At 58.9% G+C, this 57,171-nt stretch carries 52 protein-coding genes and 1 pseudogene (2 of these 53 running past the window's edge); 32 read left to right on the top strand and 21 right to left on the bottom strand.

The annotated features are described in order from the left end of the window. Both B3729_RS04165 and B3729_RS04160 read left to right on the top strand, forming a co-directional pair. Positions 1 to 322 carry the final stretch of an aspartate aminotransferase family protein gene (locus tag B3729_RS04165; RefSeq protein WP_286787354.1) on the top strand. The gene continues 1,022 nt to the left of window position 1, outside the view, so 322 of the gene's 1,344 nt are visible here — the last part of the coding sequence; the start codon falls outside the window, past its left edge; the stop codon is at positions 320 to 322. 61 nt (positions 323 to 383) lie between these two features. After that, positions 384 to 1,880 carry a CoA-acylating methylmalonate-semialdehyde dehydrogenase gene (locus B3729_RS04160; RefSeq protein WP_286787137.1) on the top strand — a complete coding sequence of 499 codons (1,497 nt, stop codon included), beginning with the start codon at positions 384 to 386 and terminating at the stop codon, positions 1,878 to 1,880. Positions 1,881 to 1,917: 37 nt separating this feature from the next. On the opposite strand, the gene B3729_RS04155 is transcribed toward B3729_RS04160, so the two are convergent. Continuing rightward, positions 1,918 to 2,388, bottom strand: coding sequence for a hypothetical protein (locus B3729_RS04155; RefSeq protein WP_286787136.1), 471 nt, complete (start codon positions 2,386 to 2,388; stop codon positions 1,918 to 1,920). 223 nt (positions 2,389 to 2,611) lie between these two features. On the opposite strand from B3729_RS04155, the gene B3729_RS04150 reads away from it, so the two are divergent. Then, complete coding sequence (locus tag B3729_RS04150) at positions 2,612 to 3,862, top strand: acyltransferase family protein (RefSeq protein ID WP_239382290.1); 1,251 nt, start codon at positions 2,612 to 2,614, stop codon at positions 3,860 to 3,862. Between the two features lie 56 nt (positions 3,863 to 3,918). On the opposite strand, the gene B3729_RS04145 is transcribed toward B3729_RS04150, so the two are convergent. After that, entirely contained in the window at positions 3,919 to 4,218 is a 300-nt protein-coding gene (locus B3729_RS04145; RefSeq protein WP_181123629.1) for a hypothetical protein, read from the bottom strand. Between the two features lie 313 nt (positions 4,219 to 4,531). Between B3729_RS04145 and B3729_RS04140 the strand changes: the two genes are divergently transcribed. From B3729_RS04140 to B3729_RS04130, 3 genes are all read left to right on the top strand, one after another. Further along, a complete protein-coding gene (locus B3729_RS04140; RefSeq protein ID WP_150348681.1) occupies positions 4,532 to 5,236 on the top strand; it encodes a sulfotransferase family 2 domain-containing protein in 705 nt (234 codons plus the stop codon). An 8-nt stretch (positions 5,237 to 5,244) separates the two neighbouring features. Continuing rightward, positions 5,245 to 5,832 (top strand): adenylyl-sulfate kinase, encoded by a 588-nt coding sequence (gene cysC / locus B3729_RS04135; protein WP_286787131.1) that lies wholly within the window; start codon positions 5,245 to 5,247, stop codon positions 5,830 to 5,832. A 168-nt stretch (positions 5,833 to 6,000) separates the two neighbouring features. Next, a complete protein-coding gene (locus tag B3729_RS04130; RefSeq protein ID WP_286787130.1) occupies positions 6,001 to 6,702 on the top strand; it encodes a cold shock and DUF1294 domain-containing protein in 702 nt (233 codons plus the stop codon). Positions 6,703 to 6,759: 57 nt separating this feature from the next. On the opposite strand, the gene dctM is transcribed toward B3729_RS04130, so the two are convergent. The 3 genes from dctM to dctP form a co-directional block, all read right to left on the bottom strand. Further along, entirely contained in the window at positions 6,760 to 8,043 is a 1,284-nt protein-coding gene (gene dctM, locus B3729_RS04125) for a C4-dicarboxylate TRAP transporter large permease protein DctM (protein ID WP_286787129.1), read from the bottom strand. Next, positions 8,040 to 8,669, bottom strand: coding sequence for a TRAP transporter small permease (locus tag B3729_RS04120; protein ID WP_010796642.1), 630 nt, complete (start codon positions 8,667 to 8,669; stop codon positions 8,040 to 8,042). Before B3729_RS04120 ends, dctM begins: the two co-directional genes overlap by 4 nt. Before the next feature lie 107 nt (positions 8,670 to 8,776). Beyond that, positions 8,777 to 9,769, bottom strand: a complete 993-nt coding sequence (dctP, locus tag B3729_RS04115; protein ID WP_010796643.1) for a C4-dicarboxylate TRAP substrate-binding protein DctP — start codon at positions 9,767 to 9,769, stop codon at positions 8,777 to 8,779. 565 nt (positions 9,770 to 10,334) lie between these two features. On the opposite strand from dctP, the gene B3729_RS04110 reads away from it, so the two are divergent. Continuing rightward, positions 10,335 to 11,114, top strand: coding sequence for a hypothetical protein (locus tag B3729_RS04110; RefSeq protein WP_286787128.1), 780 nt, complete (start codon positions 10,335 to 10,337; stop codon positions 11,112 to 11,114). A 65-nt stretch (positions 11,115 to 11,179) separates the two neighbouring features. Here the strand turns inward: B3729_RS04110 and B3729_RS04105 are convergent, their stop codons facing one another. Together B3729_RS04105 and B3729_RS04100 are read right to left on the bottom strand one after the other, a co-directional pair. Next, positions 11,180 to 11,521, bottom strand: a complete 342-nt coding sequence (locus tag B3729_RS04105) for a zinc ribbon domain-containing protein YjdM (RefSeq protein ID WP_010796645.1) — start codon at positions 11,519 to 11,521, stop codon at positions 11,180 to 11,182. A 261-nt stretch (positions 11,522 to 11,782) separates the two neighbouring features. Continuing rightward, the gene (locus B3729_RS04100) at positions 11,783 to 12,322 is read right to left on the bottom strand and encodes an invasion associated locus B family protein (RefSeq protein WP_167517259.1); all 540 of its coding nucleotides are present in this window, start codon (positions 12,320 to 12,322) and stop codon (positions 11,783 to 11,785) included. A gap of 181 nt (positions 12,323 to 12,503) precedes the next feature. Here B3729_RS04100 and B3729_RS04095 point away from each other — a divergent pair, with 181 nt between their 5' ends. The 3 genes from B3729_RS04095 to B3729_RS04085 all read left to right on the top strand — a co-directional run bounded on the left by B3729_RS04095 (position 12,504) and on the right by B3729_RS04085 (position 14,552). Continuing rightward, positions 12,504 to 12,983: a GNAT family N-acetyltransferase gene (locus B3729_RS04095; RefSeq protein ID WP_286787127.1), complete on the top strand. Its 480-nt coding sequence runs from the start codon at positions 12,504 to 12,506 to the stop codon at positions 12,981 to 12,983. A 53-nt stretch (positions 12,984 to 13,036) separates the two neighbouring features. Next, positions 13,037 to 13,459 (top strand): hypothetical protein, encoded by a 423-nt coding sequence (locus tag B3729_RS04090; RefSeq protein ID WP_286787126.1) that lies wholly within the window; start codon positions 13,037 to 13,039, stop codon positions 13,457 to 13,459. Between the two features lie 79 nt (positions 13,460 to 13,538). Continuing rightward, positions 13,539 to 14,552, top strand: coding sequence for an SDR family oxidoreductase (locus tag B3729_RS04085; RefSeq protein WP_286787125.1), 1,014 nt, complete (start codon positions 13,539 to 13,541; stop codon positions 14,550 to 14,552). A 17-nt stretch (positions 14,553 to 14,569) separates the two neighbouring features. Here the strand turns inward: B3729_RS04085 and B3729_RS04080 are convergent. Both B3729_RS04080 and B3729_RS04075 read right to left on the bottom strand, forming a co-directional pair. Next, positions 14,570 to 15,408, bottom strand: a pseudogene (locus B3729_RS04080) (EamA family transporter). Positions 15,409 to 15,526: 118 nt separating this feature from the next. Next, positions 15,527 to 16,588, bottom strand: a complete 1,062-nt coding sequence (locus B3729_RS04075) for an NAD(P)-dependent alcohol dehydrogenase (RefSeq protein ID WP_286787124.1) — start codon at positions 16,586 to 16,588, stop codon at positions 15,527 to 15,529. Between the two features lie 266 nt (positions 16,589 to 16,854). Here B3729_RS04075 and B3729_RS04070 point away from each other — a divergent pair, with 266 nt between their 5' ends. Beyond that, entirely contained in the window at positions 16,855 to 17,769 is a 915-nt protein-coding gene (locus B3729_RS04070; protein ID WP_286787353.1) for an AraC family transcriptional regulator, read from the top strand. A 6-nt stretch (positions 17,770 to 17,775) separates the two neighbouring features. Here the strand turns inward: B3729_RS04070 and B3729_RS04065 are convergent, their stop codons facing one another. The 4 genes from B3729_RS04065 to B3729_RS04050 all read right to left on the bottom strand — a co-directional run bounded on the left by B3729_RS04065 (position 17,776) and on the right by B3729_RS04050 (position 20,905). Then, a complete protein-coding gene (locus tag B3729_RS04065) occupies positions 17,776 to 18,432 on the bottom strand; it encodes a class I SAM-dependent methyltransferase (protein WP_239382268.1) in 657 nt (218 codons plus the stop codon). 165 nt (positions 18,433 to 18,597) lie between these two features. Further along, entirely contained in the window at positions 18,598 to 19,092 is a 495-nt protein-coding gene (locus B3729_RS04060; protein WP_010796655.1) for an LEA type 2 family protein, read from the bottom strand. A gap of 140 nt (positions 19,093 to 19,232) precedes the next feature. After that, positions 19,233 to 19,991 (bottom strand): hypothetical protein, encoded by a 759-nt coding sequence (locus B3729_RS04055; RefSeq protein WP_286787123.1) that lies wholly within the window; start codon positions 19,989 to 19,991, stop codon positions 19,233 to 19,235. Between the two features lie 146 nt (positions 19,992 to 20,137). Beyond that, on the bottom strand, positions 20,138 to 20,905 hold the full coding sequence (locus tag B3729_RS04050; protein ID WP_286787122.1) for a phytanoyl-CoA dioxygenase family protein: 768 nt from the start codon (positions 20,903 to 20,905) through the stop codon (positions 20,138 to 20,140). 244 nt (positions 20,906 to 21,149) lie between these two features. On the opposite strand from B3729_RS04050, the gene gabP reads away from it, so the two are divergent. The 9 genes from gabP to B3729_RS04005 all read left to right on the top strand — a co-directional run bounded on the left by gabP (position 21,150) and on the right by B3729_RS04005 (position 33,638). Beyond that, positions 21,150 to 22,562, top strand: coding sequence for a GABA permease (gabP, locus tag B3729_RS04045; RefSeq protein WP_150348211.1), 1,413 nt, complete (start codon positions 21,150 to 21,152; stop codon positions 22,560 to 22,562). A 518-nt stretch (positions 22,563 to 23,080) separates the two neighbouring features. Continuing rightward, positions 23,081 to 23,296, top strand: a complete 216-nt coding sequence (locus tag B3729_RS04040) for a DUF1127 domain-containing protein (RefSeq protein WP_010796659.1) — start codon at positions 23,081 to 23,083, stop codon at positions 23,294 to 23,296. Positions 23,297 to 23,699: 403 nt separating this feature from the next. Further along, on the top strand, positions 23,700 to 24,797 hold the full coding sequence (locus B3729_RS04035) for an efflux RND transporter periplasmic adaptor subunit (RefSeq protein WP_409438602.1): 1,098 nt from the start codon (positions 23,700 to 23,702) through the stop codon (positions 24,795 to 24,797). Then, positions 24,794 to 25,867: an efflux RND transporter periplasmic adaptor subunit gene (locus B3729_RS04030; protein ID WP_286787120.1), complete on the top strand. Its 1,074-nt coding sequence runs from the start codon at positions 24,794 to 24,796 to the stop codon at positions 25,865 to 25,867. The genes B3729_RS04035 and B3729_RS04030 overlap by 4 nt, the downstream gene beginning before the upstream one ends. Beyond that, a complete protein-coding gene (locus tag B3729_RS04025) occupies positions 25,864 to 28,917 on the top strand; it encodes an efflux RND transporter permease subunit (RefSeq protein ID WP_112297945.1) in 3,054 nt (1,017 codons plus the stop codon). Before B3729_RS04030 ends, B3729_RS04025 begins: the two co-directional genes overlap by 4 nt. A 247-nt stretch (positions 28,918 to 29,164) precedes the next feature. Next, the gene (locus tag B3729_RS04020) at positions 29,165 to 30,103 is read left to right on the top strand and encodes a LysR family transcriptional regulator (RefSeq protein ID WP_286787119.1); all 939 of its coding nucleotides are present in this window, start codon (positions 29,165 to 29,167) and stop codon (positions 30,101 to 30,103) included. Between the two features lie 122 nt (positions 30,104 to 30,225). Next, the gene (locus B3729_RS04015; protein ID WP_010796664.1) at positions 30,226 to 30,414 is read left to right on the top strand and encodes a hypothetical protein; all 189 of its coding nucleotides are present in this window, start codon (positions 30,226 to 30,228) and stop codon (positions 30,412 to 30,414) included. 303 nt (positions 30,415 to 30,717) lie between these two features. Continuing rightward, the gene (locus tag B3729_RS04010; protein ID WP_286787118.1) at positions 30,718 to 32,526 is read left to right on the top strand and encodes an aminopeptidase P family protein; all 1,809 of its coding nucleotides are present in this window, start codon (positions 30,718 to 30,720) and stop codon (positions 32,524 to 32,526) included. Between the two features lie 71 nt (positions 32,527 to 32,597). Further along, on the top strand, positions 32,598 to 33,638 hold the full coding sequence (locus B3729_RS04005) for a threonine aldolase family protein (protein ID WP_286787117.1): 1,041 nt from the start codon (positions 32,598 to 32,600) through the stop codon (positions 33,636 to 33,638). 52 nt (positions 33,639 to 33,690) lie between these two features. Here B3729_RS04005 and B3729_RS04000 read toward each other — a convergent pair whose 3' ends face one another. The 4 genes from B3729_RS04000 to B3729_RS03985 form a co-directional block, all read right to left on the bottom strand. Next, the gene (locus tag B3729_RS04000) at positions 33,691 to 35,130 is read right to left on the bottom strand and encodes an MFS transporter (protein ID WP_286787116.1); all 1,440 of its coding nucleotides are present in this window, start codon (positions 35,128 to 35,130) and stop codon (positions 33,691 to 33,693) included. Between the two features lie 210 nt (positions 35,131 to 35,340). Then, positions 35,341 to 36,360 (bottom strand): alpha/beta hydrolase, encoded by a 1,020-nt coding sequence (locus B3729_RS03995; RefSeq protein WP_286787115.1) that lies wholly within the window; start codon positions 36,358 to 36,360, stop codon positions 35,341 to 35,343. A gap of 46 nt (positions 36,361 to 36,406) precedes the next feature. Beyond that, positions 36,407 to 36,823, bottom strand: coding sequence for an organic hydroperoxide resistance protein (locus B3729_RS03990; RefSeq protein ID WP_010796669.1), 417 nt, complete (start codon positions 36,821 to 36,823; stop codon positions 36,407 to 36,409). A 209-nt stretch (positions 36,824 to 37,032) separates the two neighbouring features. Further along, entirely contained in the window at positions 37,033 to 37,467 is a 435-nt protein-coding gene (locus B3729_RS03985; RefSeq protein WP_010796670.1) for a MarR family winged helix-turn-helix transcriptional regulator, read from the bottom strand. Between the two features lie 184 nt (positions 37,468 to 37,651). Here B3729_RS03985 and B3729_RS03980 point away from each other — a divergent pair, with 184 nt between their 5' ends. The 8 genes from B3729_RS03980 to gcvT all read left to right on the top strand — a co-directional run bounded on the left by B3729_RS03980 (position 37,652) and on the right by gcvT (position 50,127). After that, positions 37,652 to 39,190 (top strand): sigma-54-dependent transcriptional regulator, encoded by a 1,539-nt coding sequence (locus B3729_RS03980; protein ID WP_074821513.1) that lies wholly within the window; start codon positions 37,652 to 37,654, stop codon positions 39,188 to 39,190. A 135-nt stretch (positions 39,191 to 39,325) separates the two neighbouring features. Continuing rightward, on the top strand, positions 39,326 to 42,988 hold the full coding sequence (locus tag B3729_RS03975) for a hybrid sensor histidine kinase/response regulator (protein ID WP_286787352.1): 3,663 nt from the start codon (positions 39,326 to 39,328) through the stop codon (positions 42,986 to 42,988). Positions 42,989 to 43,102: 114 nt separating this feature from the next. After that, positions 43,103 to 43,516 (top strand): DUF350 domain-containing protein, encoded by a 414-nt coding sequence (locus B3729_RS03970; protein ID WP_010796673.1) that lies wholly within the window; start codon positions 43,103 to 43,105, stop codon positions 43,514 to 43,516. Between the two features lie 9 nt (positions 43,517 to 43,525). After that, entirely contained in the window at positions 43,526 to 44,131 is a 606-nt protein-coding gene (locus B3729_RS03965) for a DUF1190 domain-containing protein (protein ID WP_010796674.1), read from the top strand. Beyond that, positions 44,128 to 45,282 (top strand): glutathionylspermidine synthase family protein, encoded by a 1,155-nt coding sequence (locus B3729_RS03960; RefSeq protein WP_286787114.1) that lies wholly within the window; start codon positions 44,128 to 44,130, stop codon positions 45,280 to 45,282. The genes B3729_RS03965 and B3729_RS03960 overlap by 4 nt, the downstream gene beginning before the upstream one ends. Positions 45,283 to 45,540: 258 nt before the next feature. Continuing rightward, the gene (gene gcvH, locus B3729_RS03955; protein WP_010796676.1) at positions 45,541 to 45,909 is read left to right on the top strand and encodes a glycine cleavage system protein GcvH; all 369 of its coding nucleotides are present in this window, start codon (positions 45,541 to 45,543) and stop codon (positions 45,907 to 45,909) included. A 10-nt stretch (positions 45,910 to 45,919) separates the two neighbouring features. Further along, entirely contained in the window at positions 45,920 to 48,778 is a 2,859-nt protein-coding gene (gene gcvP, locus B3729_RS03950) for an aminomethyl-transferring glycine dehydrogenase (RefSeq protein WP_286787113.1), read from the top strand. Positions 48,779 to 49,008: 230 nt separating this feature from the next. Beyond that, the gene (gene gcvT / locus B3729_RS03945; protein ID WP_286787112.1) at positions 49,009 to 50,127 is read left to right on the top strand and encodes a glycine cleavage system aminomethyltransferase GcvT; all 1,119 of its coding nucleotides are present in this window, start codon (positions 49,009 to 49,011) and stop codon (positions 50,125 to 50,127) included. An 84-nt stretch (positions 50,128 to 50,211) separates the two neighbouring features. On the opposite strand, the gene B3729_RS03940 is transcribed toward gcvT, so the two are convergent. The 4 genes from B3729_RS03940 to B3729_RS03925 form a co-directional block, all read right to left on the bottom strand. Next, on the bottom strand, positions 50,212 to 50,403 hold the full coding sequence (locus B3729_RS03940; RefSeq protein ID WP_074821529.1) for a hypothetical protein: 192 nt from the start codon (positions 50,401 to 50,403) through the stop codon (positions 50,212 to 50,214). A gap of 295 nt (positions 50,404 to 50,698) precedes the next feature. Continuing rightward, positions 50,699 to 52,192 (bottom strand): aldehyde dehydrogenase, encoded by a 1,494-nt coding sequence (locus B3729_RS03935; RefSeq protein WP_073450043.1) that lies wholly within the window; start codon positions 52,190 to 52,192, stop codon positions 50,699 to 50,701. 161 nt (positions 52,193 to 52,353) lie between these two features. Further along, entirely contained in the window at positions 52,354 to 53,007 is a 654-nt protein-coding gene (locus B3729_RS03930; RefSeq protein WP_125888650.1) for an FKBP-type peptidyl-prolyl cis-trans isomerase, read from the bottom strand. An 11-nt stretch (positions 53,008 to 53,018) separates the two neighbouring features. Next, entirely contained in the window at positions 53,019 to 53,483 is a 465-nt protein-coding gene (locus B3729_RS03925) for a TIGR02444 family protein (RefSeq protein WP_286787111.1), read from the bottom strand. Positions 53,484 to 53,645: 162 nt separating this feature from the next. Between B3729_RS03925 and B3729_RS03920 the strand changes: the two genes are divergently transcribed. The 4 genes from B3729_RS03920 to B3729_RS03905 all read left to right on the top strand — a co-directional run. Then, positions 53,646 to 55,556, top strand: coding sequence for an ATP-binding cassette domain-containing protein (locus B3729_RS03920; RefSeq protein WP_286787110.1), 1,911 nt, complete (start codon positions 53,646 to 53,648; stop codon positions 55,554 to 55,556). Next, positions 55,556 to 56,140, top strand: a complete 585-nt coding sequence (locus B3729_RS03915; RefSeq protein WP_233432108.1) for a mechanosensitive ion channel family protein — start codon at positions 55,556 to 55,558, stop codon at positions 56,138 to 56,140. The genes B3729_RS03920 and B3729_RS03915 overlap by 1 nt, the downstream gene beginning before the upstream one ends. Before the next feature lie 14 nt (positions 56,141 to 56,154). Then, positions 56,155 to 56,787, top strand: coding sequence for a homoserine/homoserine lactone efflux protein (gene rhtB / locus B3729_RS03910; protein WP_286787109.1), 633 nt, complete (start codon positions 56,155 to 56,157; stop codon positions 56,785 to 56,787). A gap of 213 nt (positions 56,788 to 57,000) precedes the next feature. After that, positions 57,001 to 57,171, top strand: the 5' end (the start) of a protein-coding gene (locus tag B3729_RS03905; RefSeq protein WP_286787108.1) for an FTR1 family protein. 1,743 nt of this gene lie beyond the right edge of the window; only the first 171 of its 1,914 coding nucleotides appear in the window; its start codon is at positions 57,001 to 57,003; the stop codon falls past the right edge of the window.

Genomic DNA, 57,171 nt, shown 5'->3' with positions numbered 1-57,171 from the left:
GGAAATCCTGGAGCGGGACAACCTTATCCAGCGCGTGGCCGAGCTGGCGCCGCATTTTGAGCAGCGTATCCACGGCGTGCGCGGTGCCAAGCACATCGTCGATATCCGTAACTACGGCTTGGCCGGTGCGATCCAGCTCGCCCCGCGTGATGGCGATGCGATCGTCCGCCCCTACGAGGCCTCGCTGAAACTGTGGAAGGCCGGTTTCTACGTCCGCTTCGGCGGCGATACCCTGCAATTCGGCCCGCCCTTTATTAGTACGCCGGAAGAACTGGATCGCCTGTTCGATGCCGTGGGCGAAGCCCTCAACGCCACAGCCTGATTATTTTTCGTACAGCGGCGCGCCACCGTTACCCGACGCGCCGCCTTTACAGGGAATCGATATGACCACCTTGAACCACCTCATCAACGGCGAAGCCTTTGCCGACAATGGCCGCACGGCAGACGTCTACAACCCTTCGACTGGTGAAGTTATTCACCAAGTACCGCTGGCCAGCCGCGACACCGTGCAAAAGGCCATCGACGCGGCCAAGGCGGCTTTCCCCGCGTGGCGCAACACCCCGCCGGCCAAGCGCGCCCAGGTCCTGTTCCGCTTCAAGCAACTGCTGGAGCAGAACGAGCAGCGCATCGTGCAGCTGATCAGCGAAGAGCACGGCAAGACGCTGGAAGACGCCTCCGGTGAACTCAAGCGCGGTATCGAGAACGTCGAGTACGCCACCGCCGCGCCCGAACTGCTCAAGGGCGAGTACAGCCGCAACGCCGGTCCCGCCATCGACAGCTGGTCCGACTTCCAGCCGCTGGGCGTGGTTGCCGGTATTACGCCGTTCAACTTCCCGGCCATGGTGCCGCTGTGGATGTACCCGCTGGCGATTGCCTGCGGCAACTGCTTTATCCTCAAACCCTCCGAGCGCGACCCCAGCTCTACGCTGCTGATTGCCGAACTCATGTACGAAGCCGGTCTGCCCAAGGGTGTGCTCAACGTGGTACATGGCGACAAGGACGCCGTGGATGCGCTGATCCAGGCACCTGAGGTCAAGGCGCTGAGCTTTGTCGGCTCTACCCCAATTGCCGAATACATCTATAAGGAAGGCGCGGCCCGCGGCAAGCGCGTCCAGGCCCTGGGCGGTGCGAAGAACCATGCGGTACTGATGCCTGATGCCGACCTGGACAACGCCGTCAGCGCACTGATGGGCGCGGCCTACGGCTCCTGCGGTGAGCGCTGCATGGCCATCTCCGTGGCAGTGTGCGTGGGCGACCAGATTGCCGATGCGCTGATCGAGCGCCTCACCCCACAAATCCAGAGCCTCAAGGTTGGCCCCGGCACCTGCAAGGGGCTCGACATGGGCCCACTGGTCACCAAAGCCGCGCTGGAAAAAGTCACCGGTTACGTGCAAGACGGCGAAGCAGCGGGCGCCAAGCTGGTCGTCGACGGTCGCAGCCTCAAGGTTGCCGACCACAGCAACGGTTTCTTCCTCGGCGGCTGCCTGTTTGACCACGTCACGCCGGAGATGCGCATCTATAAAGAAGAGATCTTTGGCCCGGTACTGTGCGTGGTGCGCGTCAACAGCCTGGAAGACGCCATCGCGCTGATCAACGCCCATGAATATGGCAACGGCACCTGTATCTTCACCCGCGACGGCGAGTCTGCACGGCTCTTCAGCGACGAGATCGAAGTGGGCATGGTCGGCATCAACGTCCCGCTACCCGTTCCGGTGGCCTACCACAGCTTTGGCGGCTGGAAGCGCTCAATCTTCGGCGACCTCGCCGCCTACGGCCCGGACGGCGTACGCTTCTACACCCGCCGCAAAACCATCACCCAACGCTGGCCGCAACGCGCCAGTCACGAAGCGGCGCAGTTTGCGTTTCCGAGTAACGGCTGATTACGGTACGGTCAAGGGCTGGTCTGTCGGCTAGCCCTCAAGCTTGAGGACTCAGTTTGGTCACGGCCAGAAACTTGGCTTGCAGGTCATTGATCTGTGCGTGTGACACTGAGTACTGAACATTGCAGAGCTGAACGTTCAAAGTGTCGTTACCTGCCAGATGCTGCATCTGAGCGTTGCTCAGCGTCACGTCGTACGTGACGTTGTAGTCCGACTTGGTGTACTGCTGGCGTTGCACGACATCGGCCTGGAACTGGTCGGTGCCGGAGATGATCAGCGCAGTGCTGCAATCCGAGTAGGAGGGGTGCTGCGCTGTTGTCGCAAGGCTCAGGACGTATTGCCCGGCAGCGGGCTCGATGCGATTGACGGTCAGCGATCCGCCCTGGGTTCTAGCCTGAGCTGTGTTGCTTTCGGGGGCTGCGTTAAACGGGGCACTGATTGCACAGCCTGCCAGTAACAGAGGCGCGATCAGCAAGGCTGCCTTACCGTGTTGGATAAGTGTGTTCATGGTTGCCTCAGCAAGAAGATTCGATACGTTCATTATCGAATCAATCGCTTGATGCTAGAAATGAAGCACAGAGATAACGACCATTGCGGAAATTGATGTTTCAGGGAAGGCGATCGATGTGTGGCCAAGGTGTTTCAGCGCGCTAACACATCCTGCAACGAGCCGGCGTCCAATGTTGGCATAATGACGGTTCGATGACTGCTTTGATCGTTTCGCCTTCACTATGACCAAGCATTACTACGGCCTTGAATGGCTTCGTTTTCTGATGGCCCTTTACATGGTGGTCTACCACCTGGGCGGCCTGTACGGTGACGCACCGTGGCTTTTTCAAAAGCTCGTCGGCATGGGCTTTTACGCGACTAGCACTTTCTTCCTGTTGTCCGGCTTTCTGCTGGCGCATGTCTGCCTGGATGATCAGGGCAAAATGAAGGGCAGCCAGGCCGGCTTTATCGCGCGGCGATTGTGCAATCTCTATCCCATCCACCTGATGACGTTGGCCATCGCGCTGGGTGTACTGGCGATGAATGCCCCCTCGGCAGACGGTGTGCCGGTGTATTACAACCAGCATCCCTACGCGTCGCTGGAGGATGGCGAGGGGCTCGAGGAGCTGCTGCCCATCTCCTGGCTCATGGCGGGTGTTCACATCCTGATGCAGATTCTGCTGCTTCAGTCCTGGGAGCCACGCTTTCTCTGGCTCAATGGTGCGACCTGGTCCATTTCTGCCCTGCTGTTCTTCTATATCCTGTTCCCCTTGCTTGCGCCACGCCTGATGGCGGCGCGCCGGTGGATACTGATAGGGTTCGCGTTATGGGGCGCCTATCTGCTGGTGCCCTTGCTGGCGACCTGGCTGCATGCCTATGACTATGTGACCGTAGGCGTTATCCATCGCAACCCGGTAATTCGCCTGCCAGAGTTTCTGATTGGCATCATTCTCTATCGCGCCTTGCAGGAGCCTTCCCTGGCCCAACTGGCAGAGCGCTACCGGTACTGCCTGATTGCCGTTGGCTTGAGTGGTCTTTTCATTGGCGCATGGCTCTTGCAGCAGGACGGGCGCCGCTGGTTCTATCTGGTTCACAATGGTCTACTGACGCCTTTTCAGGGCTTGCTATTGCTGGCCTGCGCTACCTTCCGCGCACCGGAAAGCGCCTCCCTGCAACAACTGGCCCGGCGGCTGGGTGAGGCATCGCTGTGCATCTTTGCCATCCACACACCCATGATCAGCCTGATCGACCCGTGGACGCGGCATCTGTTGGCCTTCTTTACCCAGGCGCATGAGGCCGCTAGCGACGCGATCAGTGATGCCGTCAGCGATGTGTTGGGCGATGTGGTCACCATTCCCCTGTGGAGCCTCATCCCCCACCTGATCGTAGTCATTGGCCTGGGGCTGTTGATTCAACGTTTTCTAATCGGCCCCCTGCGCCGTTGGCTGGAGGCGCACCTGCCTCAGAAGTACAGGAAAGGTCGGGGCGCTTAGACGCACTCTGGATTAGCTATAAAAAAACCGCCCTTAGAGACGGTTTTTTATAGAGGCTATCGCGCATCTGGCGGAGAGCCGGGCGGGGCGCCGTCTTTGGGTGGCGGTGGCATATGCTCAGGCATGGCGGCGAGCCGGCCTTGGAAGTCCTTGCAGACGCCTTTGAGTGCCTTGCCGTCAGGCAGAGTAAGCATGACTGGCGCGCCGACAGGCTTACCTTCGCACACTTCAAACGCCGCGGGCGGCGGCATACGGTCATGCTGGCCGCGGGGCGGCGGCTCCTGATCGGCCAGCGCAACGCTGCCAAACAGGCCCAACGCCAGTGCAGCTGTAGAAAGAAGGGGTGCTTGTTTCATACCCGGTCCTTGTCGTGTTGTTGAGCTATCTAAGCACAGCCCTCCCGGCTGTCGTGCCGACTTTACCCAGGCGATACACAGCCGCATAGCAGGCGAAATGGCCGAAAGCCTACTGTAGAGCGGTTTGTACGCCTATTCAGAACAAAAGTAGCCGCGTGAGGCAGATCGCTTCTGTATCAGCGCCTTTACATGGCTTTTACCTACTCGAAACCTTAAATGGCGAGGGCCTCTGCTAGCCTTTTCGCCTTTTCGCCTTTTCAGCCATGTGTATCTACGGATGGCTTTGCGCAAAATTCAGGCGGTACAAACAGGTATGTTGCAGCGGTATCTATGGAAGCTCATCCCCAAGGCGCAGCGAAGCTTTCTGCTGGGTCGTCTTTCGGTGGTCGATCGGCAGGTGGTGAACAAGGTCATGTCCGGGAATGTGATTTTTCCCAAGCCGTTTGCCGATCAAAATTGCCTATTCATCCATGTACCCAAGTGCGCCGGAAGCAGCCTGTGCAAGGCCTTGTTCGATGGCTGGCGACCGGGGCATCTGCCGCTGTATTGGTATGAGCAGCAGTTTCCCGAGGCCTTCGAACAGAGTTTCAAATTTACCTTTGTGCGCCATCCGCTGGAGCGGGCGTATTCGGCATTTGCCTTTTTAAGGGGAAATGAGCCCATCGCGCGCGATCTTTCTGCATGGCGGTTGATGTCGCGTTATGACAATTTCAATACGTTCGTCGCACAGTGGCTGCATGAGGACAACATCCGACGGCAGATTCACTTCGCGCCGCAGACCGACTTTCTGACAGATTCCCTGGGGCGGCTGGCAATGGATTTCATTGGGCGCCAGGAGTCACTTGAGGAAGATTTCGCTCGACTGACGGATATCTTGGACCTGTCGGCGACGCTGCCACATATCAATCCGTCGCGGCAGCGGGAGGCGGGGCCTGCGCATGCCTTTTGTACGGCGCGCACACGGCGGCTGATTCGCCGGGTGTATGCACGTGATTTCGAATTATTAGGTTATGCGTGAGGACACTGATGGGAAGCTGTATCCGGCCTTATGATCTGACCCTGCCCGCCTCGGCGCGTGCACAGGCGTTGGGGCAAAAGCCTTGTTGCCTGTGGCTGACCGGGCTTTCCGGTGCGGGCAAGTCTACCCTGGCGAACAGTCTTGATTTGGCACTGCACCAGCGCGGCCTGCATGCCTACGTGCTGGACGGCGATAACCTGCGCAATGGGCTATGCCGTGACCTGGGGATGTCGGCGGCGGAGCGGAGCGAAAATATCCGGCGAATAGCCGAGGTGGCGAAGCTGATGGTAGAGGCGGGATTGGTGGTGATCGTCTCGGCGATTTCACCGTTCCAGGCCGATCGTGATGCCGCGCGGGCCTTGTTCGAGCCGGGCCAGTTTCGTTGCGTGTACGTCAGCACATCATTTGAGGAGTGTGCACGGCGTGATCCCAAGGGGCTGTACCGCGCCGCGCGGGAGGGAAGAATCCACAATTTTACCGGGTTCGATAGTCCCTACGAGCCACCTTATGATGCTGATTGCGAAATCGACACAGCGCGCCTGTCTATTCCCGAGGCAACGCAGGCATTAATAGGATTGCTGACGTCGGAGGCCTGAGCTGAACGGGTAAGTAAGACAGCCGAAAGGGTTGAGCGGAGGATGCGTTTCCGAAGTAATTAGAGGTAAGCGTATGGGTAGGGGCATGCAATACCCATCCACTGTCCGCCCTGTTACTGACTTCTGTCGTTTCGGTAGCATGCCTGCTTTTTCCAGGCAGAGCGGACGATGGAACAGCGCGGGACGTTGAAGAGCTGGAATGACGAAAAGGGTTTTGGGTTCATCCGGCCGGAGCAGGGCGGGGATGAGGTGTTCGCTCATATTTCAGCGGTACGGGGTGATCGGAGGCCGGTAGCCGGTGATAAGGTCCTGTATGTCGCGGGGCCTGACGGCAAAGGGCGTCTGCGGGCGGAGCATATTCGTCTGAATGCAGGCATGAAGCTGGACAAACCGTCCATCCGTCAACGATCCACGCCTGCCAGAACGGCTTCCCGGCCCGCCCAGGCACCACGTCCGCGTCAACAGCGCCATGACGGTATTCAGGACCTGCCGGTCAAGCTCGTCCTCTTTGCGGTACTTTGCGTGTTGCCTGTTTGGGGAAGTTTGCATGTTCTGTCTACACGATACAGCCTCTTCCCGTTGGCTCTCTATGGTAGCGCAAGCCTGGTGGCCTTCCTGTTCTATTGGCATGACAAGCAGAGCGCACTGAAGGCGCAGCGGCGTATCCCTGAGAAAACCCTGCACATGCTTGAGCTGGCCGGCGGTTGGCCGGGTGGTCTTGTGGCGCAACAGGTCTTTCGCCACAAGACCCGCAAGGTGAGCTATCAGGCCGTCTTCTGGATCATCGTGCTGCTGCATCAGGCATTGTGGGCGGATGAGCTATTTTTCCACCGCTTGCATCTGTTTGACCGCGTGCCTCTGTTCTTTTAAACGAAATGAAACAGCCCGGCATAAAAGCCGGGCTGCAAGGATGGGCACCGTGAGCGATCAGCTCATGCCCAGCCAGTTAGGCAGCGCCAGCGAGATCGCCGGGATGTAAGTGATGATCAGCAGGAAGCTGATCAGCAGCATCAGCCACGGCCAGGCCGCGCGGATAACATTCGCCAGCGGCATACCTGTCACAGCGGATGTTACGAACAGGTTCAACCCGACCGGCGGCGTGATCAGGCCGATCTCCATGTTTACGACCATGATGATGCCCAAGTGGATCGGGTCTATTCCCAGTTGAACGGCGATGGGAAAGAGGATCGGCGCCAGGATCAGAATGATGGCCGACGGCTCCATGAACGCACCGGCTACCAGCAGCAGAACGTTCACAACCAGTAGGAACTGCCAGGGTTGCAGGCCCATTTCAACCACCCAGGCGGTGATCTGCTGAGGTATCTGTTCCGTAGTCAGTACATGGGCAAAGAGCATGGCGTTGGCAATGATGAACATCAGCATGATGCTCAGCTTGCCGGACTCCAGCAGCACCTTCGGGCAGTCGCGGAGGGTCATGTCCTTATACACGAACAGGGCCACGAATCCGGCATAAACTGCCGCGACGGCCGCGGCCTCAGTTGGAGTGAACATACCCGAATAGATCCCGCCGAGGATGATCACCATCAGCAGCAAGCCCCAGATCGCCTTGCGCGCCGTGGTAAGAAGCTCACGCAGCGACGCACGAGGCAAGGCGGGCAGGTTCATCTTTCGGGCGACGATATAGATCGCCACCATCAACACCACGCCCAGCAGCAGACCGGGGATCACGCCGGCCATGAACAGTTTGCCCACCGACTGCTCGGTAGCCGCCGCATAAACCACCATCACAATGGACGGTGGAATCAGAATGCCCAGGGTGCCCGCATTACAAACGATTCCCGCACCAAAAGCCTGTGGGTAGCCGGAGCGGACCATCCCGGCAATGGCAATGGAACCTACCGCCGCCACCGTGGCCGGAGACGAGCCGGACAGGGCCGCAAACAGCATGCACGCCAGTACGGCCGAGATGGCCAGACCGCCGCGGATGTGGCCTACGCAGGCGTTAGCGAAATCGATCAGCCGCTTTGCCACACCGCCCGTTGTCATGAACGCGCCAGACAGCAGGAAGAACGGAATCGCCAGCAGGGTGTAATGCTCGGACGTCTCGAACAGCTTGATCGCCAGTGAACGAACCGAGTCGGGGCTGAACAGCATGATGGTGACCGAGCCGGCCAGACCCAGCGACACGGCAATCGGAACGCCGATAAACATCAGTGCAAACAGCACGACGAAGAGAAAGATGACGGTCATGGTTTCTCTCCCTCATGCTCTTTGAGTTTCAAGGCATCGGCGGCCTCGTCGGCCAGCCCAAGGCCGGTCTGCTGGTTGCGTATGATCCTGACCAGAATTTCTAGGAAGCGAATGAATACCATGGCATAGCCGAACGGCACGATCAGGGTGATATGCCATTGTTTGATCCCGAAATGGCCCAGGTCCTCTGCGCCAATGCTGGCGCCTAGCAGAGTCTGGACCCAATCGAAACTGGCAACGGCGATGAGGCCCGCATAACCCAGGCAGCACAGACAGGCGATCAGGCCAATGATGCGCTGAACCGGCTTGCTGGCCAGCTTGACCAGTGCGTCGACACCAATATGGCCTGCCGTGCGCACGCCATAGGCCAGACCGAAAAAGATCAGCCAGGCGAACAGGGCTTTGGTCAGGGCGCTGCTCCAGGTCATGGACTGCGCCATGTCGAGGATTTTGTCACCAATGGCCAGCACCGTTTCGTTGCCGCCCAGGTAGTCACCCAGGGTATAGAAAGGCGTATAGAAGTTATTGAGGATTACGTAGGTGAAGGTCACAAGCGTCATGGCCGCCAGGAGAAAGGCAATGAAACCTTCCTCGAAGTGGTCCCAGATACGTCGTAGGGCGCTCATCGATTGATCTCCCGCCAAGCAGGGCAGACGTGGGATGGGCCAGCCGAGGGCCGCCCATCCGTCACTGCGCAGGCGGCACTGGGCTCGCCTGCGCTACAGGGGTGTGCTTAGATCTGGTTGGACGCGTCAGCGGCCTTGATCAAGTCAGCACCGATCTCGCCTTCGAACTTCTGCCAAACCGGCTTCATGGCATCGCGCCACTTGGCCCGCTCTTCAGGCGTCAGGGTGATGATCTCGGTGGTCTTGGCATCCAGGATGCGCTGCTTGTCGCCCTGGTTCAGGGCATCAGCCTGCTTGTTCACTTCAGCCGTGACTTCCACAACGATCTTGTCCAGCTCGCTGCGCACGTCGGCAGGCAGACCATTCCAGAACTTGGTATTGGTGATCAGCATGTAGTCCAGAAGGCCGTGGTTGGACTCGGTGATGTACTTCTGCACTTCATACATCTTCTGGCTGTAGATGTTGGAGTAAGGGTTTTCAGCACCATTGACCACACCGGTCTGCAGGCCCTGATATACCTCGGCAAAGCTCATCTTGCGCGGGTTAGCGCGCACTGCCTTGAACTGCTCTTCAAGCACGGCAGACGCCTGGACACGGAACTTCAATCCACGGGCATCCTTGGGTTCGCGTAAAGGCTTGTTGGCAGACAGCTGCTTCAGCCCGTTATGCCAGTACCCCAGCCCGGTGATGTTCTTGTCTTCCATGGACTTGAGCAGGTTCTGCCCCGCGGGGCTCTGCTGGAAGCGGTCCACGGCGGCCATGTCATTGAACAGGAAGGGCAGGTCAAATACCTGTATCTGCTTGGTGTAATGCTCGAACTTGGCCAGTGACGGCGCAATGATCTGCACATCACCCAGCAACAGCGCTTCCATTTCCTTGCCGTCGCCGAACAGGGACGAGTTCGGATAGACCTCGACCTTTACCTTGCCGGGCAGTCGCTCTTCCGCCAGCTTCTTGAACAGAATGGCGCCTTGCCCTTTGGGTGTGTGCTCGGCTACGACATGGGAGAACTTGATTACGATGGGATCTGCAGCATTAGCCAATCCGGCAGCACCAAGCGCGAGTGCGCAGGCCAGAGCCTTGAGCGTCATCTTGAACATACCTGTATTCCTTTGTTGTGATTATTGGTGAGGCAGTGAGGGCAGCATGTATATCAGAATTCGTTAATCATTAACGACCTTAGACGGCACACGCAGAGTTCGCCTCTACAAATCATAGGGCAAGCAATATGCCGAGAAACGATAGGGATCGCTGGTGTGCAATACCATGTCACAATGATTTCAAGACAGGCGCTCTAGAGCACCGCCTGGAAGTCTCTTGGGTACCATCGGTCTAGCCCTCTTAACGAGGCGGCAGAGCTTTTGCTAAGCGTTGGCGGTAATCCGCCACTAATGTCGCTGGTTGGCGGTTTTTCGCCACTGCTGGACTGCCTAATTGCGACATATTTTGCTCAGTTGTGTCGTAATTGGCATTTTTTGCTAACTGTTTAAGTTGAAAACCGTACGTCGATTAAACGCAGCATTTGCGAATCAGCACTTTTAAGGGCCGATCTTTATTTCCTAGGGGTATCGCACAGCATCAGGTGAGCGCATCGTTTTTACTGTCCGGCTGAACTGGCCTACCTTGCGCGGGACTAAGCGTCCGGGCAGTAATTGACGAAAGCCGATGATCTCTGTGTTTCCCTATTTTTTTCCGCTCGCTGCGCTGATCCGACGCGTACGGCTGTACCGTCCTTGCTACACAATGCTGCTGGTGGTTTCCCTGCTCTTCACGTTGGGGGGCTGCGGGCAGCTCAGCCATTCCGACATCATGAACAAGGATGATTCGGCTGATGCCGGCGAGTTCTTCCAGACCAATGTGGATCGTATGGCCACGCTGGCGATGCGTGACAACCTCAACAGCCTTTATCGACTGCTGGATAAGCTGTACCGCCGCAATCCGGCCGAGTGGCGCAAGACGGGTCAGCCAACGATCGAGGCGGCAGAAAAGCTCATCCAGACGGCTATCGAGCAGAACCGTGACCTGCCTTCGCTCAATGGCCTGAGGGATATCCAGGCGCTCAGCTATGCCTTGAGTCCCGAGTTTCAGGGCGACCGAGCCGGTGCGTTCATCTATGCCATTGGCACCATGCTGATCACTGCCCACGGCGGTCGGATGGAGTTCTATATCACCGATACGATCAGCGCCGAGTTCATCAACAATGCTGCCCGCAATATCGAAAAGGCAACCTGGATGCTGGGGCAACGCAAGGACTTACAGGGTAAGCGTTTACTGCTGGCCAATCAGTTGTCCAAGGATGGACGCAACCTGAGCTTTGCGGTGGAGTTTGGCAAGATTGTGGCGCGGCTCGATCTTATCAGCGAGGTGCTGGACGAGCGTTATCGGCGCTTGGGGGTGAGCTACGCACAAAGCCTGCTATTCATGAACTTCCTGCCGGTTCAGTAATGCGGCGTGGCTGCCCTGTCTATTCACAGGGCACGCTAACCAAAGACGGCAGGATCAGCGAGGTATCAGACCTTTCTCACGAATTCCGACTTGAGCTTCATCGCACCAATGCCGTCGATCTTACAATCGATATCGTGATCGCCTTCAACCAGACGAATATTCTTGACCTTGGTGCCGACCTTCACGACCAGGGATGAGCCTTTCACTTTCAAATCCTTGATGACCGTAACGGTATCGCCGTCCTGCAGCGTATTGCCTACTGAATCCTTGATGACCTTGCCGCCCTCGGAGGCTTCCGCAGTTTCGGTGGCAGACCACTCGTGTCCGCACTCTGGGCAAACGAGCTGGGTACCGTCTTCGTAGGTGAATTCGGAGTTGCATTGAGGGCAGGGTGGCAATGTGCTCACTGGACTTCCTTGGTGGGCGATAAAAGCCTGACATTATATAGGGTTTTAGCGGTTTCCGCTGGCGCGGTGGTCAACACCTGTCCACCATAATCGACTCATCGACTGGCGCGATCAGCCTTACACCAAAGAACACAATAATAAGTACGGCAACGCTATCCACATGTATGGTTCGCCGCTCCGAGGTCGGCAAGGCCATATCAGACAAGAGTGTAGGGGCGAGAAGGAAACTGTCTTTGACAGTCTCCCTCCAGAGCGGTCAGCTTATTTCATTAGCGCACGGGTGCGCTCGGCTGCCTTGGTAAAGCCTTTGAGTGACAGCGGGCCATGGGCTTCACCGCCGGTGGCGATAGTGGCCGTCACGTTGAGTGCCTTGCCCTTGCGCAGGGCCTTGAGCTGAGTGTTGTCAAACTCCAGCGGGGCGATGCAGCCAACCGGCAGGCAGGTATGGAAATCCACCGTTCGGGTGTCCTGGTCATCCACCTGCAGGCGCACGCCTTTGGTTACGGCAACGCCAAAGGGCAATACCATGAATCCGCCCAAGCCCTCTTTTCCAGGACGCAGCTCGATGGCCAGCATGCGCTGCCCATCCTTGTTGTTGATAACCTGAGACATGGCGCAAACCTTGCCTTCTTCAGGAACGTTCCGGCAGATCACCGACCAGTCACCGTAGGTCTCTGTCGCGGTAGGCTTGCCCTGTGCATCGCCAGGCGCGGTTTGTGCCTGTACCGTAGTGGACAGGCCGGCTCCCGTCAGCAGCATGGTCGAAAAGGCCAGCGCCGGGAGAAAGCCGTTCTGTTTCATGTTTCTTCCTTGCAGTTGTGAAGAGTAATGACGTACAGCATAGGTCATTTGACCCGATTGATGCTGCCCTTATGACGACACAGGAAGATCAGAAGGCCGTCACGGCAGGCTGATGGCGAGGCTACATAATGCCTCATGGCCTCTGGCCTCTTCCTTATCAGACGTGATTGCGAGACCTCCAATGCCCCTCTACCGTGAAGCGACACCCGATGACATCGCTGATATTTCCAGGCTGGGGCAGCTGCTCAATGACATGCACCACCAGGCTTGGCCGCAGATCTTTGCATCGGCCGAAGACGTGCGACGTGACGAGGCGAATTGGCGGCGCGCGATTGGGGCGGCGAATGCCACAACCTTTGTGGCGCAAGAGGACAGTGAACTGATCGGGTTCATCAGCGTTTACCTCATCAGTGAAACGCATTCCTTTTTCAATCCAATGCGTTATGCCCACGTAGGCTCGATCTGTGTGGACGAAACGCGGCGGGGAGAGGGCGTTGGCCGTACGTTGATGGTTCTAGCCGAGCAGTGGGCCAAAGAGAAAGGTGCAGTGGATATGCGCCTCACCGTGTGGGCCTTCAATGAGGACGCGCAGCGGCTATACGAGGAGCTGGGCTACGGGGTACGGTCGGTTTCGATGGGAAAGCAGCTGTCGTCACGTTAGGCAGCTATGTTCTTTAGCTGGTAAATAACACATAAAATTGCAAGGAGGTGCCGATGCGTTATTGCATTGCTGGGTTGCTAGGTCTTGTCCTCTCTGTCGGTATTACCCCTACGACGTCTGCAGAGACGCTGGTGACCATATTAGGCAAGACTTTTGGTTCGCTTGATTGCCTCTCTGTGCAGGACCTAGATAAGAAATTTGCATGCAATGCGGGTGGGCTATCCAATGGCAAAGGCTGCAAAAGCCTGGCCAATCCAGCGCTACGGGAGCAATGTCTCGACCAGAAGTTTATTCCTCAAGGCTATGTTTCAAGTAAACCCAAGCCTGCCATATCGCTAGACAATGCCTCTTTGCACGAGACCGTTAATGAGCAGATAACTCAACCCGTTTCATCTAGCAAGGCCATCCCTTTGATGGATGATGAGTCTGCATTGAGTGAAGTGGAGCGCACCTTGAATCTGCACACGCTCCGGTAGTCTGGCATTTTGAAATCAGCCGAACCCTCCTGCGAGGCTCCTGTCAGGACTATAGATACCTTTCTGACAGGAGATGAACATGGCGAAGCTACTTCTCAAGCCTCTCAGCCAACAGGTGATAGTGATTACCGGGGCGTCCAGCGGCATTGGACTGGTCACAGCCCGCATGGCTGGGCGTGCCGGTGCCAAGGTCGTTGTGGCGGCGCGGAATGAAGAGGCGCTCCAGCAATTGTGCGCCGAGATTCAGCAGCAGGGCGGTCAGGCGGCCTATGTGGTGGCGGATGTTGGCAAGGAAGAGGATGTTTCCCGCATTGCTGAGCAGGCTATCGAGACGTTTGGCGATATCGATACCTGGGTCAATAACGCTGGCGTTTCCATTTTTGGCGATTGCCTGGAAGTGACCATCGAAGACATGAAGCGCATGTTCGACACTAATTTCTGGGGTGTCGTCTACGGTTCGCGTCTGGCGGCCAGTTATTTCATCAAGCGCGGCGGCCCGGGTGCGATCATTAATGTGGGCAGCTTTTTCGGTGATCGGGCAACGCCGGTCCAGTCGACCTATTCGACCAGCAAGCATGCCCTGCACGGTTGGACCGATGCCCTGCGCATGGAGCTGGAACACAAGCAGTACCCTATCTCGGTCACGCTGGTGCATCCGGCGCGAATCGATACGCCCTATAACGAGCACGCCCGTAGCTACATGCCCAACCAGCCGGCACATCGGGGCATGATCTATCCCCCGGAGGCGGTGGCCGAGGCTATTTTGTTCGCTGCGGAAAATCCCAAACGGGATATGTTCGTGGGCAGCGAGGCCAAGGTTCTGGCATGGCTGTCGGCGCTGTCGCCGCGGCTGACCGACAAGCTGATGAACAAGATCATGTACCACTCCCAGTATGCCGACCGGCCCTCCCGTAGCCGGGAAGACAATGCCTTGTACGAGCCGGGTTATGGGCTGCATGAGCGTGGTACGCACCAGGGCTGCTCGTATCGCTCGCGCAGCTATTACGTGAAAATGTCCAAACACCCGGTGGTGTCATCGGTGGCGATTGCAGGATTGGGACTGATGGCGCTGAGGCTGATGAAGCGCTCGTAAAACTTTCCGGCAGAGGTTCAAGGCTTCTGCCGGGTATTAAGCACCAACGCGATACCGCCCAGCACAGCCAGGGCGGTGAGCAACAGGCGTAACGTCAGGGCTTCGCTCAACAGCAGCGCGCCAGCCAGGGCCGTCAGTACCGGTACGCTGAGCTGTACCGTAGCGGCTTGCAATGAGCCCAGCCCTCGCAGGGCGGTATACCAGAGCGCATATCCCACTCCCGAGGTAACGGCACCCGAGAGTACGGCGTAGAGCACTCCCATGAGATCCGAATGGCTATAGGCAATCGAGGCCAGGCTGATGAGCAGCGCCGGAACAGACGCCAGCAGGAGTTGCCCGCCGTAGCGGCCAGCGGGCTGGTAACCCCTCGGCCCTTGAGGGAGTAGAGCCCCCAGGCTACGCCGGATGCCAGCATCAACAGTGCACCCGTCAACGAAGGCGCGGTCGCACCGGGTAGGAGCAGGACGACTAGCCCACCCAACGCAAGAAGCAGCCCTGCCGTCGCCCAACGGTTCAGCCGCTCGCCACGTAACAGCCCGAGGCTGATCATGGTGACCTGCACTGCCCCAAAGAGCAGCAGTGCACCCGTACCTGCTTCCAGGTGCGTATAGGCAAAGGAAAAGGCCGCCGCGTAGATAAAGAGATAGATTGCCGAAGGCCAGTTGCCGGCCGGTTTGCCGTTCTGCTGGCGTAGTAGAAGCCACAGCACGAGTGCGCCTGAAAAAATGCGTAGCGTTGTAAAACTGGCCGGGTCGATTTCAGCGTGCTTGAGCGCCAGACGGCAAAGCAGGGAGTTGCCCGCAAAGGCCAGCATGGCCAGCGCGGTGAAAGTCAGTGTGCGTATTGTTGTAGGCATGCGTGTTCTGCATCAGAAGACGTGCCCAGAGTGTAGGCTGAATTGGCAGGTGTGAAAGCGGATTGTGCGATTAAGGTTTGAGCAGTAGCGGAGCAGCCTTAGCTGCCCCGCCTCAGCATCAGGCCTGTGCCGCCTTCAGTGTCGCCATGTCGATGACGAAGCGGTATTTCACATCGCCCTTGATCATGCGCTCGTAGGCGTCGTTGATGTTGCGGATATCCAGCATCTCGATATCGCAGGTAATGTCATGCTCGGCGCAGAAATCCAGCACTTCCTGGGTTTCCGCCATTCCGCCGATGAGCGAGCCGGCAATGATACGACGCTTCATGACAAGGTTGCCTGCATGAACGGCGGGCTCGATGGGCTCGATCAGGCCGACCAGGATATGCACACCGTCAAAGCGCAGGGTTTCGAGGTAGGGGTTCAGGTCATGCTGCACCGGAATGGTGTCGAGCAGGAAGTCGAAACGACCGGCTGCGGCCTTCATCTGGGCCTCGTCGGTAGAAATGATTACATGGTCCGCACCCTGACGCTTGGCCTCGTCCACCTTGGTTAGCGAGCGGGTAAATACGGTGACTTCCGCGCCCATGGCCTTGGCGAACTTGATGCCCATGTGGCCCAGGCCGCCCATGCCCAGTACGCCTACCTTGTCACCCGCCTTTACACCGTAGTGCTTGAGCGGCGAATAAGTGGTGATACCGGCGCACAGGATGGGTGCTGCGGAAGCTAGATCCAGCTTTTCAGGAATGCTGACAACGAAGCGATCGCTAACCACGATGCTGTCGGAGTAGCCACCCATGGTGTTGCTGCCATCTACGCGATCCGGGGAGGCATAGGTCATGGTGGGGCCTTCCAGGCAGTACTGCTCAAGATCCTTCTGGCACGCTTCGCAATGACGGCAGGAGTCCACCATACAGCCTACGCCAACCAGATCGCCCACCTTGTAGCGGCTGACATCAGCGCCCACAGCGGTCACCTTGCCTACGATTTCGTGGCCGGGCATCAGCGGATACACCGCAATTCCCCATTCGTTACGGGCCTGATGGATATCGGAGTGGCATACACCGCAATACAGGATTTCGATAGCCACATCATCTTTGCGCGGCGAGCGCCGCACAAAGGAATGGGGGACGAGAGGTGTCGTGGGCGACAGGGCGGCATAGCCGAATGCTTTGGTCATATAGAGCCTCACAAGACAAAAGATAGCGCTTCGAATCTGGCGACAGCCTGGCATAGGCAACGCACATCACCGTTGGGCGATGGCAGGCGCCACATCAGACTCATCGAAAAAGGGGGGAGGCCTATTGTGAGGAATCGGCGAGGACAGGTCATGACGATTCCTCCTGAGCTTATGCCTATTTCTCCAGCATGTAGGTGTTATAGGCTCTTTACCTTTCTGTTTTTACGATTATGGTAATGCCTGTTTCTCTTGACGATGCCGTTTCCATGCAGCTGACCCGCCATCTCGATGCCAATGCCACCCTGGTTTCCCTGATCCAGCCACTTGCCACGCGCGAAGGGTTTTTGCCAACGCCTATGGAACAGGTTCGAATCGTGACGGCGCGCAGCAATATGTCGCGATCGCCTCAGATCTACGAGCCCAGCCTGATGGTGGTGGCGCAAGGCAGCAAGCTGGCCTATCTCGGCGAGCGAACCCTGGAGTACGGTGCCGGCCATTACCTCGTCCAGGCGCTGCCCGTACCGTTCGAGTGTGAGACGTTCGCAACACCTGAGGCTCCCTTACTGGGAGTGTCCATTGGCATTGACCGAAGCGTATTGGGCGAGCTGGTGCTGGCGATGGGACCGGAAGAGGTTCAGCCGGCCCGTGTGCAGACGCCAGAGTCCATGGTGTCTTCCCCACTCGACACCGCCATGCGGGAGGCGGTGGAGCGGCTGCTGCGGTGCCTTCACGATCCGCTGGAATGCCGGATCTTGGGCGCGATGCGCCTGCGCGAGGTCTTGTTCGTGGCGCTGCGAGGGCCGCAGGGCGGAGCACTGAAAGCACTGGTCGAGCAGCGGGGGCAGTTTGCCCGGATCGCGGCCTCGTTGACGTATCTGCATCACCACTACGCCGAGCCGCTGAACGTCGATCAGCTGGCCCGCTGCGCTAATATGAGCACGTCGGCGTTTCATGAGCACTTCAAACGCAGCACCCTGGTGTCACCTGTGCAGTACCTGAAGCGGCTGCGGCTTATCAAGGCACAGCAACTGCTCGTGGCTCAGCGGTTCAACGTCTCCCAGGTAGCGCTCCAGGTTGGCTACCAGAGTGCGTCCCAGTTCAGCCGCGAGTACAAACGTTACTTCGACCACAGTCCGGCGGCCGAGCGCCATGAGCATCCATCTGCCGAGGCCGCCTCGTAAGGCCTGTCAGCTGACGGGGCGGCGAGCGGTAAACAACGCCACCTTGCCTTCTACAGTGATATTTACCTGCTCGAAATGAGTGCCTAAGGCGTGCTTCAATCCTGGCACGTCGTCATGACGGTTGGAAAAGATGCCCTTGCGGTTATAGACATTCATCAGTGTGCGTCCAAACCCGTTATGCCCGGCTCGGTCCCCCAGGATGGTTGCCCCAAACAAGACGCCTTCAGGTTTCAGGTGCGGCTTCAGGTTGGCAAAGACGCGAACCTTGTCGGTCAGGGTGCCTGGAAGGCAATGCAACAGATAGAAAAGCGAGATGGAATCGAACTGAGCGGGCACAGGCCAGGGCTGCATGACGTCATGCCGCACGGTTCGTGTCGACACGCGGCTCACCCTGCGCTTGGCAGCAGCAAGGCTGCTGGTATTGAGGTCCATCAGCGTGATATCAGCGGTGTCTGGCAGATCTGCCTTTGCCAGATAAAAGCCTGTCCCCACGCCAACGTCCAGATGCTGCGTACCGACATGGCGATTGAAAAACGGTAATAGAACATCCCGTGTACCGCATTGCCAGGCAAAGCGGTTGGAAATTCCCAGCACCCAGACGTCATACAGGGCCAGGGTCAAGGGAGAATAGACTGCAGCGCCAGACTCTGTATCGATGTTCATCGGTACGGCTCGCCTTGAAGAAGAGCCTGAGCCTAGCCGCGGTCTGGCAGAGCGACAACTCCCAGTATCCAGCGACGGAACCTGGTTCCGTTTCGTTTGTGGCGAGGCCGGGCTGGTCTTGACCGACCCGTTTTTCAGCAACCCCTCTGGTGGGGCCATCTATACCTACCAGGTGCCGGCCCCTGTCGATTCAGGCAGCGTCAACTCGCCCTTGTCCTTGAACCGTACCGTTCCCAAAAGGCCCCCTGCCAGCTTGCCGTGGATGGTATAGGGCACGCTCTTGGTAGGCGTATGCTCGGCAAAGCCCCAGAACTGGCGTACGGCCGAGAAAGCCGAGACGGTAACCGGAACGGTCAGTACCGTCTCGCCATACCGGGGTACGCTGCCGCTCTGGCTGCTAACACCGCTGGCCAGCGGCTGGCCGTTGATGTCCATATCTAGCGCCAGGCCGTTGTAGTCGATGGCTGTATCGTTTGGGTTCTGCACACGCAGCTTCACATTGAAGCGCATTTCCAGCCCTTGTCCTGGCAGCGGCTCGATGCCTGCCACGGCAATTCGCAACGGATCCCGCTGGCCCAGGGTGCTACAGGCTGCAAGACCCAGTAGAAACAAGGCGCCGATCAACAGGCGAGCGCAAGTGCGGTAGGCAGATAACAACATGAAAAGGCTCCGGTCGGCGATACATCACGATACAGGTGGGACCGGTCATTGGTCGCTTCTACTCCTCGTCCACGGGGCGATATCGCAAAAGCGTGAACCAGCAAGCCTCGAACCTTTGTGCAGACTCGAGGCGCGCCGGGCTAAAGGGCAGCCGGTAAAGCGTTCTGACGCGCACGAAGGTTTTGCGCCACGCAGGCACCGATCACGAGTATCATCAGAATGGCGCCCAGGATGGCAGAGGAGCCGACCGTACCCAAATCCAGCCCACCCTTGTCATGCGCCTTGGTCAGGAAGTCGCCCAGCGTGGCGCCAAACGGACGGGTGAGAATAAACGCCATCCAGAACAGCAGAATGGTCGAGAGGCGTGTGAAAAAGTGGGCCAGTACGATCACACCGATAATGCTGCCAATCAGCAGCGCTCCCCCCGCAAAACCCAGGTCCGAGTCGTCGGCCAAGTAGTCACCCAGGGCGGTACCCAGCGTGTTAGAGAACAGAATCGTAACCCAGTAGAACAGCTCGGCTTTGAAGGTATGGATCCTGTCGACCGAGAACGATGTACCGCTCAGGCGCCACAGCACGAAAATTGCGATTAGGATCATGATCAGCACGGCCGAACCGGTGGCGTAGCCCAGCCCCAGGGTTCGATCCATAAAGTCGGAAATGGTCGTGCCTGCCGTGCTGGTAGACAGGATCACCGCCCAGTACAGCGGGGGGATGTAGCGTTTGACTGATAGCTGAGCAATCAAGGTGACCAAAAACGCACTGATCAGAATCAGGGAACTCAAGGCATAGCCTATATCCAGGGTCATTGACAGCAGGTCACCGGCCGTCTCGCCCAATGTCGTGGCGCAGATTTTCATGACCCAGAATGCAAGGGTAATCTGTGGAAGTTTGTTCATTGTTGTTCCCTGCTCAAGGGCTCGATGGGGGAGAGAAAGCTGAGCGCATGGATGGCACTTCAGAGGCCCTAAGGTGCAGGGGAGCAGGTCAAAAATCGGTCAAAAGCACATCAACGATTCGTGTAACAGAATATTTCGGCGTCAACTCAGTCGTATTCTGCCGGTTCATGCTCGCCGAGCAGACGTCGCTGTCGGGGCGTACAGGCATCCAGTACCGCCGGATTGAACTGCCAGGCGAGGTAAGGTGAGAACTTCTGAGCCACCATGCGCCGGCCATAATGAATCTGGAGAAGATAGCGGGTCCGGTCACGGGTGCGGTTGCGGCTGCCGGCATGCCACAGTTCGCTGCGCAGAAACAGTACGTCGCCCGGCTGGCAGAGCACCGGCTGCGCCTCCCGGTCTTGCCAGTTTGTCTCGCCTTCCAGTGGTTTACGACCTGCACGGTGGCTGCCTGGAATGACCAGCGTCGGGCACAGGTCCTCGGTGATCTCATCCAGATAGACCTGGGCGGTACAGATCTGCATGGGCAGTTCAAATGTCGGGTCTGCCAGCAGGGACCGGGGCAATGTCATCGCCAGGTAATCCACGTGCAGGTCTGCGCCGATAAAGCCAGGATGGCAGCGCCAGGCTGTCTGCCCAATGATATGGCAATCTTCGCCTAGGGACGCTTCGGCCAGTTCGATCACGCCGGGCAGATCCAGGTAAGGCAGCCATACGGGATCGCGATTGAAAACGCATTTGTAATGGTCAACGAGACCGGTGTAGTCCCAGTGGATGGGCTCCAGCTGATCAATGGCCGCGCGGACTTCGTCGACCAGAGCGGGACTCAGCACGCCATGCAGCAAGACGAAACCCTGTTCGTGCATGGCCTGCAGGCGATGATCAATAGCCGTATGGGCAGGAAGCGGATTCATGGCGACGTTTCATGGACGGTGCTTCATTAGAACCTGCCACGTGGCTCGGGTTGCACCTGAAGGCAATGCTTCATGGTGTCGCAGGCCTGTTGAATAAGTCATATATGCGACATTTTTGTGACTGATTCCTCGCTAGAGCCAGGGAAACGTCGTTTATAGAGTTGAAAAGCCGTCCAAGTATCGCTGATATGGCAGGGTTACTTAGCCTTGCGCTAAATCATTTCAGCAAGTGACAGGCACTATTATGACAATAACGAAACAGTCTTCTTCGGATGGAACCTCCCTTTCCCCGGCGCTGAAACCGCGCCACGTCACCATGCTTTCCATTGCCGGTGTTATCGGTGCCGGCCTTTTCGTGGGCTCAGGTCATGCCATCGCCGCGGCAGGGCCTGCCGTACTGCTGGCCTATGCCCTGGCTGGAACCCTTGTGGTGCTGGTGATGCGAATGCTTGGTGAGATGGCCGTGGCCTCGCCAGATACCGGCTCCTTTTCGTCCTATGCCCATCAGGCCATCGGACGCTGGGCCGGCTTTACCATCGGCTGGTTGTACTGGTGGTTCTGGGTATTGGTGATTCCGCTCGAAGCGGTGGCGGCTGCGGCCATCCTCAATGCCTGGTTTCCGGCAATCGCCACCTGGCAGTTCGCGCTGGCGATTACAGCCTTTCTGACGGTGACCAACCTCTTCAGCGTCGCCAAGTATGGTGAGTTTGAATTCTGGTTCGCGCTGCTCAAGGTACTCGCGATCATCGCATTCATCGTACTGGGTGCAGTGGCCATGGTCGGAGCACTGCCAGGGCGCGAAGTCAGCGGCCTGGGTACGCTGATGGCTGCCCATGGCGGCTTCATGCCCAACGGCTTCAATGCCGTCATCGGGGCACTGCTGACCACCATGTTCAGCTTCATGGGTACCGAGATCGTAACCATTGCTGCGGCCGAGTCGAAAAACCCTTCCAAGCAGATCGGCAAGGCGACCAACTCGGTCATCTGGCGTATCGGTCTGTTCTATATCGTCTCGATCTTCCTGGTCATCTCCATCGTGCCCTGGCAGGATCCGCAACTTCCGGTGGTAGGCTCCTACCAGCGTGCGCTGGAGTTTCTGTCTATTCCCCACGCCAAGTTGATCGTCGATCTGGTGGTGCTGGTCGCGGTGGCCAGCTGCCTGAACTCGGCGCTTTATACGGCATCGCGCATGCTGTTCTCCCTGAGCCGCCGGGGTGATGCACCGGCGGCCTTTGGTCGGACGGCTGCCGGCGGTGTGCCGCGTGCCGCCGTTCTGGCGAGCACTGCTGTGGGCTTTGCAACAACGATCGCCAACTTCACTATGCCGGAGGCCGTGTTCAGCTTCCTGTTGGCAACCTCTGGTGCAGTGGCCCTGCTGGTTTATCTGGTGATTGCCGTGTCGCAGCTGCGCATGCGTCGCAAGCTGAACGCAAGTGGTCAGCCCATCGAGTGCCGCATGTGGTTGTTCCCTTGGCTGACCTGGTTGGTGATCGGCTTCATCATCATGGCGCTGGGTATCATGCTAATGACAGAAGCGCACCGCATGGAAATCCTGGCCACCGGCCTGCTGGCCTTGGTTGTGGTTGCCATCGGTTCCTGGCTAGGCGCCAGGGATCGTAGCAACGCTACCCTGATGACGGCCTCGCAAAGCCGTTGATCCTCCAGGACCGGTAACGAGGGCTCGTTACCGGTCTTTCCTTCTGGATTTCTTCATTAATAGCTACTCCCTTTTTGTAAATAGCTACTCCCTTTTTGTAGCGCCGGCACGTCTGATTTATACCGTGCGAGACTGCCTGATCTGTTCAGTTGTTCTCGGCATAGTGGCAAGTCTTGTCAGAAAGATCTACGCACCGTTTCAGGGCTTTTTTCTGAGACGAAGCGGCAAAAAGGTAGACATTTCTGCGGCGCTTGGGTAAAAAAGGATTATCTCTCGGCGCCAAACGCGCCATGCTGTTATGAAAACGCAGGTCTTGTTTCCATCGGTAACGCAGAAATGCCCATTTATGGTGCGTTGCGTTACAGATTGACCCAATTTGGACCATAACAGTTTCTATTTTTTCGCTTCTGCTCCTGCACAATTCTTCCTGACTGTTTATGGCGGTAACACTTCCGCGGCACGACAATGTGCGCATCTTAAATAGTTAGCTACCTGTCATAAGCAGGAAGGAAAGCATCATGGAACACACCCTACGTTCCAACTCATTCACCGCTTCAAACGCTTCTAAATCCAATACTTCGCTGGTGCTGCGCGTTCTGACAACGCTGTCGGTCTGGCATCGTCGTATCGTCAGCCGCAACGAGCTGGCCCGCCTGGATGCCCGTATGCTGGCCGACGCCGGTATCACTGAAGCCCAGCGTTACGAAGAACTGCACAAGCCGTTCTGGCGTTAAGTGTTACGGTTACGCACACCGTAACCGGCAAGACCTGTCGGGAGCCGTCATCGATAGCGGCTCCCATGACATCCCTCCCGCGTTTTTCTTCTCTTTCCTCTCTATTTAGCCGGCCTCTTGCCTTGCCGGATTTTCCTGCGTGCGCGTTTTTCAGCACCGTGCCCGGGCTTCTATTGAATTGCCGGAACCTTGCCTGAGGCTTAAAGTCAGTCGCCTATAACCAGAACAACCCCTGCGCAGCAGACCTTGATGGACGACTCGCGGGTAAATCGCCACGTCGACTGCTGGCATGCATATGGACTGTGAGGGAGGTTAATTGGCAATGCTTTTCTTTTCGCGGCGCGCTAGACCCCTGTTTCAGCGCACTTCCGCGTTGTTTCTGCTAGGGACGGCCCTGACCGGTATGGCAGGCTGCTCGGACGATTCACAACCGGCCCCCAATCCTCCTCACGTAAGAGTCCAGCGTGTAGCCCTGGAAGAGGTAGCGACTACCACCACCCTGACAGGCGATGTGCAGGCGCGTATCCAGACCACACTGTCATTTCGTATCAACGGCAAGATCAATGAGCGTCTGGTCGATGTGGGTGATCACGTCAAGCAGGGGCAGGTCCTCGCCCGTCTCGATCCGCAGGATCAGCGCAACAACGTAGCCGCCGCTGAAGCGCAGGTGTTTTCCCAGCAGTCCAGGGCGAACCTTGCCCGTGTGCAGTTCGAACGGCAAAAGGCGTTGATGCCCAAGGGCTACACCACCCAAAGCCAATATGACGAGGCCCTGGCTGCCCTGAAGGGTGCAGAAAGTGCCTTGAGTGCTGCGCGTGCTCAGCTGGACGATGCACGCAAGCAGCTCAGTTATGCCAATCTGGTATCGGCCGCCAGCGGCGTAATCACCGAGCGGCAGGCCGAGGTCGGGCAGGTCGTTCAGGCATCCATGCCGATCTTTACCCTGGCGCAGGAGGGCGACCGCGATGCCGTCTTCAATGTGCAGGAATCGTTACTTGCCCGCGATCCGGGCAACCAGCCTATCGAGGTCGCCCTGTTGAATGATCCGACGGTGCGCACTACCGGCCATGTACGCGAGGTTTCGCCGGTCATTTCCCAGCAGAGCGGTACCGTGCGTGTGAAGGTGCTGCTCGACAAGGTCCCGCCGCAGATGGCGCTGGGGACAACCGTTACGGCGTCGTTGGGTACGCCAGGCAAGCAGCGCGTTGTGCTGCCCTGGACAGCGCTCAATGGCACCGTGGAAAAGCCCGCCGTGTGGGTACTGGACGCTGACAACCGCGCCCACCTCAAACCGGTGACAGTTGCCCGGTACATCACCGGACAGGTCATGATCGATGATGGATTGGCACCTGATGACCGCGTCGTGACGGCTGGTGGTCAGCTGCTTTATGACGGACTCAAGGTCGAAGTCGTCGAGGTCACGGATCATGCGGCCCCTGTTCAGCCTGCTGCCATCCACCCTGGTGATAACGCTAAGGCTCAACAGGGAGCGTCGTCATGAGCAGGATACGTGTTCTTCTACTGGGCCTCGTGGCGCTGCTGGCCGCGTGCTCCGACAAGCAGGAGCCACCGCCTCCGGTCCGCCCGGTACTGTTCGTTGAGGCCAAACCCCAGCAGGCACGCGCGCTCGGTGCCTTTACCGGGAATATTCAGGCACGGTATGAATCAACCTTGAGCTTTCGCGTAGGCGGGCGCATTGCCCAGCGCAAGGCTGATGTAGGCGATGTGGTGAAGAAAGGCACCTTGCTGGCTGCGCTGGACCCGACCGATCAGCAGAATGCTTACCGCAGCAGCGAGGGTGATCTGGCCCAGGCTCAGGCCCAGTGGATGGACGCCGAGGCCGATGCCAAGCGGCAGCAGGCCTTGTATGCCAAGGGTGTCGGGTCCAAGGCGCAGCTGGATCAGGTCATGGCCCAGTTGCATACGGCTCGCGCTGCACGTGATCGTGCCCAGGCCGCCCGGGATCAGGCCCGCAACCAGCTCTCCTACAGCGAGCTGTATACCGATTTCGATGGTGTGATCACGGCCTGGCATGCCGAAACCGGGCAGGTGGTATCCCCTGGTCAGCAGGTAGTCACCCTGGCGCGTCCCGAAGTAAAGGAGGCGGTTGTAGACCTGCCGGCGGGGTTGGCAGAGACATTACCGGCTGACACGACGTTTACCATCACCTCGCAGTTGGAGCCTTCGGTCTCTACCACCGGCCGCATCCGTGAGCTGGCGCCTCAGGCCGACGCCATGACGCGAACCCGGAGGGTACGACTCACGCTGGCCGAACTGCCCCCAACGTTCCGCCTGGGCTCGCTGGTAACGGTAACGCTGACCAATGATGCGCCCCGTGAACTTACCGAGCTGCCGGCCAATGCATTGCTCAAGCAGGATGGCAAGACGTACGTCTGGATCGTCGACCCTGATACCAAAACCGTTTCACTGCGCGAGGTCCATGTGCTGACCCGAGATGAGCGGAGCATTACGGTCGATAACGGCCTGAACGCGGGCGAGCGGGTCGTGACGGCCGGCGTACACAGCCTCAAACCTGGACAAGACGTGAAAATGGATGTGGAACAGCGCTGATGAAATCCTTCAACCTTTCTGACTGGGCGCTGCGTCACCAGTCCTTTATCTGGTACATCATGTTTGTCGCGCTGTTGATGGGAACCTATTCCTACTTCAACCTTGGCCGCGAAGAGGATCCCTCGTTCACCATCAAGACCATGGTGATCCAGACCCAGTGGCCGGGCGCGACCACCCAGGAAACCCTGGAGCAGGTCACCGACCGGATCGAAAAGAAACTCGAAGAGCTGGATTCGCTGGATTACACCAAGAGCTTTACCCGGCCGGGCTTGAGCACGGTGTTCGTGTACCTGCGCGATACCACCAGCGACAAGGAAATCCCCAATATTTGGTATCAGGTCCGCAAGAAGATTTCCGATATCCAGGGGCAGTTTCCGCAAGGGATACAGGGACCGGCCTTCAATGACGAGTTCGGCGATGTATTCGGCAGCATTTATGCCTTTACTGGCGACGGTATCTCGTATCGGCAGCTGCGCGATTACGTAGAGCGGGTGCGCCTGGACATCCGCGCAGTGCCGGACCTGGGTAAGGTTGAGCTCATGGGGGCGCAGAACGAGGTCATCTACCTCGACTTCTCGACGCGTAAACTGGCAGCACTGGGGCTCGATCAGCGACAGATCATGCAGAGCCTGCAGGCACAGAATGCCGTGACGCCCTCCGGCGTAATCGAGGCCGGTCCAGAACGCGTTTCGGTACGTACCTCCGGTGAATTCAAGTCAGAGAAAGATCTGGAGGCTGTCAACCTTCGGATCAATGACCGCTTCTACCGTCTGGCTGATCTGGCCACCATCCACCGGGATTACGCCGATCCGCCTACATCCCTGTTCCGCTTCAACGGCGAGCCGGCCCTGGGCCTAGCAATTGCCATGCGCAAGGGTGGCAACGTGCAGACCTTTGGTGCGGCGCTGTCCGAACGGATGAAGGCGATTACCGGTGAGCTACCGGTCGGGGTGGGCGTGCATCAGGTGTCCAACCAGGCCGAGGTGGTGGAGAAGGCGTCCAGCAGCTTTACCCATGCGCTGTTCGAGGCGGTCATCATCGTGTTGGTGGTGAGCTTTATCAGCCTGGGTCTGCGTGCCGGGCTGGTGGTGGCCTGCTCAATCCCTCTCGTGCTCGCCATGGTGTTTCTGTTCATGGAATACAGCGGTATCACCATGCAGCGGATCTCCCTGGGTGCCTTGATCATTGCCTTGGGCCTTCTGGTGGATGACGCCATGATCACCGTCGAGATGATGGTGACCCGGCTGGAAGAGGGCGACTCGCTCCACAAGGCGGCCACCTACGCTTATGACCACACGGCCTTTCCGATGCTGACCGGCACGCTGGTCACCGTGGCGGGATTCGTGCCTATCGGCCTCAACAAGAGTACCGCCGGCCAATATACCTTTACGTTGTTTGCCGTAATTGCCGTGGCGCTGATCCTGTCGTGGATCGTGGCGGTGCTGTTCTCACCGGTGATGGGCGTGCACCTGCTACCCAAGTCGCTCAAGCATAAAAAGGAAAAGGGGCCGGGACGACTGGCGCGCTGGTCCCAGAGCTCGCTGGTCTGGTCCATGCGGCACCGCTGGCTGACCATTATCATGACGGTGTTGCTCTTTGCGGCCGCGCTGTTCTGCATGCGTTTCGTGCAGAACCAGTTCTTCCCGTCCTCGGATCGGCCGGAAATTCTGGTGGACTTGAACCTGCCGCAGAACAGCTCCGTGCTGGAAACCCGTGCGCAAATGGATCGTTTCGAGGCATCCCTCAAGGGAGACCCAGACATTGCCCGCTGGAGTTCGTATGTAGGACAGGGCGCGGTGCGCTTCTACCTGCCGCTGGATCAGCAGCTCAATAACCCGTTTTATGGACAGGTCGTTATTGTCAGCAAGGACCTGGAAGCCCGTAATCGGCTGATCCCCAAACTCAAGGAGCGACTCAAGAACGAATTTGTCGGGCTCGATGGGTATGTACAGCCTCTGGAGATGGGGCCGCCAGTAGGACGGCCGATCCAGTATCGCGTCAGTGGTCCAAGCATTTCCGAGGTGCGTAAGCAGGCGCTGGCATTGGCCAGCGCCATCAGTACCAACCCGCATATCAGCGATATCCTTTTCGACTGGAACGAGCCGGGGCGGATGCTGAAAATCGATGTGAACCAGGACCGTGCCCGCCAGCTGGGGCTATCGTCCCAGGACGTGGCCCAAATCATGAACGGCGTGGTGAGTGGTACGCCCATTACCCAGGTGCGTGACAGCATCTACCTCGTCAACGTGGTAGGGCGCTCTGAAGATGCCGAGCGCAGCTCTATCGAGACCGTGGAAAACCTGCAGATCGTGACGCCCTCGGGCACCTCGATTCCGCTCAAATCTTTTGCCACGGTGGGGTACGAGATGGAGCAGCCGCTGGTATGGCGGCGTAACCGCCAGCCAACCATTACGCTTAAGGCCACTATCGAGGGTTCTATCCAGGCGCCGGATCTGATCAAGGCTCTTCAGCCCAAGATCGATGAGTTCAAAGGTAACCTGCCACTCAACTATCAGGTCAACGTAGGCGGTACCGTAGAGGAAAGCGGCAAGGCGCAAAAGCCTATTGCAAGCGTAATCCCGCTCATGCTGTTCCTGATGGCCACGTTCCTGATGATTCAGCTCCAGAGCGTTCAGAAGATGTTTTTGGTTGCCAGTGTGGCGCCGCTGGGGCTGATCGGGGTCGTACTGGCGCTGGTGCCCACGGGAACGCCGCTGGGCTTCGTGGCCATTCTGGGGGTGCTGGCGCTGATCGGGATCATCATCCGCAACTCGGTCATCCTGGTAACCCAGATCGATGAGTTTGAGCAGGATGGGCGTCATCCCTGGGATGCGGTCATCGAGGCGACCAATCATCGACGTCGGCCGATTCTGCTGACAGCCGCCGCCGCCAGTCTGGGCATGATTCCCATCGCCCGTGAGGTCTTCTGGGGGCCGATGGCCTATGCGATGATCGGTGGCATTGTGGCAGCAACCCTACTCACGCTGCTATTCCTGCCAGCGTTATACGTGACCTGGTATCGCATCCGCGAACCAAGCAAAGCGCAATAAGGAAAGAAGGAAAAAACGGCAGCTGAACCGCCCCGGAGGGGTCGGGCGGTTCCAGCATGCCACAAGGAGCTATCTCCGGAGCTGCAGCAGGGTACGGGAGGGAGAAACCCAGTGCTAAAAGATTCTCGTCAGGGCTAACGAGAAGAGCACCGGCAGTACTGCAGCTCACATGGACAAGAATAAAAGCGTAACATCTGGAAATAAATAGGCTGCTAAGCGAAACAGCGTTACGGAGCAGGCAACAATAATGGATACGTTACAAGGCATGCGGATTTTTACCCGGGTGGTCGACGCGGGCAGTTTTACGGCCGCTGCGGCCTTGCTGGACTTATCGACGGCGCAGGTTTCCCGGGTGATTTCCGACCTGGAGACGCATCTACAAACACGGTTGTTGCACCGTACTACCCGCCGGCTGGCGCTAACGGAGGCTGGGAAGCGCTATCTGGAGCGCTGCCGGGGCATTCTCGATTCGGTAGCCGAAGCCGAGGCTGAGGCCAGTGGTGCACACCTTAAGCCTTCCGGCCGGTTGCGCGTACACTCCCTGACTGGACTGGGAACCGAACACCTGGCGCCTCTGGCGGCGCTCTATGCTGAGCGCTATCCCGATGTCACGCTGGATTTCACGCTGTCCCAGAATCGACCTGACCTGATCGAAGAAGGCTACGATGTAGCCATTACCATGGATCGAAATTTGCCTGACTCAGAACTGGTCGCCCAACGGCTTGGTGAGGTCTATAGCGTCGTCTGTGCCTCGCCCGATTACTTGGCCAAGTGGGGCACGCCCCATCATCCGCGCGATCTGGACCAGCACACGTGCCTGTTGCTTCAGGACCCGACATTTCCCGAGGAGTGGGTATTTACCAAGCCGGACGAAGAAACGTCGATCAAGCCCCGCTCGATCTATCAGGTAAATGTTGCGGATGCACTGGCCAATACGGCCAAGGCCGGACTCGGCCTGTGCCTGTTGCCCAGCTTTATTGCTGCACCGGCCTTGCGGGAAGGCGGACTCGTGCGGGTATTGCCCGAGTATCGCCTGCGTGAGCGCAGTGTCTATGCGCTGTATCCGTCCCGACGCTTCCTGGATGCCAAGATCAAGGCGTGGGTGGATATCCTCAAGGAAGAGCTACCCAGACGGTTTAGCAACGACGATGACATCGTAGCCATGCATTCCTACTGGGCCATCTGAGCCTGCCTCGCCTGGAATACTTGCGCAATTGGTAAATCTCTATGTACCCAGGCGATATTTTTCAATAATTGTTACGCGTTATCCTAGTGATGAACCCAATCCAAGGGTGTCAGGAGTTCATCATGTTACGTTTGTTTACTGCCTCGATTCTTGCTGTATCTGCTGTTGCTTTTACCCAGGTGAGCTTTGCCCGTGATTCCTACGAGCAGAACTACAAGCTCGTCAACCAGAACCACGCTGTCATGGAGCGCTTCCAGCAGGCGCAACAGACTCAGAAAGCCCAGCAAGACCAGCAGGTTTCCCAGCGTTAATCCCGTTTGGCCCAGGCGCCCGCCGCGCCAAACGTCGTCTTCAGGACCTGCTCGTTTTCGGAGCGTTTCCGCCACTGCCAGAAGTTTCCCCCTTATGGACCATGCTCACGGTGTGAGGATGTGCATTTCCATTGCCTTCAGGCGTGACGCAACTGCTTGTCGATAGCGCAGGTTCTCAAGGAAAAACCATTCTGCTCCTTTGGTTTTTCATGTTTTAGCCGCATCCCTTGATGCGGCTTTTTTATATCTGCGGTATTTATTGCAGGACTGCTTCAACTGCATCCCTTGCCTACCGGAGAGTACATGTCCCATCAAGACCTCGTTTCCATTCCTGATCGTCTGGCCGCCTTGCGTCAGGTCATGCATGAAGAGGGCGTCGATGCCTGCCTGATTCCGTCCGCCGATCCGCATTTGTCGGAGTACCTGCCCGAGCGTTGGCAAGGGCGGTCATGGCTATCGGGTTTCACGGGCTCGGCCGGTACGCTGATCGTGGCAAAGGATTTTGCTGGCGTCTGGACGGACAGCCGCTACTGGGAACAGGCCCAGGCTGAGCTGGCAGGTTCGGGCGTGGAACTGATGAAGCTGGTGGCTGGCGGCATGCAGGCCCACATCGACTGGATGGCCGAGCATGTACCGACGGGTGGCACCGTGGCGGTGGATGGGGTTGTGCTGTCGCTGGGTGCCGCCGAGGCGCTGCGCAAGGCTTTTGCCGATAAGAACATTTCGTTACGCACCACCATCGACCTGATCGACCGTATCTGGCCCGAGCGGCCCGCACTGCCTGCGGCGCCGGTATACGCTCACGAGGCGCCATACGCACCGGTATCCCGCACTGAAAAGCTGGAGCAGGTACGCAAGGCCATGGCCGAGCAGGGAGCTGACTGGCATTTCATTTCCAGCCTGGATGATATTGCTTGGCTGTTCAACCTGCGTGGTGCCGATGTGTCCTATAACCCGGTCTTTCTGGCCCATGCGTTGATCGGGCCGGGTCAGGTGCAGCTGTTCGTGGGTGCCGGGAAAATTCCGACGGCTCTTGAGCGCACACTGAACGAAGCCGGTATCCAGCTGGCCGCCTATGACGCGGCCCATGGTGCTCTGGCGGCGCTGCCTGCCGGGTCAAATCTGCTGGTCGATCCGGCGCGCGTCACCTACGGCCTGGTGGAAGGCGTGCCCTCCAGCGTCAAGCGCATCGAGGCGATTAATCCATCCACTCTGTTTAAGTCCCGCAAGACGGCAGCCGAAGCACAGCATGTGCGTGAGGCCATGGAGCAGGATGGCGCGGCCTTGTGCGAATTCTTCGCCCAGTTCGAGGCGGCACTTGAGGCTGGAGAGCGGGTGACCGAGCTGACGGTGGATGAATGGCTGACCGCTGCCCGTGCACGCCGCCCCAATTTTGTCTCCCTGAGTTTCTCTACTATTGCAGGCTATAACGCAGGGGGGGCGCTGCCCCATTACCATGCAACAGAAGAGGCACATTCTGTTATCGAGGGCGACGGCCTCCTGCTGATCGACTCCGGCGGTCAGTACCTGGGAGGCACGACGGATATCACCCGCGTTGTGCCCATTGGCACGCCCAACGACGAGCAGAAGCGTGACTTCACCCGTGTACTCAAGGGCATGATCGCATTGTCCAGAGCACGTTTTCCGGCAGGCATCGCGTCACAGATGCTCGATGCGATTGCCCGTGCGCCCATCTGGGAAGCGGGCATCGATTACGGTCATGGAACCGGGCATGGGGTAGGATACTTCCTGAACGTACACGAGGGGCCGCAATCCATCACGTTCTATGGTCAACCATCCCCCAACAGTGCCATGCGGGAAGGTATGATCACGTCCAACGAACCCGGTATCTACCGGCCCGGGCAGTGGGGCGTGCGGATCGAGAACCTGCTGCTCAACGTGGCCGAGCCTGAAACCGAGTTCGGCCAGTTCATGCGTTTCGAAACCTTGACGCTGTGCCCGATCGATACCCGCTGTATCGACAGTACGCTCATGCGTGAAGATGAGATCGCCTGGCTGAACGCCTACCACGCCGAGGTGCGTGAGCGTGTCCGTCCGCTGGTCAGCGGTGCGGCGCGCGATTGGTTGGACACTCGAACCCGGCCGCTATAAGCGTCCGTTTATTTACCGCCATGGAAGTCGGCCACAAGCGGGCTTCCTGGGGTGGTTCTCAAGGAATACCCATGAACGACCATAGTCAGCAATTCGCCAGCGACAACTACTCAGGGATCTGCCCGGAAGCTTGGGCGGCCATGGCCGAAGCCAATCACGGGCACGATACCGCCTATGGTAATGATGCCTGGACGGCCCGCGCCGCAGATCATTTCCGCGAATTGTTCGAAACCGATTGCGAAGTCTTCTTTGCCTTCAACGGTACTGCTGCAAACTCCCTGGCCCTGGCGGCCCTGTGCCAGTCCTATCACAGCGTGATCTGCGCCGAGACGGCCCACGTGGAGACGGACGAATGCGGTGCCCCGGAGTTCTTTTCCAACGGCTCCAAACTCCTGTTGGCCCCCACTACCCAGGGCAAGCTGACGCCTGATGCCATTCGCCAGATTGCCACCAAGCGCAAGGATATTCATTTTCCCAAGCCCCGAGCGGTCAGCATTACCCAGGTCACGGAAGTTGGCACGCTGTATAGCCTCGACGAGCTGAATGCAGTAGCCGATACCTGCCGCGACCTCGGCTTGCGTCTGCATATGGACGGCTCGCGCTTTTCCAACGCGGTGGCAAGCCTTGGCTGCACACCGGCTGAGGTGACGTGGAAGGCCGGCGTTGACGTACTCTGCTTTGGTGGAACCAAGAACGGCATGGCGGTGGGCGAGGCGATCCTGTTCTTCAACCGTGACCTGGCCGAAGACTTTGAGTACCGCTGCAAGCAGGCTGGTCAGCTGGCGTCGAAGATGCGTTTTCTCTCCGCGCCGTGGGTCGGCATTCTCGAAAACAATGCCTGGCTGCGTTATGCCGAACACGCCAACCACTGCGCCCAGCTCCTGGCTGATCTGGTGAAAGACGTGCCCGGGCTGAGCCTAATGTTTCCGGTGCAGGCCAACTCGGTGTTCCTGCAGCTTTCCGAGCCGGCACTGGAGCGGTTGCGTGCCCGTGGCTGGCGCTTCTATACCTTTATTGGCAGCGGTGGTGCCCGTTTCATGTGTTCCTGGGACACTCAGGAGTCCCGCGTACGTGAGCTGGCTCAGGATATCCGCGACGCCATGCAGGCCTGATCGGGCCTGCGCTCTTGAAAACGCCGTACAGCGATCCTGTACGGCGTTTTTGTTAGTGCGCGATATCTTCCAGCGCCAGATTGCGAGTCTTGGGTCCGAAGCCACCAATGGTAATCATCACGATCAGCATGCTGGTCACGATAAACGTGATCACGCCCGGCGTACCGAAGTGTTGGAGAAAGAGGCCGATCAGCACGCTGCTGAAGACCGTGGAAAGGCGACTGAAGGAATAGCAGAACCCGACAGCTCGAGCACGAATGGGCGTGGGAAACAGCTCGCTCTGGTAGGAGTGGAAGCTAAAGGTCAGCCAGGCGTTGCACAGGGTGATCATCGCCCCACATGCGATCAGACCAGTGGCTGAGCTTTGAAACGCGAACAGGGTGCCGAACAGCATGGTGCCGATTGATGAACCCACGATCTGCCATTTGTTCTCGAAACGGTTGGCGATCTTTACGAACAACAAAGGTCCCAACGGGTAGGCCAGACTGATCACGAAGGCATAGGTCAGACTGTGGGTAACGCTGACGCCCTGGCCAGACAGCAAGGCTGGAAGCCAGTTACCAAAACCGAAGAATCCAATCGCCTGGAAGATGTTGAAGACGATCAGCATGAGGGCGCGCCGGCGGTAGGGCGGCTGCCAGATTTCGGTAAAGCGCCCCTGGGTCTCGAACGTAACTGCTTCGACGTGCGGCTCGGGAAGCGGGGCCTTGATGTCCCTGGCACAACGCGTTTCCAGGGTCGACAAAACCTGATCCGCCTCGTCCAGACGGCCACGTTGCGCGAGCCAGCGGGGCGACTCGGGCAGGCGTGAGCGCAGCCACCAGATAAACAAGGCGAATACTGCACTGGCCAGTACAACCCAGCGCCAGCCGGAAATTCCGAAAGGGTCCTGCGGCACCAGCCAGGCCGACATCAGGGCGACCGCGGGTACGGACAGGAACTGGACGAAAAAGGCAAAGGCGAAGGCTGACGTACGAATGCGCTTGGGCACCAGTTCGGATAGATAGGCGTCAATAGTGACCAGCTCGATTCCCAGGCCGATACCGACGAAGAACCGCATCACGATAATGCCTAGTGCTGTGCTTTGCAGACCCATGAGCACCGTAGCCGCGGTGTACCAGATAAGCGCAAAGGTAAAGATGCGCCGGCGGCCGAAACGGTCTGCGATGGGACTCAGCAGGCTTGCCCCTACGAACAGGCCCAGAAAGGTTGCCGAAGCGAACGCAGCCTGGTCGGCGATACCGAATACACCGGCGCTGCCAGTGGCAAACAGTCCGGCGCGTATCAAGCCAGGGCTGATATAGGCGGTCTGGAACAGGTCGTACAGTTCGAAGAAACCGCCGATGGAAAGCAGGGCGGTTAGTCGCCAGATCGTTGCCGTGGCGGGTAGCCGGTCGATCCGTGCCGAAATTTCGGCGGCACGCCGGTTGGAGAAAGCAGACGCTTCGGTGTCGGCAACCGATGAACCTGTCGTGAGCGAAGAAGAGGACATGCGCGAACATCCACAGAAGGGCGATATGCTCATCCTAGGAGAGTAGCGCTGATCTTAGGTTGCTAAAGATAAGGTTGGAAAGGATGTTTGCGACACCTAAGCATAGGTTTTCAGAAGAAATTGGTGAATTCTGCTTTTCTTGAGCATCTTGTTCGCAATAATAAAAAAGAGCAGAGCCCCTGGAGTCATTCCGAACCAGGGGCCTGTCTGTTACTTCAGATGCTTGCGCAATTCATCACCCGCCTGGGTGATGGCGCTTTGTACCGCAGGAACGTCGTGGAAGACGTTGAGTAAGCCGTAGTCATGGATAAGGCCGTTGTAGCGGACCTGCACCACATCCACCCCGGCTGCATTAAGCTTGCGGGCGTATGCCTCACCCTCATCGCGCAGTACATCGTACTCTGCAGTTTGGACCAGTGCGGGCGGCAAGCCTTTGAGCTGCTCAGTCGTGGCCTGCAGCGGCGAGGCGTGAATTTCCTGGCGCTGCTTGGGATCGGTGGTGTAGTTATCCCAGAACCACCTCATCATGTTGCGGGTCAGGAAGTGCCCTTCGGCATAGGTGTCATACGAGCCGGTGTCGAAGTTGGCATCGGTGACAGGCCAGAGCAGCACCTGATAGCGGAGCTTGGGCGTGCCTTGCTCTTTCGCCATCAAGCTGACAACTGCCGCCATGTTGCCGCCTACGCTGTTGCCTGCGACAGCCAGGCGAGAGCCATCTACGTTGATTTCTTTGCCATGCTCGGCGACCCAGCGGGTAGCGGCATAGGCCTGATTGATGGCTACCGGATAACGCGCCTCAGGCGAAGGCGTGTAGTTCACAAAGACGGCCACTGCTCCCGAATCGACCACCAGATCCCGCACCAGACGCTGGTGAGTGGGGAAGTCACCCAGCACCCAGCCGCCACCGTGGAAGAACATGAACGCCGGCAGTGCCTTGGTGACACCGGCAGGTCGGACGATGGTCAGCGAAATCCTCTGCCCATCAGCGGTAATAGTCTTCTCGCTCACCTCTACGTTGGACAGATCGACCTTCACGCCTGATTGGGCACCCGTCAGGACAGCACGGGCATCCTTGGGCGAAAGTTGCTCGAGAGGCTTACCCCCGCTCTGGTTCAAGGTGTTCAGAAAACCTTGGGTGGTACGTTCAAGGCCGGCGTCATCTGCGGCCAGGGCATGACCAACGACCAGGGAAAGGGCAGAAACAGTGAACAGCTGAGCAAGCATTTTCATGATCCGGTTCTCCAAGGACGCCGCGCTGGGGCGTCCCGCGTCAGGCTTAGACGAGGGTCAGGCGTACATCCACGTTGCCGCGGGTGGCATTTGAGTATGGGCAGACCTGATGGGCCTTCTCGATGATGTCCTGGGCTTTGGCACGATCCAGGCCCGGCACGCTGACGCGCAGTTCGATGTCCAGGGCAAAGCCGGTGGGGATCGGACCGATACCGACTTCTGCCGTCACGCTGAGATCACTGGGCAGCGCCACTTTTTCCTTGGCCGCTACAAATTTCATGGCGCCGATAAAGCAGGCCGAGTAACCCGCTGCAAACAGCTGCTCAGGGTTGGTTGCTTCGCCGCCTTGTCCGCCCAGCGCTTTTGGGGTAGCCAGTTTTACATCGAGAATACCGTCGGCGCTGATGGAACGACCGTCACGGCCACCGGTGCTGGTTGCGGAAGTCTTGTACAGAATGTTCATGTGCATCGTCCTCGGATTAATTTGATTATTGCGATAATCATTTGGTCTTTAAAAAACGACGTGGAAGTCGTTGCTCGTTACCGCGTTGTCTACAGGAATTAAGTTATTCCGATATTGATTATCGCGCAAAGTATTTATTTATGAGTCCGACGAACGGTTATTCCATGGGTTGGAGGGCGCGTCAGTGGTGCGGCCGCTTAGGCATGCCTTTATTGATTCAGGCTGTCGCGTAGCTTGATCAGGCTGGACCGAAGCTGCCCCATGTCATCATTACCCAGGCCACAGGCCAGTTGTACTGAGCCGTTGATTTCTTCGGCTTTCTTACGCAAGGTCTTCCCGGCCGCCGTCAGCTCGATCGAGAGGTTGCGTTCGTCCTGAAGGCTGCGCTTGCGGGTGACATAGCCTTCCGCTTCGAGCCGCTTGAGTACTGGCGTCAGCGCGCCGGAGTCCTGATGCAGGCGTTTGGCCAATTCCTTGAGCGTGAGACCGTCGCTTTCCCAGAGCACCAGCATCATCAGGTATTGCGGATAGGTCAGGCCGACGGCTTCCAGGAGCGGCTTGTAGACCTTCGTCATGGCGAGGGAGGTGGAATACAGGGCAAAGCAGAGCTGCTGATCAAGTTTCAAACGGTCTTCGTCTTTCATAGGATGGAGGTCTCGCAGGACGGCCCGGCTAATAAAAAAGAGCCATCATTCTAGCGTAGACGCTTCGCCAGGCGGAGCAACAATAAATACAAGGAATTCTGGGGTTGGGTGCCCATGGGGAAGTGGCATCCGGTACGATACGGGCTTGCCCTTGGCTATACCTGTTCGAGACCCCGCTCACCCCATGCGAATCCACGTCAGTTTTATCGACCGTGTCGGCATTACCCAGGAAGTGCTGGCGCTTCTGGGGGCGCGCAACCTCAATCTTGATGCAGTCGAGATGGTGCCGCCTAATGTCTACATCGATGCGCCGACTCTGAGTGCCGAGGTACTGGAAGAGCTGCGTGGTGCACTGCTCACGGTGCGTGGGGTACAGGCTGTCCGAGTGGTGGATATCTTGCCGGGGCAGCGCCGTACGCTGCATCTGGATGCCTTGCTTGCCGCCATGGCCGACCCGGTTCTGGCCGTGGACCGCGAAGGTAGCATTCTGTTGGCCAACCCGGCCTTTGCCGCCATGGTGGACGACCCGTCGCCCCAAGGCGCGACGGTGGCTACGCTGTTCGATGATCCAGCCTTGCAGCGGGAACTGCTGGAGCAGGCCTTTCGGATTCCCATGCGCGAGGTCACCTTGCGCGGGCAGGCACTCCTGCTGGATTCGACCCCAATCAGCGAGGCTGCCGAAGGCAACGCCCAGCGGCTAGCCGGTGGGCTGCTGACGCTTTACGCCCCCAGCCGGATCGGAGCCCGTCTTTCAGCGCTGCGCCATGACCCGGCCGAAGGCTTCGAATCGATCCTGGGCGACTCGGCACCGATACGTGCGCTCAAGGCCCGCGCCCAGCGAGTCGCGGCGCTGGATGCACCGCTGCTGATTCAGGGTGAGACAGGGACTGGTAAGGAGCTGGTAGCGCGGGCCTGTCATACGGTCAGCCCTCGTCGCAATGCGCCGTTTCTAGCACTCAACTGTGCGGCTCTGCCGGAAAGCCTCGCGGAAAGCGAGCTATTTGGTTATGCACCGGGTGCGTTCACCGGTGCCCAGCGCGGCGGCAAGCCCGGTCTTCTCGAGCTGGCCGACAAAGGCACCGTGTTTCTCGACGAGATTGGGGAGATGTCCCCGTATCTTCAGGCCAAGTTGCTGCGGTTTTTGTCTGACGGTACGTTTCGCCGGGTGGGCGGTGAGCGCGAACTGAAGGTCAATGTACGTATTTTGAGTGCCACGCATCGGGATCTGGAAAAGCGCGTTGCCGAAGGGACCTTTCGGGAGGATCTGTTCTACCGACTCAACGTCCTGAATCTCGACGTGCCGCCGCTGCGTGAGCGTGGGCAGGATATTCTGGTGCTGGCCCGGCATTTCATGCAGCAGGCCTGCGCCCAGATCCAGCGGCCCCCTTGCCGACTGGCGCCGGGAACGTATCCGGCACTTTTGAGCAATCGCTGGCCCGGCAATGTACGGCAGCTTCAGAATGTCATTTTCCGGGCGGCGGCCATCAGCGAAAGCACCGTGGTGGATATTGGCGATCTGGATATTGCCGGCACGGAAGTCGCACGGCAGGTAGATGGCGAGGTAGACAGCCTGGATGAGGCAGTCTCAAGCTATGAGAAAGCCCTGCTCGAAAAACTCTACCCACACTATCCATCCAGTCGTCAACTGGCGGCCCGTCTCAAGACCTCTCACACCGCCATTGCCCACCGGCTGCGCAAGTATGGCATTCCCGGCAAGAGCTGAGTGTTTTTCTACAAGGACACTGTTTGAAGACCTGGGCGAATTCGTCCGCGTCTTGCTGGTCTATGAGCCATAGACCGTTCGCGACGGACCTCCATGGAGGGGCTGTCATTAGTTTCTCAAGGATGAGCGGTGCTTATGCCCCCAAACACGACCCAGTTGTACATGACCAACGCTCACCAAGACCCCGAGCAGCCACCTGCTGCGCTACAGGATGCGCTTGAACGCTACGGCCTGTTAGCCCATCCACATTTGCCCGAACTTGCCGATATTGCCCGGCGAGCCCAGGAGACCTATTCCGTTTCGCAAGCCGTCATCCACTTATGTGATGCAGAAGGGCTCTGGCTGGCCGCGGAGCAGGGCGGCTGTCCTACGGCCGAGGCCTATGCGCCCTGGGAAGAGGCATTAACGGCGACCGATATTCTGGAGTTCAGCGAGCCGAGGGGCGATCTGAGCTTTACTCCGCCATCGGCCCTGAATGCCAGTACCGGTTCGTCCTACTATGCAGGGGTTGCGCTGAAAACGGCTGCGGGTGTGCCTGTTGGTGTGCTCAGCCTCATGGACACAGTGCCACGCCGACTGGATGCTACGCAGCGCCTGTTGTTTCAGGAGCTGGCCCGTTCAACCGTGGCGCAACTGGAGATTCACGGCCTTACCGTCGAGCGAAACAGGGCCCGCCAGGCTGAAGAGCAGCAGTATGCAGAACACGCGGCTTCCCAGCGCGAACAGATTCTCGACAGCGCAGTGGATTACGCCATTTTCTGCATGGACCTTGAGGGCCACATCACCACGTGGAATGAAGGTGCTTGTCGCACGCTTGGCTGGACAGAGGCGGAAGTGCTGGGCAAGCCTGCTGCGATCATCTTCACACCTGAAGACCGCGCTGCCCATATCCCTGAAAAGGAGCGCCATACAGCTTTGGAGCAGGGGCGCTGCATGGATGAGCGCTGGCATGTACTCAAAAGCGGGCAGCGCTTCTGGGCAAGTGGCGAACTCATGCTGCTCAGGAATGCATCCGATCAGGTCGACGGATTCATCAAGATTCTCCGTGACCGTACCGAGCAGCGTCTGGCCGCACAGGAGCTTCGCGCCAGCCGCGACAGTTATCGCCTGCTGCTGGATTCGATTTCTGAAGGATTCTATTCAATCGACCAGCACGGCGTGGTTACCCTGTGCAACGTCGCTTTCGTCAGGCTGTTCGGCGCCGAAAGTGAAAAGGATATTGTCGGGTGGCGCCTGGAAGAGCTGATTGATCCGGCTCATGAGAAGGCCCGCCAGGTGATGGCGGATCATCCCATTTATCGCACGGCCCGCGAGGGGACTGCTGAATACGTGGCGGACGGTGCCTTCTACCGGCGTGACGGTATTTGTATCCCTGTAGAGTATCGGGCCCAGGCCATTTTTCAGGATGGCAAGCCGCAGGGCGCCATCTGCACGATCGTGGATAACAGCGAGCAGGTCCGTGCCTATGAGGGTTGGCGCCGGGCAATGATGATCGTTGAGCAGTCGGATGACTTCATTGGTATCGCTGCGCCGGACGGCCAGGCCTATTTTGTCAACAAGGCCGGACGTCGGATGGTCGGGCTGGCCAATGAAGAGGCGGTCAGGCAGAGCCATGTGCTGGATTATTTCCTGCCTGAGGATCGTGCCTTTGCCGAGTCGACCATTCTTCCGACCGTTTTGAACGAGGGCAAGTGGGTAGGCGAATTTCGGTTCCGCCATCATCACACCGGAGCGGCCATCCCGGTCCACTATTCCGTCTTCTCGATACGGGACGAACAAGACGAGGTCATGGGGATTGCTGCCATTGCGCGCGATCTGTCCGAGCAGCGGCGGACCTTACGGCGGCTGGAAGTCAGCGAGACGCGACTAAGGCAAATGACAGACCTGTCACCTGCCATCGTCTGGTTCGGCAATCCTGATGGCTCGCTCAGCTACCTGAACAGTTACTGGTACGACTACACCGGCCAGACACCAGAAGAAGCGCTGCCGATGGGCTGGGCGCAAGTCATTCATCCTGATGACACCCAGCGGCTCCTGGATGTCTGGCTCGATGCCCGCAGCCGAGGCGTGTTCTATCAGCTTGAAGCACGGCTACGGCGCAAGGACGGGGCCTATCGCTGGTTCGATATCCGTGCGGAGGTCCTGCGTGACGAGGCTGGAAACGTCACCGGCTGGATGGGCAATAACAGTGATATCCATGACCGCAAGGAGGCGGAGGAAGCGTCCCGGCGCCTGACGGAGACCCTGGAGCAGCGGGTGGCCGAGCGTACCGCAGACCTTGACCGCATGTGGCGCCTGACCACCGATGTGATGCTGGTCGCGCGCTTTGACGGCGTCGTGATGGCCGCCAATCCGGCCTGGAAGCACCTGTTGGGCTGGCAGGAAGATGAACTGCTGGGCAAGGTGCTGCTGGATTTCGTTCACCCCGACGATGTGGAAAGCACCCTGGCTGAAGTGGGCAAACTTTCCCTTGGGCATACCACACTGCGGTTCGAGAACCGCTATCGGCACAAGGATGGTAGCTACCGGTGGCTTTCGTGGACCGCAGTGCCCGATGCGCGCTACATCCATGCGGTTGGCCGTGATATCGAGTCGGAAAAAGTGGCAGCAGCCGAGCTGGCCCAGGCGCAGGAGCAACTCCGCCAGAGCCAGAAAATGGAAGCGGTTGGCCAGCTCACAGGCGGTATTGCCCATGACTTCAACAACCTGTTGACCGGGATCATCGGCTCGCTCGACCTGATCCGCATGCGAATCCAACAGGGCAAATTGGCGGATCTTGACCGCTTCGCCAGCACGGCCATGTCCTCGGCCAGTCGAGCGGCCGCTCTGACGCACCGGCTACTGGCCTTTTCCCGCCGGCAGCCGCTGGTGCCCAAAGTCGTCAATGCCAATGACCTGATCACCGGTATGGATGATCTATTGCACCGCACCATGGGTGAATCGGTGCAGCTGGAAATCGTCAAGACGGGGGCGCTCTGGCTGACGCTGTGTGATCCTCATCAGCTGGAAAACGCCATCCTCAATCTGGCCATCAATGCCCGCGCTGCCATGCCGGACGGAGGCAGGCTGACCATCGAAACCAGCAACACTCATCTGGACGAGGCCTATGCGTCTCGTGATCGGGACATCAAGCCTGGCCAGTACATCTGCATCAGCGTGACCGACACCGGAACCGGGATGACTCCAGATGTTATCGCCAAGGCGTTCGACCCGTTCTTTACGACCAAGCCGCTGGGCGAGGGGACCGGGCTTGGGCTGTCGATGATCTATGGCTTTGCCCGGCAATCGGAAGGGGCAGCCAAGATCTACTCGGAGGTTGGTCGGGGTACGACCATCAAGCTGTACCTGCCGCGCTACTACGGTGAGCGCAGGGAAGAACCTCAGGTCCGGCAGCCGGTATCGTTGAGTCGGCAGTCCGAGGCCAGCGAAGTCGTGCTGGTGGTTGAAGACGAGCATGCTGTCCGCAGCCTGGTGGTAGAGGTCTTGAGTGAGTTGGGTTACTGGGTGCTGGAGGCTGTCGACGGCCCTTCCGGTCTGGAGATACTCAAGTCCGATCTGCGCATCGACCTGCTGGTAACCGACGTTGGTCTACCGGGCATCAATGGGCGGCAGATGGCTGATGCGGCCCGGGTCACGCGGCCAGACCTCAAGGTCCTGTTCATGACCGGGTATGCGGAAAATGCGGTGATTGCCAATGGGTTTCTGGAGCCAAACATGGCCATGATCACCAAGCCTTTCCCGATCGAGATGCTGGCAGCCCGCGTGCAGGACATGGTCCACCGTAGCAAGGGGGAGTGACCAGCGGAGCGGCTGGCGGATAGAGAGCATGGATGAACGGGCGCGAAGTTGCGAAAATGCGCGCCCCCGGCAGGTGCCTTAGCCTGCCGGCTCATTCGTGACAAGGAGTGTCCCATGCTTGCCAGCGTGCTTGACTACCTCAGTGGTCTGCCGGCGTTCGCCATTTATTTCATTCTCTCGCTCGCGCTTCTGGGCGCGTTTGCCTTCACTTTCAGCTGGCTTACTCCACACCGTGAGTGGCAGCTGATTCGCAACAACGTGCCAGCGGCGGCCCTGGCGTTCGGTGGCACGCTGTTGGGGTTCGTCCTGCCGTTGGCCAGCGCGATGCGGGTATCAGTCAGTGCGCTGGACTATCTGCTCTGGGCCCTGATCGCAGCAGTCGCTCAGCTGGTTACATTCGTCGTGCTGCGCCTTCTCGTGCCGGGGCTGCCCCAACGGCTTAGCAATAACGAAATGGCCAGCGGTATTCTCGTGGCGACGATGTCTGTATCGATTGGCGTGCTTAATGCCGCTGCCATCAGCGGGTGAGGGCAGGGCATGAAACGCAGCCGAGCTATCCAGCTGGTACTGGTTGGAGTCACACCCCTCATGCTGGCCGGGTGTGATCAACCCAAGCCGGGTTATCTGTACCGATCCGTTGCCGAGTGCATCCGCGACGGCACCTTCACGCCCAGCCTCTGCTCCTCGGAGTATGAATCTTCCCGCGCGGTCCATCACCGCAGTGCGCCGCGTTACGCCTCCCTGGGTGAATGCGAGATCGACTTTGGTACCAATGGCTGCGAGCTGCTGGAGCCCCGGTCTTCGTTCTACGTTCCGCTCATGACCGGCTTTCTGCTGGGCCAGCGCCCTCCGCGGGAGAGCGAATCGTCGTCCTCGGGCGGTGCCTCTTATGGTTATTCCAGTAGCGTCAGCGGAGGACAACGCCAGCGCGAGTACACGCGTACCTTTCCCAGCCAGCCGCTGTACCAGTCACGGGACGACCTGGCGCATTACCGGACTGCCAATAACGAGGTGGTCGGTTCACGACCGGGTATCGCCTATCTGAACAAGAGCGCCTATGCCTCCAGCGAGTCTAGGGTCGTCAGCCGGGGCGGCTTTGGTGCACGGGCAGCCTCCTACTCGTCACGGTCGAGCGGATCATGAAGCGGATCGAGATGACCGAGCGCCCGGATTGGCGCGAACAGGCGGAGCAGCTTGGCTTTCTGTTCCACACCTTTGATGGCGAACCCTACTGGGATGAGCGGGCTGCTTACCAGTTCAGCCTGAAGCAGATCGAAAACGATCTGGAAGCCCCTACGGCCGAGTTGCATCAGATGTGCATGGCACTGGTCGACGAGATCGTCGGCAGCGAGGCACTGCTCTTGCGTCTGGCTGTACCGGAGTACTTCTGGGCGTGTGCGGCTGCCAGTTGGAAACGTCGGGACCGCCATCTGTATGGCCGTATGGATCTGGCCTATAGCGGTCAGGGACCGGCCAAGCTGTTTGAGCTGAATTACGACACGCCGACCTCGCTGTACGAGGCAGCCTTTTTCCAGTGGCTATGGCTGGAGCAGATGCAGCAGGCGGGCAGGCTTCCCGCCGGGGCGGATCAGTACAACAGCATTCAGGAGCAGCTGATCCAGACGATTCGCGCCTTGCGACCGCATCAGCCCCTGTATCTGGCCTCGGTAAGAGAGTCGCTGGAGGACCGCGGCACGGTCGAATATCTGCGGGACTGTGCCACCCAGGCGGGTATTCAGACGCGTTATATCGCTGTGGAGGATATCGGGCTGGACAGGTCACAGGGGTTTGTGGACCTGAACGATGAATTCATCCCGTCACTGTTCAAGCTCTACCCCTGGGAGTTCATGCTGGACGAGGCGTTTGGACATTCTATTCCCAGCTCCTTTACGCAATTCTATGAGCCGCCGTGGAAGGCGCTGCTCAGCAACAAAGGTATTCTGGCCTTGCTGTGGGAGCGGCATGAAGGGCATCCCAATCTGCTTCCAGCCTTTTTCGATAAAGAGGCCGGTAGTCCGGTCGCGCCAGGCTGGGTGCGCAAGCCGCTGTTCTCGCGGGAGGGCGCCAATATCGAGCTGCATAGCCTGGACGGTACTCGCCTGGACGTGCCCGGCCCGTATGCGGGTCCTTGCATCGTGCAGCAATGTCACCCGTTGCCTTGTTTTTCCGGTAACTATCCTGTTATTGGCAGTTGGGTGGTAGGTGACACGGCCTGTGGGGTGGGTATCCGTGAGGATGCAACATTGATTACCCAAGACAGCTCGCGCTTCCTGCCCCACTTCATCCTGGATTAAATCTGTATCGAATTCATTGCGCTGTAATGAATTCGATACGACCGCTGGAAAAGCCTTGTCCATTCTGGGCTCGCAAGGGCTCTGGCAGACTTCTTTCCATAGGGTGTAGCACTTTCGTTACAGTACCTTTTATTGCTTCATTTTCCTGTAGGCCGCGCGTGCTCTGGCATTGCGCCATCGGTAAGACCTTGGCATCTGCCTTGCTATGAAGGAGGTCAGCTAGTGCCCAGCTGGGTTACCCCTATTCAGGAGTCTGCAATGGTTATGCGCTTTACCGAAGAACACGAATGGCTGCGTCTGGAAGCCGATGGCACTGTAACCGTAGGCATTACAGATTATGCTCAGGATGCGCTGGGCGACTTGGTCTTCGTGCAATTGCCGGAGCTGCGCACCTACGCCAAGGGCGAAGAGGTGGCGGTACTGGAGTCGGTCAAGGCTGCCAGCAACATTGCCATGCCGATCGATGGCGAGATCCTGGAAATCAACGAAGCGCTTGGCGATGCCCCTGAGAAAGTCAATCAGGACCCTCTCGATGCCGGCTGGTTCTTTCGCATGCGTCCTGCCGATCCAGAAGCACTCGGCACGCTGCTTACCGAAGACGGCTACGCTCAATTGATCAAGGCTTGAGGAGGTGACCATGACCGATTTTCGCGACTCATTCAGCACCGCTGACGAATTCATTTCGCGCCACATCGGCCCGCGCGAGCTGGACATCGTGTCCATGCTCGACCTGCTGGGCTACGATTCGCTGGACGCCATGACAGCCAAGGTCATCCCGGATAGCATCAAGGGCACCAGCGTACTGGATTTGCCCCAGGGGCTGTCCGAAGCCGACGCCCTGGCCGAATTGCGTGGCATCGCCCGCAAGAACAAGCTGTTCAAGTCCTTTATCGGACAGGGCTATTACAACTGCCATACCCCGGCGCCCATCCTGCGCAACCTGCTGGAAAATCCCGCCTGGTACACGGCCTATACGCCTTACCAGCCGGAAATCTCCCAGGGTCGTCTGGAGGCACTGCTGAACTTCCAGACATTGATCGGCGATCTGACCGGGCTACCTGTAGCCAATGCGTCCCTATTGGACGAGGCCACGGCTGCCGCCGAGGCCATGACATTCTGCCGTCGTCTGTCCAAAAGCAAGGCCGAGGCCTTCTTCGTTTCCCTGCATTGCCACCCGCAGACCATCGATGTGATCCGCACCCGCGCCGAGCCGCTGGGTATTGAAATCGTAGTGGGTGTGGAAACGGACATCGGCGATCACGGCCGTTTCTTTGGTGCCCTGTTCCAGTACCCGATGACCACGGGCGAAATCCGCGATTACCGTGAAGTCATCGAGGCCTTCCATCAGGCGGGTGCCCTGGTCGCCGTCGCAGCTGACCTGATGGCCCTGACATTGTTGACCCCACCCGGCGAGTTTGGCGCGGATGTCGCTATCGGCACGGCCCAGCGCTTTGGCGTACCGCTCGGCTTTGGCGGCCCGCACGCCGCGTATTTTGCCACTCAGGACAAATACAAGCGTGACATGCCCGGCCGTGTGGTGGGCGTATCCATTGACCGTCATGGCAACCCGGCCTATCGGCTGGCGCTTCAGACCCGTGAGCAGCACATCCGTCGTGAGAAGGCGACGAGCAACATCTGCACAGCTCAGGTCCTGCTGGCCAACATTGCCAGCATGTATGCCGTCTACCACGGTCCGGAAGGTCTCAAGCACATCGCTACGCGCATTCATCGCCTGACTGCCCTGCTGGCGACCGGTCTGCATGCACTAGGCCATCGCACCCAGGAAACCTTTTTCGATACGCTGACGCTGGTATTTGGCGACAAAACCAATGCGATTCACGAAGCGGCCCGCGCCAAAGGCTTCAACCTGCGCGTGATCCGTGACACCGACCTGGGGGTTTCGCTGGACGAGACCACCACAGTCGAAGACGTCATGACCCTGCTGGAGCTTTTCAGCGATGGCCAGCCCGTGCCTTCCCTGGATAGCCTGCTGGACCAGGCCGAGGAGCATTTGCCGGCAACGCTTCGTCGTCAGTCCGCCTTCCTGACGCACCCTGTTTTCTCCCAATACCGCTCCGAAACTCAGCTGATGCGCTACCTGCGCACCCTGGCGGATAAGGATCTGGCGCTGGATCGCACCATGATCCCGCTGGGCTCCTGCACCATGAAGCTCAACGCGGCCAGCGAGATGATTCCGATCACCTGGGCCGAATTTGGCAATCTGCATCCCTTCGCACCAGCCGACCAGACCGAGGGCTATGCCCAGATGACCGCCGAGCTGGAGCAGATGCTATGCGCCGCTACGGGCTACGACGCCATCTCCCTGCAACCCAACGCCGGCTCCCAGGGTGAATACGCGGGCCTGTTGGCCATTCGCGCTTATCATGAAAGCCGCGGCGATACCCAGCGCGATATCTGTCTGATCCCGTCGTCTGCCCATGGCACCAACCCGGCAACCGCCTCGATGGCCGGTATGCGTGTGGTCGTGGTGGCCTGTGACAGCCGCGGCAATGTGGATGTGGGTGATCTGCGTGCCAAGGCCCAGCAGCACGCTGCCAATCTGGCCGCGCTGATGATTACCTATCCTTCCACTCACGGTGTGTTCGAAGAGGCGATCCGCGAGATCTGCAGCATCGTTCACGAGCATGGTGGTCAGGTTTACATTGATGGCGCCAACATGAACGCCATGGTGGGCCTGTGCGCGCCGGGCAAGTTTGGCGGAGATGTGTCTCACCTGAACCTGCACAAGACCTTTTGCATCCCGCACGGTGGTGGCGGTCCGGGCGTAGGCCCGATTGGTGTGAAGTCCCATCTAGCGCCGTTCATGCCGGGTCATGCCGGGCTCGAGCGCAAGGAGGGTGCAGTATCGGCAGCGCCCTATGGCAGCGCGAGCATCCTGCCCATCTCCTGGATGTACATGAAGATGATGGGCGGCGAGGGGCTGACCCGTGCCTCGCAGATTGCGATCCTGAATGCCAACTACATTGCCCGTCGTCTGGAAACCTATTACCCGGTGCTGTACTCGGGTGAAGGCGGCCTGGTGGCGCACGAGTGCATTCTCGATCTGCGTCCGCTCAAGGAAACGAGTGGCGTGACCGTGGACGATGTGGCCAAGCGCCTGATCGACTTTGGCTTCCATGCGCCTACCATGTCCTTCCCGGTAGCCGGCACGCTGATGATCGAGCCGACCGAGAGCGAGTCCAAGGCCGAGCTGGATCGCTTCTGCGACGCCATGATCGCCATTCGCGAAGAGATTCGTGCCATCGAGGCCGGTACGCTGGATGCCAATGACAATCCGCTCAAGAACGCGCCGCATACCGCACGTGAGCTGACCGGCGAATGGACGCATCCCTACAGCCGCGAACAGGCGGTGTACCCGTTGCCATCGTTGGTAAACGGCAAGTACTTCCCGCCCGTGGCGCGGATCGACAATGTGTACGGTGACCGCAACCTGATCTGCTCCTGCCCGCCGATCGAGGCGTATCAGGACGCGTGATCCGCAGCGGATGCGTATCACCTTGCCCATCTCCTCCTGCCTATTCCGCAGGAGGAGATGGAGCGCCGTGATGCCTGTCAACTGGCCGGGCACATGGCCTCAACGCGGTTTTCACCGTTACGGCTTTACTGTAAGGCACGTCCATGCTTGGCGCGGTGTGCCGTTAGCCATGCCTGACCGGCCCTTTTGCTCGCGTTGGACGCGACTGCACGACTCATGAAGGAGTCCCCATGACCGAATCACTGCTCAAAACCCCACTCCATGCCCTGCACCTTGAACTGGGTGCACGCATGGTGCCGTTCGCCGGTTATGACATGCCGGTGCAATACCCCCTTGGCGTGCTCAAGGAGCACCAGCACACCCGCGCCCAAGCCGGATTGTTCGACGTTTCCCACATGGGCCAGATCCTGCTGACGGGCGACAGTACCGCCGCTGCGCTGGAAGGGCTCGTTCCGGTCGATATCGTAGGCCTGCCGGTAGGCATGCAGCGGTACGCCTTGTTCACCAACGAGCAGGGCGGCATTCTCGACGACCTCATGGTCGCGAACCTGGGCGATTGCCTGTATCTGGTCGTGAATGCCGCGTGCAAGCACCAGGATCTGGCGCATCTCAAAGAGCACATCGGCTCGCGCTGCCATGTCGAACCTCTGTTCGAAGAGCGGGCACTCCTTGCCTTGCAAGGACCGGCAGCCGTGGCCGTGCTGGCGCGACTGGCGCCGCAGGTGTCCGGCATGACGTTCATGAACATTGCCCGCGTCACGCTGCTGGATTACGACTGCATCGTCAGCCGCAGTGGGTATACCGGCGAAGACGGCTTCGAGATTTCCGTGCCGGTAGAAGGCGCCGAAGCACTGGCCCGAGCCCTGCTGGCCGAGCCGGAAGTACAAGCCATTGGCCTGGGCGCGCGTGACTCCCTGCGTCTGGAAGCAGGCCTGTGCCTGTACGGCCATGATATGGATACGCAGACAACGCCGGTTGAAGCCAGTCTGGTCTGGGCGCTATCCAAGCCGCGTCGCGCAGACGGTGCGAGGGCCGGTGGTTTTCCTGGCGCCGAGACCATCTTTGCCCAGCAACAGAATGGTGTGGCGCGTAAGCGTGTCGGTCTGCTGGTACAGGAGCGGGTGCCGGTCCGTGAGGGTGCGGAACTGGTGGACGCAAACGGTGCGGTGATCGGAAGGGTGACCAGTGGCGGCTTTGGCCCAACCCTGGGTGCGCCGGTTGCGATGGGTTATGTCGACAACGCCTATGCAGCGCTGGACACTGAGCTGTTTGCCATGGTGCGCAACAAGCCGGTTGCCGTTAAGGTCGCCAGGATGCCTTTCGTACCGCAGCGCTATTACCGAGGATAAGCCTTCCGGTTGTGGCGTTCAGAAAGGCAGGTACAAAAAAGCCGTGCGCGGTCAAACCGGCACGGCTTTCTTACATCCATTGCTTCAGCGATTCAGCAGTTTACGACGGCCATCGGGCCAAACTTCCCACAACTGATCGTTGATCCGCTGGACCTGACTGGTCACGCGGTTGCGCTGTACATTGATAGCGGCCTGGATCGACTGGCTGACAGAACGATCGGCTTGCTGATAGCCCACCCCTTGCATGGCAGGCTGACCCAAAGTGTACTCTCTCATACGCATGTCCTGCTCGTTAAGGGATTGACCGGCGCGCATAGTACGCGCTGTCGCTAGAGACAGGCTAGAGAGGGATTTGCTCACACCGTTAGTCAGAAGCGTGATCGGCAAAGCAAATCAGGCCTTATTAATTCGCTTCGCCATAGGTTTCCACCCTGAACAGGTACGCGACAGCAGCAACGATGACGCAAAACTACCCCTTATAGGAGCGCTGGGGCTGGGCTGGTAAGGGTACTGCGCTACGCTCAATTGCGGCAGGGCAATGATAAGCGCAGCGCAGAAAAGGTCGATCGGCTTATAGCTTGATCCAGGTCGCCTTGATCTCGGTGTACTTGTCGAAGGCATGCAACGATTTGTCCCGCCCATTGCCCGACTGCTTGAAGCCACCGAAGGGGGCTGTCATGTCACCACCATCATATTGGTTGACCCATACGCTGCCGGCCCGTAGCGCCTTGGCTGTCAGATGCGCCTTGGAGATGTCACGCGTCCAGACCGCCGCGGCCAATCCGTACTGGGTGTCGTTGGCGATCTTGATCGCTTCCTCAGCCGTGTCAAAGGTAATGACAGACAGTACCGGTCCGAAGATTTCTTCCTGAGCAATCTTCATGGCATTGGAAACGCCATCAAAAATGGTCGGCTCCACATACACACCACCGGTTTCCTCCAGGGTGCGCTTGCCCCCAGCTACCAGCTGAGCACCGTCAGCGTGACCGGCTTCGATGTAGCCAAGCACGGTATTGAGCTGCTGCGTATCCACCAGGGCGCCGACATTGGTTTCCGGGTCCAGCGGGTGGCCTGGTTTCCAGGTTTTCAACGCCTCGATCACCAACGGCAAGAACTGATCCTTGATCGAGCGCTCGACCAGTAGGCGCGATCCGGCTGTACAGACTTCGCCCTGGTTGAAGGCGATGCCACTGGCTGCTGCCTTGGCGGCTTCCTCCAGGTCTGGTGCATCGGCAAACACAATGTTCGGGCTCTTGCCGCCCGCTTCCAGCCAAACGCGCTTCATGTTGGATTCGCCCGCGTAGACCATCAGCTGCTTGGCGGTGCGGGTCGATCCGGTAAACACAAGGGTGTCCACGTCCATGTGCAGGCCCAGCGCCTTGCCTACGGTATGACCATAGCCTGGCAGCACGTTGAGTACGCCCGCCGGAATACCGGCCTCGATGGCCAGCTGGGCAATACGGATAGCGGTCAGCGGGGACTTCTCGGAAGGCTTGAGCACGACCGAGTTACCGGTCGCCAGGGCCGGGCCGAGCTTCCAGCAGGCCATCATCAGCGGGAAGTTCCACGGCACGATAGCGGCAACGACACCCACTGGCTCACGCGTGACGAGGCCCAGCTCGTCGTGGGCAGTGGCTGCGACTTCATCGTAGATCTTGTCGATGGCTTCGCCATTCCAGCGCAGGGCGCGGGCGGAGAGTGGAATGTCGATGTGATAGGAGTCGCTGATGGGCTTGCCCATATCCAGCGTTTCCAGAAGGCCAAGCTCTGCAGCGTGCTGCTCGAGCAGATCGGCGAAACGGATGATGATCGCTTTGCGCTTGACGGGTGCCATGCGCGACCAGACGCCGGATTCGAACGTGGCACGGGCGCTAGCAACTGCCCGGTCGGCATCGGCAACATCACAGCTTGCTACCTTGGCCAGAAAGCGGCCGTCGACGGGGCTGATGCAGTCAAAGGTCTCACCGGAGGCGGCATCACAGTATTCGCCCTGGATGAAGGCGCGGCCTTCAATGGTTAGACTCTGGAAGCGCTGTTCCCATTCGGCGCGGGTTGGCGTGCTCATGCTGGTTTCCTCTCAAACAGGGTAGAAGAGGCGGTGGCCGTGAAGCCTGGCGCATCCGCAAAGCTGTCAGCCACCCTAAACCAGCCCAAGGGTGTTAGCAATATTTAACAAAGCCTTTGTTACAAGGCTGATATGTTCAAATTATTGAACACTTTTCGATCCTAGCGGGTGGCCTCCAGCGTGACCTCGAAGACCAGTGGCGAATAAGGCGGGATCAGATCTCCGGCACCTTCATCGCCATAGGCCTGTGACGAGGGCACCACGATGCGCCATTGCGAGCCAACCGGCATCTGGGTCAGGGCTGTGCGCCAGCCGGGAATGACGCTGGACAGCTTGAACCATTGAGGAGTCTGCTGTTCATCGAAAGTGCTGCCATCAGGCAGTTTACCGATATAGCGGACCTGCACCTGGCCATCGGCTTTGGGCTGCGGCCCGGTGCCCTGGCGGATAACGGTTACCAGCACGCCGCCTGGCAATTCCTTCACACCATAACGGGTCTTCTCATTGACCAGAAAGCGGGTTTCCGCCTGCCTGGCGGCTTCCACATTACTGGATTCCTCCTGCTGGTCGATCGCTTCCTCATGTTGGGCCACCAGCTCATCGATCTTTTTCTGATCCATTGCCAGCGGCTCGCCCTTGTAGGACTGGTTCAGGCCCTTGATCAGGTCGTCGATTTGCAAATCCGGCAGCTCGCTTTTCAAGCGGTTGCCGATTTCGGTCCCCAGGCTATAGGCCAGCTCGTCCTTGACCTTGTCCTCGGCGTGCGCCGCCAGAGGAAGGAGCAGGCACAGGCTTAACAGCGAAAGGCGTAACATCTACAACATCCTCATGCATGAAGAGCAGCCTGGATAAGCGTATCCAGGGCGCCAGGTTCAGCCGTACCCGCCGGACCAGCCAGTGCGGTCAGCCAGCCAGCCGGATCAGGCTGGGAAGTAAGGGGCCAGCCTACACCGGCCTGCTCCAGTCGTGTAAGCAGTTCGTGCTCGGCGTCCAGCTCCAATTGTTTCAAGCGTTCACGCAGCGCGGCGAGTGCAGTATCGGTTTGCGCGGCTGGCTTCCAGTAAGTGCGTAGCACGCGCAGGGGCTCCACAACAGTTGCCCGCCAGGGGGCCGCCACGATCTCCAATAGCCGCTGGCGCTCAATCATTGGTGCCACGCCTCGGTTGCCCAGCCAGGCACCGGTCAGCAGTAGGCAAACATCCGCGCCGGCGCTCTGTAACGTCAGGCAGGCCTGGGTGACATCGGGTCTGGCATACAGCGCAAGTGCATAGGGCCAGAGCATTTTTTCCATGATAAGAGTCCTGTAGGCAAGGCGGTCCTGTTGACGATGGGCATGACGGCCAGCGAAGAGTGCTTGCCAGCGGGCGCGAAACCGCCTTTACTCGCCAGTTTCCAAAGGCACCGGTGCTGTCCGGCTCGCCTCACCAGGTCAATAGGCTCTACACTCGCCGCCATGATTCGAATACATAACCTTACCTTACAACGTGGCCCACAGCGTTTGCTGGAAGGTGCCGAACTGACGCTGCACCCAGGCCAGAAGGCCGGTCTTGTGGGTGCCAACGGAGCGGGCAAGTCCAGTCTCTTCGCCCTGCTGCGGGGGCAGCTCGTGCCGGATGCCGGTGATTGCCAGCTACCGGCGGCCTGGCGAATTGCCCACATGCGCCAGGAAGTCGATACCCTCGATCGGCTGGCGGTCGACTATGTCCTAGACGGGGACATTCACCTGCGTGATATTCAGACCGGGCTGGTAGCGGCAGAAGCCGCGCACGACGGCAATGCTCTGGCGCGCCTGCATGCCGAGCTGGAAGCGGCCGATGGGTATACTGCGGACGCCCGAGCCCGCAAATTGCTGGCTGGGCTTGGTTTCATGCCGGAGCAGATGGAGCGCCGTGTAGGCGACTTCTCAGGCGGCTGGCGGATGCGTCTGAACCTTGCACAGGCACTGATGTGTCCTTCCGACCTGCTGCTGCTCGATGAGCCCACCAACCACCTTGATCTCGACGCCATCCTCTGGCTGGAAGATTGGCTCAAGAGCTATCCCGGTACGTTACTGCTGATTTCCCACGACCGCGACTTCCTTGATGCCGTGGTCGATCAGATCGTTCACCTCGAACAGCAGAAGCTGACGCTTTACCGTGGCGGTTACTCTGCCTTCGAGCGTACCCGCGTCGAGCGGCTGGCCCAACAGCAGCAAGCGTACGAGAAGCAGCAGGCGCAACGCGCGCACATGGAAAAATTCATTGCGCGCTTCAAGGCACAGGCTACCAAGGCACGCCAGGCCCAGAGCCGGATCAAGGCCCTGGAGCGGCTGGAAGAACTGGCGCCTGCCCATGTGGATTCGCCGTTCGATTTCAGTTTTCGTGAGTCCGACAAGCTGTCCAATCCGCTGCTGGACCTGAGCGAAGGCCGCCTCGGCTATGGCGACAAGACCATTCTGCACCCGGTCAAGCTGCAGCTGGCGCCCGGTGCCCGTATCGGCCTGCTGGGGCCGAACGGGGCGGGTAAGTCCACCCTGATCAAGACCCTGGCTGGCGAACTGCAACCGCTGGGCGGCCGCCTGACCTGCGGTGAGAATCTGGCCATCGGCTACTTTGCCCAGCATCAGCTGGACTCGCTTGACCCCAAGGCCAGCCCGCTGTTGCACCTGCAGCGTATCGCGCCGGGTGAGCGTGAGCAGACGCTACGGGATTTCCTCGGAGGATTCGACTTCCGTGGCAATCGCTGCGATGAGGCTGTCCTGAATTTTTCCGGTGGTGAAAAAGCGCGTCTGGCCCTGGCATTGATCGCCTGGCAAAAGCCCAACCTTCTGTTACTCGACGAACCGACCAACCACCTGGACCTTGATATGCGCCTAGCGCTGACCATGGCCCTGCAGGAGTTTTCCGGCGCGGTGCTGGTGGTCTCCCACGACCGTCATCTGCTCAAGAGCACGACGGATGAGTTTCTCTTGGTCGCCGATGGTCGCGTACAGGCCTTTGACGGCGACCTGGACGATTATGCCCGTTGGCTCGTGGAGTTTCGCGCCCGCCAGCAACCCGTGTCTGCCCCGGATGCCAATGCCGACAAGGTCGACAAGCGTGCCCAGCGCCAGGCGGCGGCTGCGCTGCGCCAGCAGCTCGCCCCGCTCAAGCGCGAGGCAGACAAGCTCGAAAAGGAGCTGGGCAAGGTCCAGGAAAAGCTGGCCGCACTCGAAACACGTCTGGGCGACAGTGGTCTGTATGAAGCATCACGTAAAGAGGAGCTTCGAGTGGCCTTGGCGGAACAGGCACAACTGAAATCACGCGAGAGCGAACTGGAAGAAGGCTGGCTGGAAGCCCTCGAGCGGCTGGAAAGTCTGCAGCTGGAACTGGAGAACGCCTCGTGATCGAAGAACTTCATTCTCTTATTCCGGCAGGTTGGGAGCGCGGCGTCATTCTGGGCGTGCAGGTCCTGGCTATCCTGCTTGCCGGGTATATCCTGCAACGCTTCATCGCACGGGCCATTACCCGCATCGGCGAGCGTTATCACTTGCCGCCGCAGTTCGTACTGGTCATGCGGGGCTTGCTGCGCTGGCTGATCATGGGCAGTGCACTGCTCATGGTTCTAGAACGCTTCGGTGTGTCCGGCTCGGTGCTCTGGGCGGCACTTTCCGGCTTTATCGCGGTGGCTGCAGTTGCGTTCTTTGCTATCTGGAGCGTCCTGTCCAACCTGTTCTGTGCGCTGCTCATCTTTACGGTGGGGCCGTTTCGGCTGGGCGATCGGGTCGAGATCATCGATGCGGCGGACAAGCCTGGCGTGAAAGGACGTGTCGTGGCGATCAACATGCTGTATACCACGCTGGAAGACATGACCGAAGGCGTCAACAGCGAGGAAGCTGCGCTGTTGCAGATTCCCAATTCGCTGTTTTTCCAGAAGGCTGTTCGCCGCTGGCGTGGTACAGACGTACCCTTCACCTTCCTGGATCGCTGATAAAGGAGTTACCAATGGCGCTGCATACATGGCTGGCCTTTCTGCTGGCCTGCTGGGTGATCAGTCTTTCCCCTGGCGCAGGCGCCATTGCTTCCATGTCGGCGGGGTTGCGTCATGGTTTCTGGCATGGTTACTGGAACGCTATTGGCCTGCAGTTGGGGCTTGCTCTGCAGATTGCGATCGTGGCCGCCGGGGTAGGGGCTCTGCTCGCAACCTCGCAACTGGCGTTCGCGGTGATCAAATGGTTCGGCGTGCTGTACCTGGTCTACCTCGCCATCCGGCAGTGGAAAGCCGCGCCCATGGACTTTTCTAATGCACCCAAACCCGGCGCTACCGCCAGCACCTCTTCGCTAGTCTTTCGTGGTTTCCTGGTGAATGCCAGCAATCCCAAGGCTGTTGTGTTCATGCTGGCGGTATTGCCTCAGTTCATCAATCCCAGTCAGCCGTTGCTGGCTCAGTACCTGATCATTGGCGCTACCATGGTCACGGTCGACCTGATCGTTATGGCCGGGTATACCGGTCTTGCCGCCAGGGTGTTGCGCGTATTGCGCACGCCACGTCAGCAGCGGCTCACCAACCGCGTCTTCTCTGGATTATTCATGGGCGCTGCCGGGCTGCTGGCCACGGTTCGGCAAGCTGTCAGCTGAGTCTGCTACACCGCTAATCCTTTCATGCCAGCCGATCCGCTTGCTAGAGCGGTTTGGCTGAGCGCCCCCGCCTGTTGATATCTCGTTGCGCGCCCTTACGCCAATCCCGTCTCCCGACGAAAACCTGAAAACAGCGACTCGGCAGGCTTGTAACAAAGCATTACAAGTAGAACACTATGGCTAATGCCATCCATTCTTGTTTGGAATCCGTTCATGTTTAAGCTGTACCGGCTGTTTGCTGTACTGTTGTTGCCCCTGCTTGCTTCATTCAGTTCGGCTGTGCAGGCCGAGCCCGAGGATGAGGCCGCCCACGCCTTGCATATCCTGGGCTACCTTGGCGCGGATTATCCCGCCACGGTGAATAAGGGCGCCGTTATCAAGGAA

The sequence above is a fragment of the Pseudomonas sp. UBA3149 genome, from assembly GCF_002364655.1.
GTDB lineage: Bacteria > Pseudomonadota > Gammaproteobacteria > Pseudomonadales > Pseudomonadaceae > Chryseomonas > Chryseomonas luteola.
Note: the sequence above shows the minus strand (reverse complement) of the source record. Positions and strands in the feature narration are given on the sequence as shown.

Coding starts and splice junctions, on each gene's coding strand:
- B3729_RS04160 (WP_286787137.1), top strand. CDS start 384: ATGACCACCTTGAACCACCTCATCAACGGCGAAGCCTTTGCCGACAAT.
- B3729_RS04155 (WP_286787136.1), bottom strand. CDS start 2,388: ATGAACACACTTATCCAACACGGTAAGGCAGCCTTGCTGATCGCGCCT.
- B3729_RS04150 (WP_239382290.1), top strand. CDS start 2,612: ATGACCAAGCATTACTACGGCCTTGAATGGCTTCGTTTTCTGATGGCC.
- B3729_RS04145 (WP_181123629.1), bottom strand. CDS start 4,218: ATGAAACAAGCACCCCTTCTTTCTACAGCTGCACTGGCGTTGGGCCTG.
- B3729_RS04140 (WP_150348681.1), top strand. CDS start 4,532: ATGTTGCAGCGGTATCTATGGAAGCTCATCCCCAAGGCGCAGCGAAGC.
- cysC (WP_286787131.1), top strand. CDS start 5,245: ATGGGAAGCTGTATCCGGCCTTATGATCTGACCCTGCCCGCCTCGGCG.
- B3729_RS04130 (WP_286787130.1), top strand. CDS start 6,001: ATGGAACAGCGCGGGACGTTGAAGAGCTGGAATGACGAAAAGGGTTTT.
- dctM (WP_286787129.1), bottom strand. CDS start 8,043: ATGACCGTCATCTTTCTCTTCGTCGTGCTGTTTGCACTGATGTTTATC.
- B3729_RS04120 (WP_010796642.1), bottom strand. CDS start 8,669: ATGAGCGCCCTACGACGTATCTGGGACCACTTCGAGGAAGGTTTCATT.
- dctP (WP_010796643.1), bottom strand. CDS start 9,769: ATGTTCAAGATGACGCTCAAGGCTCTGGCCTGCGCACTCGCGCTTGGT.
- B3729_RS04110 (WP_286787128.1), top strand. CDS start 10,335: ATGATCTCTGTGTTTCCCTATTTTTTTCCGCTCGCTGCGCTGATCCGA.
- B3729_RS04100 (WP_167517259.1), bottom strand. CDS start 12,322: ATGAAACAGAACGGCTTTCTCCCGGCGCTGGCCTTTTCGACCATGCTG.
- B3729_RS04095 (WP_286787127.1), top strand. CDS start 12,504: ATGCCCCTCTACCGTGAAGCGACACCCGATGACATCGCTGATATTTCC.
- B3729_RS04090 (WP_286787126.1), top strand. CDS start 13,037: ATGCGTTATTGCATTGCTGGGTTGCTAGGTCTTGTCCTCTCTGTCGGT.
- B3729_RS04085 (WP_286787125.1), top strand. CDS start 13,539: ATGGCGAAGCTACTTCTCAAGCCTCTCAGCCAACAGGTGATAGTGATT.
- B3729_RS04075 (WP_286787124.1), bottom strand. CDS start 16,588: ATGACCAAAGCATTCGGCTATGCCGCCCTGTCGCCCACGACACCTCTC.
- B3729_RS04070 (WP_286787353.1), top strand. CDS start 16,855: ATGCAGCTGACCCGCCATCTCGATGCCAATGCCACCCTGGTTTCCCTG.
- B3729_RS04065 (WP_239382268.1), bottom strand. CDS start 18,432: ATGAACATCGATACAGAGTCTGGCGCTGCAGTCTATTCTCCCTTGACC.
- B3729_RS04060 (WP_010796655.1), bottom strand. CDS start 19,092: ATGTTGTTATCTGCCTACCGCACTTGCGCTCGCCTGTTGATCGGCGCC.
- B3729_RS04055 (WP_286787123.1), bottom strand. CDS start 19,991: ATGAACAAACTTCCACAGATTACCCTTGCATTCTGGGTCATGAAAATC.
- B3729_RS04050 (WP_286787122.1), bottom strand. CDS start 20,905: ATGAATCCGCTTCCTGCCCATACGGCTATTGATCATCGCCTGCAGGCC.
- gabP (WP_150348211.1), top strand. CDS start 21,150: ATGACAATAACGAAACAGTCTTCTTCGGATGGAACCTCCCTTTCCCCG.
- B3729_RS04040 (WP_010796659.1), top strand. CDS start 23,081: ATGGAACACACCCTACGTTCCAACTCATTCACCGCTTCAAACGCTTCT.
- B3729_RS04035 (WP_409438602.1), top strand. CDS start 23,700: ATGGCAGGCTGCTCGGACGATTCACAACCGGCCCCCAATCCTCCTCAC.
- B3729_RS04030 (WP_286787120.1), top strand. CDS start 24,794: ATGAGCAGGATACGTGTTCTTCTACTGGGCCTCGTGGCGCTGCTGGCC.
- B3729_RS04020 (WP_286787119.1), top strand. CDS start 29,165: ATGGATACGTTACAAGGCATGCGGATTTTTACCCGGGTGGTCGACGCG.
- B3729_RS04015 (WP_010796664.1), top strand. CDS start 30,226: ATGTTACGTTTGTTTACTGCCTCGATTCTTGCTGTATCTGCTGTTGCT.
- B3729_RS04010 (WP_286787118.1), top strand. CDS start 30,718: ATGTCCCATCAAGACCTCGTTTCCATTCCTGATCGTCTGGCCGCCTTG.
- B3729_RS04005 (WP_286787117.1), top strand. CDS start 32,598: ATGAACGACCATAGTCAGCAATTCGCCAGCGACAACTACTCAGGGATC.
- B3729_RS04000 (WP_286787116.1), bottom strand. CDS start 35,130: ATGTCCTCTTCTTCGCTCACGACAGGTTCATCGGTTGCCGACACCGAA.
- B3729_RS03995 (WP_286787115.1), bottom strand. CDS start 36,360: ATGAAAATGCTTGCTCAGCTGTTCACTGTTTCTGCCCTTTCCCTGGTC.
- B3729_RS03990 (WP_010796669.1), bottom strand. CDS start 36,823: ATGAACATTCTGTACAAGACTTCCGCAACCAGCACCGGTGGCCGTGAC.
- B3729_RS03985 (WP_010796670.1), bottom strand. CDS start 37,467: ATGAAAGACGAAGACCGTTTGAAACTTGATCAGCAGCTCTGCTTTGCC.
- B3729_RS03980 (WP_074821513.1), top strand. CDS start 37,652: ATGCGAATCCACGTCAGTTTTATCGACCGTGTCGGCATTACCCAGGAA.
- B3729_RS03975 (WP_286787352.1), top strand. CDS start 39,326: ATGCCCCCAAACACGACCCAGTTGTACATGACCAACGCTCACCAAGAC.
- B3729_RS03970 (WP_010796673.1), top strand. CDS start 43,103: ATGCTTGCCAGCGTGCTTGACTACCTCAGTGGTCTGCCGGCGTTCGCC.
- B3729_RS03965 (WP_010796674.1), top strand. CDS start 43,526: ATGAAACGCAGCCGAGCTATCCAGCTGGTACTGGTTGGAGTCACACCC.
- B3729_RS03960 (WP_286787114.1), top strand. CDS start 44,128: ATGAAGCGGATCGAGATGACCGAGCGCCCGGATTGGCGCGAACAGGCG.
- gcvH (WP_010796676.1), top strand. CDS start 45,541: ATGGTTATGCGCTTTACCGAAGAACACGAATGGCTGCGTCTGGAAGCC.
- gcvP (WP_286787113.1), top strand. CDS start 45,920: ATGACCGATTTTCGCGACTCATTCAGCACCGCTGACGAATTCATTTCG.
- gcvT (WP_286787112.1), top strand. CDS start 49,009: ATGACCGAATCACTGCTCAAAACCCCACTCCATGCCCTGCACCTTGAA.
- B3729_RS03940 (WP_074821529.1), bottom strand. CDS start 50,403: ATGAGAGAGTACACTTTGGGTCAGCCTGCCATGCAAGGGGTGGGCTAT.
- B3729_RS03935 (WP_073450043.1), bottom strand. CDS start 52,192: ATGAGCACGCCAACCCGCGCCGAATGGGAACAGCGCTTCCAGAGTCTA.
- B3729_RS03930 (WP_125888650.1), bottom strand. CDS start 53,007: ATGTTACGCCTTTCGCTGTTAAGCCTGTGCCTGCTCCTTCCTCTGGCG.
- B3729_RS03925 (WP_286787111.1), bottom strand. CDS start 53,483: ATGGAAAAAATGCTCTGGCCCTATGCACTTGCGCTGTATGCCAGACCC.
- B3729_RS03920 (WP_286787110.1), top strand. CDS start 53,646: ATGATTCGAATACATAACCTTACCTTACAACGTGGCCCACAGCGTTTG.
- rhtB (WP_286787109.1), top strand. CDS start 56,155: ATGGCGCTGCATACATGGCTGGCCTTTCTGCTGGCCTGCTGGGTGATC.